Origin of the sequence: Pseudomonas sp. NPDC089752 (assembly GCF_044748725.1) — a bacterium.
Classification (GTDB): domain Bacteria; phylum Pseudomonadota; class Gammaproteobacteria; order Pseudomonadales; family Pseudomonadaceae; genus Aquipseudomonas.
In genome coordinates, this window is the sequence record NZ_JBIVGP010000017.1 from 1 (window position 1) to 57,671 (window position 57,671).

38 protein-coding genes and 1 pseudogene (1 of these 39 running past the window's edge) are annotated in these 57,671 nt (G+C 63.6%); 25 read left to right on the plus strand and 14 right to left on the minus strand.

The genetic code is table 11. From position 1 onward, the window contains the following. On the minus strand, positions 1–6,502 hold a 6,502-nt coding region (locus ACIPZF_RS22780; protein WP_400803516.1), incomplete at its 3' end, for an amino acid adenylation domain-containing protein. Positions 6,503–6,694: 192 nt separating this feature from the next. Here ACIPZF_RS22780 and ACIPZF_RS22785 point away from each other — a divergent pair. Together ACIPZF_RS22785 and ACIPZF_RS22790 are read left to right on the plus strand one after the other, a co-directional pair. Next, positions 6,695–7,825, plus strand: a complete 1,131-nt coding sequence (locus ACIPZF_RS22785; protein ID WP_400803518.1) for a cupin-like domain-containing protein — start codon at positions 6,695–6,697, stop codon at positions 7,823–7,825. 70 nt (positions 7,826–7,895) lie between these two features. Continuing rightward, entirely contained in the window at positions 7,896–8,864 is a 969-nt protein-coding gene (locus tag ACIPZF_RS22790; RefSeq protein WP_400803521.1) for a siderophore-interacting protein, read from the plus strand. A 43-nt stretch (positions 8,865–8,907) separates the two neighbouring features. Here ACIPZF_RS22790 and ACIPZF_RS22795 read toward each other — a convergent pair whose 3' ends face one another. The 8 genes from ACIPZF_RS22795 to ACIPZF_RS22830 form a co-directional block, all read right to left on the minus strand. Beyond that, on the minus strand, positions 8,908–10,299 hold the full coding sequence (locus ACIPZF_RS22795; RefSeq protein WP_400803523.1) for an aspartate aminotransferase family protein: 1,392 nt from the start codon (positions 10,297–10,299) through the stop codon (positions 8,908–8,910). 208 nt (positions 10,300–10,507) lie between these two features. Further along, entirely contained in the window at positions 10,508–11,827 is a 1,320-nt protein-coding gene (locus ACIPZF_RS22800) for an ATP-binding protein (protein WP_400803526.1), read from the minus strand. Next, complete coding sequence (locus ACIPZF_RS22805; protein ID WP_400803529.1) at positions 11,824–12,507, minus strand: response regulator; 684 nt, start codon at positions 12,505–12,507, stop codon at positions 11,824–11,826. Before ACIPZF_RS22805 ends, ACIPZF_RS22800 begins: the two co-directional genes overlap by 4 nt. A 361-nt stretch (positions 12,508–12,868) precedes the next feature. Beyond that, entirely contained in the window at positions 12,869–13,435 is a 567-nt protein-coding gene (locus ACIPZF_RS22810) for a nucleotidyltransferase family protein (RefSeq protein WP_400803532.1), read from the minus strand. Then, the gene (locus ACIPZF_RS22815; protein WP_400803535.1) at positions 13,432–14,403 is read right to left on the minus strand and encodes an XdhC family protein; all 972 of its coding nucleotides are present in this window, start codon (positions 14,401–14,403) and stop codon (positions 13,432–13,434) included. The genes ACIPZF_RS22810 and ACIPZF_RS22815 overlap by 4 nt, the downstream gene beginning before the upstream one ends. A 3-nt stretch (positions 14,404–14,406) precedes the next feature. Further along, on the minus strand, positions 14,407–15,618 hold the full coding sequence (locus tag ACIPZF_RS22820) for a c-type cytochrome (protein ID WP_400803538.1): 1,212 nt from the start codon (positions 15,616–15,618) through the stop codon (positions 14,407–14,409). 2 nt (positions 15,619–15,620) lie between these two features. Next, positions 15,621–16,157 carry a (2Fe-2S)-binding protein gene (locus tag ACIPZF_RS22825; protein ID WP_400803540.1) on the minus strand — a complete coding sequence of 179 codons (537 nt, stop codon included), beginning with the start codon at positions 16,155–16,157 and terminating at the stop codon, positions 15,621–15,623. After that, entirely contained in the window at positions 16,150–18,981 is a 2,832-nt protein-coding gene (locus tag ACIPZF_RS22830) for a xanthine dehydrogenase family protein molybdopterin-binding subunit (protein WP_400803543.1), read from the minus strand. The genes ACIPZF_RS22825 and ACIPZF_RS22830 overlap by 8 nt, the downstream gene beginning before the upstream one ends. 270 nt (positions 18,982–19,251) lie before the next feature. Between ACIPZF_RS22830 and dsbD the strand changes: the two genes are divergently transcribed. From dsbD to dsbG, 3 genes are read left to right on the plus strand one after another with little or no spacing between them, the layout of a single operon-like run. After that, a complete protein-coding gene (gene dsbD / locus ACIPZF_RS22835; protein WP_400803545.1) occupies positions 19,252–20,964 on the plus strand; it encodes a protein-disulfide reductase DsbD in 1,713 nt (570 codons plus the stop codon). Continuing rightward, positions 20,964–21,800 carry a prolipoprotein diacylglyceryl transferase family protein gene (locus tag ACIPZF_RS22840; protein ID WP_400803546.1) on the plus strand — a complete coding sequence of 279 codons (837 nt, stop codon included), beginning with the start codon at positions 20,964–20,966 and terminating at the stop codon, positions 21,798–21,800. Before dsbD ends, ACIPZF_RS22840 begins: the two co-directional genes overlap by 1 nt. Before the next feature lies 1 nt (position 21,801). Further along, entirely contained in the window at positions 21,802–22,560 is a 759-nt protein-coding gene (gene dsbG, locus ACIPZF_RS22845) for a thiol:disulfide interchange protein DsbG (protein ID WP_400803548.1), read from the plus strand. 315 nt (positions 22,561–22,875) lie between these two features. On the opposite strand, the pseudogene ACIPZF_RS22850 reads toward dsbG, so the two are convergent. Then, positions 22,876–23,067: pseudogene (locus ACIPZF_RS22850) on the minus strand (phosphopantetheine-binding protein); the annotation flags it as partial. A 657-nt stretch (positions 23,068–23,724) separates the two neighbouring features. On the opposite strand from ACIPZF_RS22850, the gene ACIPZF_RS22855 reads away from it, so the two are divergent. The 5 genes from ACIPZF_RS22855 to ACIPZF_RS22875 are packed head-to-tail and all read left to right on the plus strand — an operon-like array spanning position 23,725 to position 28,027. After that, positions 23,725–24,591: an McbB family protein gene (locus tag ACIPZF_RS22855; RefSeq protein WP_400803550.1), complete on the plus strand. Its 867-nt coding sequence runs from the start codon at positions 23,725–23,727 to the stop codon at positions 24,589–24,591. After that, on the plus strand, positions 24,588–25,379 hold the full coding sequence (locus ACIPZF_RS22860) for a SagB/ThcOx family dehydrogenase (protein ID WP_400803553.1): 792 nt from the start codon (positions 24,588–24,590) through the stop codon (positions 25,377–25,379). The genes ACIPZF_RS22855 and ACIPZF_RS22860 overlap by 4 nt, the downstream gene beginning before the upstream one ends. Before the next feature lie 31 nt (positions 25,380–25,410). Further along, entirely contained in the window at positions 25,411–26,583 is a 1,173-nt protein-coding gene (locus ACIPZF_RS22865; RefSeq protein ID WP_400803555.1) for a YcaO-like family protein, read from the plus strand. After that, positions 26,580–27,326: a hypothetical protein gene (locus ACIPZF_RS22870; RefSeq protein ID WP_400803558.1), complete on the plus strand. Its 747-nt coding sequence runs from the start codon at positions 26,580–26,582 to the stop codon at positions 27,324–27,326. Before ACIPZF_RS22865 ends, ACIPZF_RS22870 begins: the two co-directional genes overlap by 4 nt. Continuing rightward, the gene (locus ACIPZF_RS22875) at positions 27,326–28,027 is read left to right on the plus strand and encodes an ATP-binding cassette domain-containing protein (protein ID WP_400803560.1); all 702 of its coding nucleotides are present in this window, start codon (positions 27,326–27,328) and stop codon (positions 28,025–28,027) included. Before ACIPZF_RS22870 ends, ACIPZF_RS22875 begins: the two co-directional genes overlap by 1 nt. Positions 28,028–28,069: 42 nt before the next feature. On the opposite strand, the gene ACIPZF_RS22880 is transcribed toward ACIPZF_RS22875, so the two are convergent. After that, on the minus strand, positions 28,070–41,017 hold the full coding sequence (locus tag ACIPZF_RS22880) for a non-ribosomal peptide synthetase (protein ID WP_400803563.1): 12,948 nt from the start codon (positions 41,015–41,017) through the stop codon (positions 28,070–28,072). Positions 41,018–41,323: 306 nt separating this feature from the next. On the opposite strand from ACIPZF_RS22880, the gene ACIPZF_RS22885 reads away from it, so the two are divergent. Continuing rightward, positions 41,324–41,854, plus strand: coding sequence for an RNA polymerase factor sigma-70 (locus ACIPZF_RS22885; protein WP_400803565.1), 531 nt, complete (start codon positions 41,324–41,326; stop codon positions 41,852–41,854). 100 nt (positions 41,855–41,954) lie between these two features. Here the strand turns inward: ACIPZF_RS22885 and ACIPZF_RS22890 are convergent, their stop codons facing one another. Together ACIPZF_RS22890 and ACIPZF_RS22895 are read right to left on the minus strand one after the other, a co-directional pair. Beyond that, positions 41,955–42,968: a GNAT family N-acetyltransferase gene (locus tag ACIPZF_RS22890; protein WP_400803567.1), complete on the minus strand. Its 1,014-nt coding sequence runs from the start codon at positions 42,966–42,968 to the stop codon at positions 41,955–41,957. Positions 42,969–43,032: 64 nt separating this feature from the next. Beyond that, complete coding sequence (locus ACIPZF_RS22895) at positions 43,033–43,833, minus strand: substrate-binding periplasmic protein (RefSeq protein WP_400803569.1); 801 nt, start codon at positions 43,831–43,833, stop codon at positions 43,033–43,035. A 164-nt stretch (positions 43,834–43,997) separates the two neighbouring features. Here ACIPZF_RS22895 and ACIPZF_RS22900 point away from each other — a divergent pair, with 164 nt between their 5' ends. Continuing rightward, positions 43,998–44,549 (plus strand): exonuclease domain-containing protein, encoded by a 552-nt coding sequence (locus tag ACIPZF_RS22900; RefSeq protein WP_400803571.1) that lies wholly within the window; start codon positions 43,998–44,000, stop codon positions 44,547–44,549. Positions 44,550–44,624: 75 nt separating this feature from the next. Next, complete coding sequence (locus ACIPZF_RS22905) at positions 44,625–44,909, plus strand: pyrimidine/purine nucleoside phosphorylase (RefSeq protein ID WP_322364316.1); 285 nt, start codon at positions 44,625–44,627, stop codon at positions 44,907–44,909. Between the two features lie 114 nt (positions 44,910–45,023). Here ACIPZF_RS22905 and ACIPZF_RS22910 read toward each other — a convergent pair whose 3' ends face one another. Further along, entirely contained in the window at positions 45,024–45,716 is a 693-nt protein-coding gene (locus tag ACIPZF_RS22910; protein ID WP_400803574.1) for an alpha/beta family hydrolase, read from the minus strand. A 51-nt stretch (positions 45,717–45,767) separates the two neighbouring features. On the opposite strand from ACIPZF_RS22910, the gene ccoN (ACIPZF_RS22915) reads away from it, so the two are divergent. The 12 genes from ccoN (ACIPZF_RS22915) to ACIPZF_RS22970 all read left to right on the plus strand — a co-directional run. Then, positions 45,768–47,192, plus strand: a complete 1,425-nt coding sequence (gene ccoN, locus ACIPZF_RS22915; RefSeq protein WP_400803577.1) for a cytochrome-c oxidase, cbb3-type subunit I — start codon at positions 45,768–45,770, stop codon at positions 47,190–47,192. Between the two features lie 13 nt (positions 47,193–47,205). Further along, a complete protein-coding gene (gene ccoO, locus ACIPZF_RS22920) occupies positions 47,206–47,814 on the plus strand; it encodes a cytochrome-c oxidase, cbb3-type subunit II (protein WP_400803580.1) in 609 nt (202 codons plus the stop codon). Positions 47,815–47,819: 5 nt separating this feature from the next. Next, positions 47,820–48,011 (plus strand): cbb3-type cytochrome oxidase subunit 3, encoded by a 192-nt coding sequence (locus tag ACIPZF_RS22925; protein WP_400803683.1) that lies wholly within the window; start codon positions 47,820–47,822, stop codon positions 48,009–48,011. After that, positions 48,011–48,946 (plus strand): cytochrome-c oxidase, cbb3-type subunit III, encoded by a 936-nt coding sequence (gene ccoP, locus ACIPZF_RS22930; protein WP_400803581.1) that lies wholly within the window; start codon positions 48,011–48,013, stop codon positions 48,944–48,946. The genes ACIPZF_RS22925 and ccoP (ACIPZF_RS22930) overlap by 1 nt, the downstream gene beginning before the upstream one ends. Positions 48,947–49,375: 429 nt before the next feature. Further along, positions 49,376–50,818 carry a cytochrome-c oxidase, cbb3-type subunit I gene (gene ccoN, locus ACIPZF_RS22935; RefSeq protein ID WP_400803584.1) on the plus strand — a complete coding sequence of 481 codons (1,443 nt, stop codon included), beginning with the start codon at positions 49,376–49,378 and terminating at the stop codon, positions 50,816–50,818. Continuing rightward, positions 50,818–51,426, plus strand: a complete 609-nt coding sequence (gene ccoO, locus ACIPZF_RS22940) for a cytochrome-c oxidase, cbb3-type subunit II (RefSeq protein ID WP_027921277.1) — start codon at positions 50,818–50,820, stop codon at positions 51,424–51,426. The genes ccoN (ACIPZF_RS22935) and ccoO (ACIPZF_RS22940) overlap by 1 nt, the downstream gene beginning before the upstream one ends. 5 nt (positions 51,427–51,431) lie before the next feature. Then, positions 51,432–51,623, plus strand: a complete 192-nt coding sequence (locus tag ACIPZF_RS22945) for a cbb3-type cytochrome oxidase subunit 3 (protein ID WP_400803686.1) — start codon at positions 51,432–51,434, stop codon at positions 51,621–51,623. Further along, positions 51,620–52,600, plus strand: coding sequence for a cytochrome-c oxidase, cbb3-type subunit III (gene ccoP, locus ACIPZF_RS22950; RefSeq protein WP_400803587.1), 981 nt, complete (start codon positions 51,620–51,622; stop codon positions 52,598–52,600). The genes ACIPZF_RS22945 and ccoP (ACIPZF_RS22950) overlap by 4 nt, the downstream gene beginning before the upstream one ends. 158 nt (positions 52,601–52,758) lie before the next feature. Then, a complete protein-coding gene (locus tag ACIPZF_RS22955; protein ID WP_400803589.1) occupies positions 52,759–53,742 on the plus strand; it encodes a metallophosphoesterase family protein in 984 nt (327 codons plus the stop codon). Positions 53,743–53,960: 218 nt separating this feature from the next. Continuing rightward, on the plus strand, positions 53,961–55,376 hold the full coding sequence (gene ccoG, locus ACIPZF_RS22960; protein ID WP_400803592.1) for a cytochrome c oxidase accessory protein CcoG: 1,416 nt from the start codon (positions 53,961–53,963) through the stop codon (positions 55,374–55,376). Between the two features lie 15 nt (positions 55,377–55,391). Further along, on the plus strand, positions 55,392–55,919 hold the full coding sequence (locus tag ACIPZF_RS22965; RefSeq protein ID WP_400803595.1) for a FixH family protein: 528 nt from the start codon (positions 55,392–55,394) through the stop codon (positions 55,917–55,919). A gap of 143 nt (positions 55,920–56,062) precedes the next feature. After that, a protein-coding gene (locus ACIPZF_RS22970; RefSeq protein WP_400803598.1) for a heavy metal translocating P-type ATPase crosses the window boundary here: on the plus strand, positions 56,063–57,671 show its 5' portion. 836 nt of this gene lie beyond the right edge of the window; the window shows 1,609 of its 2,445 coding nt (coding positions 1–1,609); its start codon is at positions 56,063–56,065; the stop codon falls past the right edge of the window.

Genomic DNA, 57,671 nt, shown 5'->3' on the forward strand with positions numbered 1-57,671 from the left:
GCATCCAGCACAGCCGGTTGGTCAGCGCCTTGTGGCGGTTGCCGGCGCCTTTCGGCTTGCCGGTGGAGCCCGAGGTGTAGATCACGTAGGCGAGGCTTTCCGGGCTCACCGCCTGCAGCGGGCGCTCGCTGGGGTAGGCCTGCAGGGCCAGCGTATCCAGCTGCAGCACGTTCAGACCGGGCGGCAGGGGCAACTGCAGATGGCTCTGGCTCAGCAACAGCTGGATGCCGCTGTCTTCGAACATGTAGCTCAGGCGCTCTGCCGGGTAGTCCGGGTCCAGCGGCACATAGGCACCCCCGGCCTTGAGAATCGCCAGCAGCCCGACCACCATTTCGAGGCTGCGCTCGGCGGCGATGCCGACCAGCACATCGGGGCCGACGCCCTGCTCCTGCAGCTTGTGGGCCAGCTGGTTGGCGCGCGCATCGAGCTGCGCATAGCTCAGGCCGTACTCACCGAAGCGCAGCGCCTCGGCGTCCGGGGTGCGGGCGACCTGGGCCTCGATCAGGCGATGCACCGGGGTGTCCAGCGGGTAGTGGGTAGCCGTGGCGTTGAAGCCCTCGAGCAATGCCTGGCTTTCGTCGGCATCCATCATCCTCAGGCTGCCCAGCGCTTGCCCAGCATCGCCACAGAAGCTGTCGAGCAACTGCGCAAGATGACGCGCCAGCCGATCGACCCTGGCGCCATCGAACTGAGCGCGGTCATAACTCAGGTGCAGTAGCAGCCCGTCGCCCTGGCCGACGGCCAGGGTCAGTGGGTAATGGGTATGTTCGCGGTGCTCAAGCCCCAGGAAGCGAACCTCGCCGCCGGCCTGGCCGAGGGCTTCGGAGACCGGGTAGTTGTCAAAGACCACCAAGGTGTCGAACAGCGCCTCGCCACCCTGGCCGTGCCAGCGCTGCACGTCGGCCAGCGGCGTATGCTCATGCTCGCGCAGGCCCAGGTTGAGGGCCTGCACCTGTTGCAGCCAGTCGGCCAAGGATTGCTGCGGCCGTGGCTGGCCAACCACCGGCAAGGTGTTAATGAACAACCCGATTTGCCGTTCGATCCCCGGCAGGTGTGCTGGGCGCCCGGCCACTGTGGCACCGAAACACACGGTCGCCTGCCCGGTGTAGCGCTGCAGCAACAGCAGCCAGGCGGCCTGCACCAGGGTGTTGAGGGTAACCTTGTGCTGCCTGCCAATGGCTTCCAGGCGCAGCAGCGCAGCAGCCGGCAACTGCAGGTAATGATCGGCAAACCCTGCGCCTGCCTCGTCGCGCGGCAATGCCTGGGCCAGCCGGGTCGGGCTCTCGAGCGCTTGCAATTGTTCGCGCCAGAACCCTTCACTGGCCGCCGTGCCTTTGGCCTGCAACCAGGCGATGTAATCGGCGAAGCGCGCCGGGGCGGCATCCACCGCCTGCCCCTCATAGCGTTGCACCACCTCGGCCAGCAGCTGAGCATTGCTCCAGCCGTCCATTAGCAGGTGGTGATGGGTATAGACCAGCTGGCACTGCTGGTCGCTCAAGCGCACCAGCACTACCCGCAACAGCGGCGGCTGGCGCAGGTCGAAGCCGCGTTGGTACTCATCTTCGGCGAGAGCCTGAACGGCGCTCTCGGCATCCTCACGCCCGCGCCAGTCCAGGTAACTGAATGGCAGCTCAAGGTGGCGTTGCACCCGCTGCAAGGGCTGCTCGAGCAGGCCGCCCCAGACAAAACCGCTGCGCAACATGGCATGCGCCTGCAGGCAGGCCTGCCAGGCCGCACGAAAACGCTCGGCATCGACACCCTCGACACGCACGCACAATTGGTTGATGTAGCTGCCGCCGTGTGGATCGACCAGGCTATGGAACAACATGCCTTGCTGCATCGGCGACAGGCCGTACAAGTCCTCTACCTCGCCCAGCGGCAGGGCCAGCGCATCCAGGCTGGCCTGGTCGATCCGCGCCAGCGGGAAGTCCGAGGGCGTCGCCTGTGGCGCGGGCAGTTGGCAGCAGTGCTCGACCAACGCCCGCAGCCGCGTGCGGAAGCCGTCGAGCAGCTGGGCGATCGTTTCCTGCTGGTACATCTGCTCACTGAAACCGAACTGCAGCGCCAGCTCGCCGGCATACACCTGGCCTTCGACCGTCAGCCAGTTGGCGAGCGGCGCGTCGGCATCCTGGCCCGCACCACTGCGCTCGGCCGCCGGCGCCCACAGTGCCCGCTCATCGAACTGCTGGTCGAACTGCCCCAGGTAGTTGAAGGTGATGCGTGGCGTGGCAAGCCCGGCCAGGGCCTGGCGCTGCGCTGGGGTGCCGAGCTGTTGCAGCAGGCCATGGCCCAGCCCCTTCTGCGGCACGCTGCGCAGTTGTTCCTTGATTGTCTTGACGGCACTGCCCGGTGCCTGCGTGGGGTTCAGGCGCACCGGGAACAGCGTGGTGAACCAGCCCACCGTGCGCGACAGGTCGATGTCATCGAACACCTCTTCGCGGCCATGCCCCTCGAGCTGGATCAGTACCTCGGCCTGGCCACTCCAGTCGGCCACGGCCTGGGCCAGCGCGGTCAGCAACAGGTCGTTGGCCTGGGTGCGGTAGGCCGCTGGCGCTTCTTGCAGCAACTGGCGGGTGAAGGCGGCGTCGAAGCGGGCTTCCAGCGTGCGGCCGTGGCGATTGCTGGCCAGGCCCTGCGGGTTGTCGCACGGCAGCTCGGCGGCCACGGTCTGCGCGCACCAGTAGTCGAGTTCGTCGGCATGGCGCTCGGCCAAGGCCGGCAGCCGCGCCGCCCAGTCCTGCCAGGCGCTGGTCTTGGCCGGCAGTGGCGCCTGCTGGTACGCCTGCTGCAAGTCTTCGAGCAAAACCCGCCAGGACACGCCATCGACCACCAGGTGGTGAATGACCAGCAACAGGCGCTGGCTGCCATCGGTCAACTGCGCCAGCGCGGCGCGCAGCAGTGGTCCGCTGGCCAGGTCGAGGCTGCGCTGGGTGGCCTGGCAGAGCTCGGCCAGGGCCTGTTCATCGGCGACCTGATGCAGGGAAAAAGGCAACCCCTGCTCGCCCTCGGCATGCCAGGCCTGCCAGCGGCCGTCCTGCTCACTGAAACGCAGGTTCAGGGCGTCGTGCTGACGCAGTACCTGCGCCAGGGCCGCCGCAAGGCGTTGCGGCTCCAGCGCCTGGCGCGGGGTCAACAGCAGCGATTGGTTCCAGTGGCTACGCACGGGCATGGCCTGGGCGAAGAACTGCCGTTGGATCGGGCTCAGCAGTGCCTCACCCTGCACCTGCCCCTGCTGCGCTGCGACCTCCACGGCCTGCCCTGCCGCGCCCGCCAGGCTGCGCACGGTCTGGTACTGGAACAGGTCGCGCGGGTTGAACTGCAGGCCTTGGCGACGGGCGCGGCTGACCACCTGGATGGCGATGATCGAATCGCCGCCCAGTTCAAAGAAGTTGTCGTCGATGCCGACCTGTTCAACCCCAAGTGCCGCGCACCAGAGCTCGGCCAGGATGCGCTGGGTTTCATCGATGGGGGCGACGTAAGCGCCGTTGCCACTGGCCTGCGGCTGCGGCAAGGCCTTGCGGTCAAGCTTGCCGTTGGGTGTCAGCGGCAGGCGGTCCAGCGCCAGCAGATGGGTGGGCACCATGAACTCGGGCAATGCCTGCAGCAGCCAGTCCTTGAGCACCTGTTGCCAGCCTTGATCTTGCTGGTTGAGCACCAGGTAGCCGACCAGTTGCTTGCCATCGACGGCCAGCACCACGGCCTCACGGACACTCGGATGCTGGGCCAGGCGCGCTTCGATTTCGCCCAGCTCGATGCGCAAACCACGGATTTTCACCTGGTGGTCGAAGCGGCCCAGGTACTCGATGACGCCATTCCCGCGCTGGCGCACGCGGTCGCCGGTACGGTACAGGCGCTCGCCACTGGCAAAGGGGTCAGCGACGAAGCGCTCGGCGGTCAACCCCGGGCGACGGTGGTAACCGCGGGCTAGGCCGACACCGCCCAGGTAGAGTTCACCGGCCACGCCAGGGGCGACCGGCTCAAGCCCTGCATCGAGCACGTAGGTACGGATGTTGGCGATAGGCTGGCCGATGGGCACGCTGTCGCGGCCCTCCTCGACGCACGTCCAGTGAGTCACGTCGATGGCCGCCTCGGTGGGGCCGTACAAATTGAACAGTCCGGCCTGCGGCAGCTTGCCGAACACCTGCTGCTGGGCATCCACCGGCAGCGCTTCGCCACTGCAAACGATCCGCCGCAAGCTGGCACAGGCCTCGACACCGGGCTCATGGATAAACGCCTGGAGCATCGACGGGACGAAATGCAGGGTGCTGACCCGATGCCGTTGAATGGTCGCGATCAACTGCGCCGGGTCGCGGTGTGCGCCCGGCGCGGCCACCGCCAGGCGGGCGCCGGTCATCAGCGGCCAGAAGAATTCCCACACCGACACGTCGAAACTGAACGGGGTCTTCTGCAGTACGGTATCTCGGCCATCCAGGCCATAGGCCTGCTGCATCCAGCACAGCCGGTTGCTCAGCGCCGCATGGCTGTTGCCCGCACCTTTGGGGCGACCGGTGGACCCGGAGGTGTAGATCACATAGGCCAACTGACTGGAAACCACCGGCAGGTTCAGCGCCGTGGCTGGCAGTGCGTCCAGCCTCAAGCGGTCGAGGGCAACGCAACTGACGCCGGCCGGCACCGGCAGGCGATCCAGCAGCGCCTGCTGGGTCAGCAGCAGCTCGATGCCGCTGTCCTCGATCATGTAGGCCAGGCGCTCCTCGGGGTATTCCGGGTCGAGCGGCACATAGGCTGCGCCGGCCTTGAGGATGGCCAACAGGCCCACCACCATTTCGACGCTACGCTGCACGCTGATACCGACCAGGCGGTCGGGGCCTGCGCCCTGGGCACGCAGGTAATGGGCTAGGCGATTGGCCTGGGCATCCAGCTCGGCATAGCTCAGCAACCTGTCGCCAAACACCAGCGCCGGCGCTTGTGGCGTGCGCTGCACCTGGCCCTCGATCAGCTGGTGTACGGCACGCTGCAGCGGGTAGTCGGTGGTGGTGGCGTTCCACGTGTGTAGCACGGTGTGCAGGCTCGCCGGGTCGAGCATCGGCAGCTGCCACAAGGCAGCCTGCGGCTGCGCCACCAGGGCGCGCAGCAGGGCCTGCCAATGCTCGGCCATGCGCTGCACCGTGGTGGCGTCGAACAGGTCACAGGCGTAGGTGAAGGCAGCCTGCAGCACCCCGCCCTGCTCAAAGGTATCCAGGCTGAGGTCGAACTGGGTGGTGCGGCTGCGCCATTGCAGGACTGAGAGCTCCAGGCCCGTTGCCAGGCGCACGGCGGCCAAGTCGGCGACTTGCGGCTGATGGTTGTACATCACCTGGAACAGCGGCGCATGGGCTAGGCTGCGTTCGACCTTCAGCGCATCGACCAGGCGTTCGAACGGCAAATCCTGATGGGCCTGGGCACCGAGTACGGTCTGGCGAACCGCCTGCAGGTAACCGCGCACGTCACCCTGCGCATCCGGTTGCAGGCGCAGTACCTGGGTATTGACGAACAGGCCGATCAACCCTTCGATTTCGCTGCGGTTGCGGTTGGCCACCGGGCTGCCGATGCGCAAATCGGCCTGGCCCGTGTAGCGCTGCAACAACAGGCCGAACCCCGCCAGCAGCAGCATGAACAACGTCAGGTTGTGCTGGCGGGCGAAGCTGCGCAGTTGTTCGGCCAGGTCCGAATCGATGGCGAACTCCAGGCGGTTGCCGCGAAAGCTCGGGGTGGCCGGCCGTGCATGGTCAAGCGGCAGCTCCAGCACCGGCTGTTGGTCACCCAGCGTGGCCTGCCAGTAGGCCAACTGGCGCTCCAGCTCTCCCGCCTCAAGCCAGCGCCGCTGCCACAAGGCGTAATCGACATACTGGATCGGCAGGGCCGGCAGGTGGGGTCGCTCGCCGGCCGCGAAGGCGTCGTAGCAGCGGCTGAATTCCTCGATCAGCACATTCATCGACCAACCATCGGAGACGATATGGTGCAGGGTAAGCAACAACACGTGCTCCTGCTCACCCAGGTGCAGCAGGCGGATGCGCAGCAGCGGCCCGTGCTGCAGGTCGAACGGGCGCAGCGATTCGGCCTCCACTTCAGCGTGTATACGGGCCTCGCGGGCGGGTTCGGCGAGCGCGCTCAGGTCCAGGCGCTGGATCTGCGGCTGGGCCGGACGCATCACCTGCGCCAGACTTTCGTCGGCTTGCGGTACAAACACACAGGCCAAGCTGTGGTGGCGCTCGAGCAACGTCACAAAGGCCTGCTGCAGGGCCGACGTGTCCAGCGTGCCCTTGAGCCGTACCGCTCCCGGCAGGTTGTAGGCGCCGCCCTGTGGGTCCAGCTGCCAGAGTACCCACATGCGTTGCTGCGCGTAGGACGGCGCCAGGCGGTCCTCGGCCGCCACGTCCGCAGGAATGGGAAACTGGGAAAAGTCGATGCCCTCCCTGGCCAGGCCATCAAGGAACAGGCGGCGCTTTTCCAGCGGCAGTTCGATGAAACGGCGGGCCAGTTGCAGGGACTTTTCGGCATTCATCAGATTGCTTCCGTACGAGTGAGGTACCACGGGCAGTGCCCGGCTATCCCTACGAAACGGATACAACATGCAAAAAATTAACCCTGTGCAACAGCGTAGGTACGGCGCGCAAGCCTTGCGACTGCGCGCTAAATTCCGCGCAAGGCCCTTCGTTCCCTTCTCACATCCATCCCCTTACGAAGAGGCCTTGCCATGGATCTGCAAACCTCGCTGACCAAACTGTTCGCCAATGCTGGCGCCGTCGGTGTCCAAGGCATCTTTCAGTTCGTGTTCAGCCCGCAGCACGCCTACTGGTGCGAAGCAGGCGACCCGCCGCGTATCGAGCCTGGCCGGCATGCAGCGCCGGACGTGACCCTCGAGGTCTCCCAGCAGGACTTGCTGGGGATCATGGCCGGCAGCGCCAATGTCGAAGAGCTGTTCGCGAGCGGCCGGCTGAAAATCGGCGGCAACCTTGGCCTGGCCACCCTGCTGCCACAGATCATCGATCAGGCGCGCAGAGGCGTGGCTGCGCAGAAGACCGAGATGAACCAGCGCTATGCCACACCACCACGCTACAGTGAGCGCCTGTCGGCGAGCCAGCCCCCACTCACCGTGGTGCAGCGCATTCCTGCGGCGCAGATGAGCGTCGAACGGTTTCGCCGCGATTACCTGCCCAACGGCACGCCCCTGGTGATCAGCGACGCCCTGCGCGAGTGGAAGCTGTTCAACCTTGACCGCCAGGCGTCGCTGGTGCACTTCGCCGAACTGCAGGGCATTACCCGCCACGGCGACTATGTGAAGAAGACCTTCTCCACCGATCGCGACTTCCGCTCCACCTCGATGGCAGATTTCATCCATTCGCTGGACAACCCGCCGCCACCCAGCGACGCCAGCGCACCCCCTGCCTACATGGGCAACAACATCGTTCCGGCCCAACTGCTGGAGCTGATCCAACATCCGCCCTACTTCGAGCGCTCGCTGTATATCGCGCCGCGCATCTGGATCGGCCCCAAGGGCACGCTCACACCCCTGCACCGCGATGACACCGACAACCTGTTCGCCCAGGTCTGGGGGCACAAGTCGTTCATCCTCGCCGCCCCGCACCATCGACCGGCACTCGGCACCTGGTCGACCGCCCCCAAAGGCGGCCTGGATGGCTGCGACTTCAACCCCGATGCGCCGGATTACCAGCGTTTCCCCGATGCGCGCGCGGTCACCTTCCTGCGCGTGCTACTAGAAGCCGGCGACCTGTTGTTCCTGCCCGAAGGCTGGTTCCACCAGGTCGAGTCGGTGTCGACTTCGCTGTCGGTGAATTTCTGGGTCAACTCCGGGCGCGGCGGGTAAGCGGCGTCGGTAATTTGCAGCGGCGGCCACTCGTCCACAGAGAAAGCCGCCCCTGCAAGAGGACCTGTGCATGTCCAATCCCTCCCGCTTCACCCAGGCAATTCAGCAAGGCTTGCGCCGCCTGACCGGCGACCACGGCGCAGTCATCAGCCCCTATCGCCTGTTCGACCTGCAGCTCAAGCAACGCATCACCCTCTCACCCTCGTTGACCCGCCTGGTATTCACCGGCCAGAACGTGGCCGTCATGAGCAGCCTTGCGCCCGACCAGCGGGTAAAGCTGTTTTTTCCTGCGCCTGACGGCTCGCTGCCGCTGCTGCCCAACGGCAGCCACTGGAAAGCCGCGCACAGCGCGCTCTCACCCCAGCAGCGCCCCCCCATGCGCACCTACACCATCAGAGCCCTGCGCCCGGAAGCCCTGGAAGTCGACGTCGACTTCGTCCTGCATGGGGTGAACGGCCCCGCTTCGGCCTGGGCTACCCAGGCCAAGGTCGGCGACCCCCTGCAGATGCTTGCACCGAACCTGGCCCATGCCGGCGACCCCGGCGGTTACGAATGGAAGCCACCCCAGGGCGTGCGCAACGTGCTGCTGGCCGGTGACGAGACGGCCCTGCCGGCTATTGCCGGCATTCTCGAACAGTTGGCCGATGAACAACCCGACCTCGCCGTCGAGGCATTCGTCGAAGTGCCACTGGAGAGTGACTGCCTGGCCCTGCGCCACAGCCCAGCCACCCGCCTGCATTGGTTGCCGCGCGATACGCTGCAGTGCGCCCATGGCCAAGCCATGCAGCATGCCGTGCGTGAGTTGGCCAGCCTGCCGCAGGGCCAGGCGGCCCCCGGTGGTCGGCTGGAAGAGGTGGATATCGAGAAACGCATTCTCTGGGACCGGTCCAGTTCCACCCGCAGCGAGTTCTACGCCTGGGTGGCCGGGGAATCAGCGGCGGTGATGGATATCCGTCGGCACCTGATCAAGGAGCGAAGGCTGCAGCGTGAATGCCTGACGCTGATGGGCTACTGGCGAGCCGGGCGAACGTTCGATTGATCGGAACAACAGCTGGGGGCCGTCTTGCGACCCCCAGTAAGTGTCAGACTGCCGCCGCCAGCGCGTCGCCAAACCGCTGCGCCACTTCGTCGATCTGCTGCCCACTGATGATCAGCGGCGGCAGGAAGCGCACCACCGCGCCGTGTCGGCCGCCCAGTTCGAGGATCAGCCCGCGCTTGAGGCATTCACGCTGCACCTTGGGCGCCAGTCCCCGATTGGCCGGTGGGTGGCCAAGCACACCGCACAGGCCTTGCGGGTCGACCAGTTCAACCCCGAGCATCAGGCCACGGCCGCGAATATCACCCAGCTGCGGATAATCCTTCTGCAGCACCTGCAGGTGCCCGCGCAGGCGCTGACCCATGGCTTCAGCGTGCTCGGCCAGGCGGTGCTCGACCAGGTAGTCGATCACCGCAGAGCCAGCGGCCATGGCCATCTGGTTGCCGCGGAAGGTGCCGGCATGGGCGCCCGGTTTCCAGGTGTCGAGCCAGTCGCGGTAGACCACCACCGCCAACGGCAGGCTGCCGCCGATGGCCTTGGACAGGGTCACCACATCCGGCACGATGCCGGCGTGCTCGAAGGCGAACATCCGCCCAGTGCGGGCGAAACCGCTCTGGATCTCATCGACGATCATCGCCACGCCGGCCTGCTCGGTGATGCGTCGCACGCCTTTGAGCCATTCGATATCGGCAGGCACCACACCGCCCTCGCCCTGCACCACTTCGAGGATCACTGCAGCGGGCAACGGCACGCCGCTTTCCGGGTCGAGCAGCAGGTTTTCCAGGTAATGCAGGTTGGCCTTGACCCCGGCTTCGCCACCCAGGCCGAACGGGCAACGGTAGTCGTAGGGGTATGGCATGAACTGCACGCCATTGCTGAGCAACGCCCCCAGCGGCTGCTTGGGCCCATGACTGCCCATCAGGCTCAACGCACCTTGGCTCATGCCATGGTAGGCGCCCTGGAAGGCCAGCACGGCGCTACGGCCGGTGGCGCTGCGCACCAGCTTGAGCGCGGCCTCCACGGCGTCGGTACCGGTCGGCCCGCAGAACTGCACCTTGGCCTCGCGGCGCAGCGCTTCGGGCAGGATGCCGAACAGGTCCTGGACGAAGCGGTCCTTGACCGGCGTGGTCAGGTCCAGGGTGTGCAGCGGTATTTCATCGGCCAGCACCCGCTGGATCGCCTCGATCACCACCGGGTGGTTGTGGCCCAGGGCCAAGGTGCCGGCGCCGGCCAGGCAGTCGATGAACTGACGGCCTTCGACATCCTCGACATGAATGCCACGGGCGCGCTTGAGCGCCAGCGGGATACGTCGCGGGTAGCTGCGGGCGTTGGATTCCTGTTGCTGCTGGCGTTGCAGCAAGGGTGAGTCGGTGAACTCGTACAGCGGCTGCGGCGCGCTGGCCGGCGGAACCTGGGCAAGGCTGGAAGCGGTGGACATGGGTAAATCCTCGCAAGCAAGCGAATGTGCGGGTAGTTGTCGCTTGGAAAACGCTTGGCTGCGGGGCGGATTTAGCGGTTGGTGTGGGATTTTTTTATGGCCTGTGCTGGCCCATTCGCGGGACAAGCCCGCTCCCACAGGCATACCGGTGTATTCAGGTTCTGTGGGAGCGGGCTTGCCCCGCGAAAGGGCCGGTACAGACGAAAGATCAGCTTGAGCGAGCCGGGACCTGCAGCAGCACCCGTAAGCCATCGCTCTGGCTGTCGAAACGCAGGCTGCCGGCACACCGCTGCACGATCGCCTGGACGATCGCCAGGCCCAGCCCGCAGCCGCCGCTCTGGCCATGACGCCAGAAGCGTTCGGTCAGGTGCTGCAGATCATCGGCGGCAATCCCCGGCCCATGGTCGCGCACCATGAAGCCCACTTGCCCATCGGCCATCTGCACCTCCAGCTCCACCTCGGTATCACCGCCATGGCGCAGGGCGTTGTCCAGCAAGTTGCGCAAGGCCGCCACGGCCAGGGGCGCGGGCATGCCCAGGTAGATGCGTGTGGCCTCCTCCGGCAGGCGCAGAACGATACGTCGATTGTCACCACCACCGGCATCCTGCACCGCTTGGCGGGCGACCTGCTCGGCGCTGCACTGCACGCCATCTTCGAACGACAGGCTACCCTCCACCCGCGCCAGCATCAGCAGTTGCTCCAGGGTGCGGTGCATGCGGTCGGTGCCCTGCTCGGCATGCTCCAGCGCCTGCTCGCGCACCGCGCCGTCGGTCATGCGCGCGACCTGCAGATGGGTCTTGATCGCGGTCAGCGGGCTGCGCAGTTCGTGGGCGGCGTCGTCGGTCAGGCGACGCTCGCGCTCGATAGTCTGAGCGATGCGCAGGAACAGCTGGTTCTGGGTATCGAGCAACGGTTGCAGCTCGCTGGGCAAGCCAGCCACCTGCAGCGGCTCGACGCTATCGGCTCGCCGCCGGCGCAGGGCATCACGCATGCGGTTGAGCGGTTCCAGCCCTTTGCCCAGGCCGATCCACACCAGCCCCAGGCTGCCGAGCAAGGCCATCAGTACCGGCGCCGAGGCGGCCAGCAGGATCGACTGGTTCAACGCCTCCCGCTCCATGTGGCGGTCGGCGGTGGTGATACGCACATCGCCATGGTTGTAGGTAAAGGTGCGCCAGGACGCGCCATCGATGGTCTGGTCACGGAAGCCGCTGCGCTCGTCATCCATGGCGCCGTCGTGCTTGTGGTTGCTGGCGAGGATTTCGCCGCGCAGCGAACTCACCTGGCAGGCCATGCCGTCGGGCACGCTGAACTGGTCGGCGGAAAAGTGCGCATCCTCGCCCTTGGACGCCAAAGGCTGCGGCAGCTGGTCGATCAGCCCGGCGACCATGCGTGCCGAGGCCACCAGGCGCTGGTCGAGGGAGAACATCATCTGCTGGCGCAGGTCGCGCAGCATCCAGGCGGCGGCCAGCACCCAGATGATGATGAAGGCACTGCCGAGGATCAGGCTCAGGCGAACCCGCAGGCTCATGATGCCGCCTCCTCGGGCGCCTGCGCCGGGCCAAGGCGATAACCCAGGCCGCGCACGGTCTCGACGATGCTGTTGCCGAGCTTGCGGCGCAGGTGGTGGATATGCACGTTGAGGGCATTGCTTTCGACTTCGTCGCTGAAGCCGTACACGCAGTCCTTGAGCTGCTCGCTGGACAGCACCCGGCCGGGGTTCTGCAACAAGGCCTGAAGCAAGGCCTGTTCGCGCCGCGACAGGTCGACATGCACACCAGCCAGGGTCGCATCGCAGCTGCTCGGGTCGTAGCGCAGCGGGCCATGCTCGATCACGTTCACCGCCCGCCCCGCCACCCGTCGCAGCAGGGTGTGCAAGCGCGCGGCCAGTTCGCGCAGGTCGAAGGGTTTGAGCAGGTAGTCGTCGGCGCCGGCCTGCAGGCCATCCACCCGGTCGGTGACCGCATCGCGGGCGGTCAGCACCAGCACTGGCAGGTCGACGCCCTGCTGGCGCAGGCGGCGCAGCAGCTTGAGACCGTCTTCGTCGGGCAGGCCGAGGTCGAGGATCATCACGTCGAACTGCGCGGCCTGGAGCATGGCCCGGGCGCTGGCGGCGTTGGCCACGCGGTCGACGGTAAGGCCCTGGGCGGTGAGGCCGGCGCAGATGCCGCTGGCGATCAGGTCGTCGTCCTCGCAGAGCAGAACGTGCATGGTGGGGCTCCCGGAGTGGTGTGGCTGGGATTGCACTATTTGCGGATTAAGGGGGGATTATGGGCTTTTTTTGGGGCGTTTGCCTTGAGGGGTGTGGCGCCCTTGAGATCGAGCGCCGCCCGCGCGGCGCTTCGCGGATGAATCCGCTCCTACGGTCTACCTTCGGCCATTCATGCCTGTGGCATCTTCGCTGTCCGCCTTGTGTGTACAACTCGATATCAAGCCATGCACCAAGGCTGACAGCGGAGATAACACTGACAAAATTGGCCGGAGGTAGACCGTAGGAGCGGATTCATCCGCGATGCGCCGCGCGGGCGGCGCTCGATCTGAAGGGCACCAAAAACCTCAAGCCATGCACCCGCTACCCCAATACATCTTCCGGCGTATCGATATCCCGTAGCACGCCTGCATCTTCCAGCTCCAGCACCACACAGCGATCCCGATGAGCCTTCACCACCGACCGCGCCCCTTCATCACCGCGCAACTGCGTCAACTCCGACCAGAAATCACGCCCGAAAATCACCGGATGCCCCTGTTGGCCGCTGTGCCGTGGCAACACGATGGTCGATGCCGTGGCTACCTCAGCCAAGCCACGTAGCGTCGCCGGTTCGATCCAGGGCATGTCGCCAAGCAGAATGCCCACAGCCTGCGCCTCACTGTCAGCCAGCGACGCCGCACCGGCTGCCAGGCTATGGCCCATGCCCGAGGCAGCCTCCGGGCTGGTAATAATCCGGCAGTCAGCAGGCAACCCCAGATCCTCGCCCCGCTCGCCCGCACGCACTACCACGCGCACGTCACTGAATACCGCGCAAGCCCGCTCGACGCTATGCATCAGCAGGCTGCGACCGTCAGCAAGCCCGGCGCGGCGCTTGTCGCCACCGAAGCGCACGCTGCTGCCTGCCGCCAATACCAGCGCGACGACGCTCACAACGCTGCCCGCTCGATGCCGTTACGCATCCGCAGGATATCGGCCAGCACCGCCAACGCGATCTCAGCCGGGGTCTTGCTACCGAGGTTCAGGCCGATAGGCGCATGAATGCGCGCCAGCTCGTCGCTGTTCAGGCCGCCAATGCGCTGTAGCCGCTCGCGACGCTTGTCGGAAGTAGCCTTGGAGCCCATCACGCCAATGTAGAACGCCTCGGTACGCACCGCTTCAAGCATGGCCAGGTCATCGATTCTTGGGTCGTGGGTCAATGCAACCACTGCCGTGTCGGCATGGCAACCCCCGTTGGCGATGAATTCCGACGGCAACTCGCGACGCACCTCGACACCCTCCAGCACCACGCCTTCGAGCACCTCGTCACGCGGGTCGCAGAGGATGACTTCAAAGCCCATCCCCTTAGCGAACTCGGCGCAAAAATGCGCAACGCTGGAATAACCGGCCAACAGCAGGCGCTGGGCGGCGCCGACCCGCAGCCGCACGCGGTCGCTAACACGCTCCACACGCGGGCCTTGGGTTACATCATTGGTGAGCTGACGAACGCCATGGGGCAGGCTCACTTCGCGCACCAGCCGACGCTGCCCCTGCAAGGCACTTTGCAGTTCCCGCAGGTGCCCCTGCACCTCGCAATCGGCCGGCAGGTTTTCCACCAGCACGTCGAGCACGCCACCACAGGGCAGGCGAATGCTCGAACGCCGGTCGCTGCCATCGCCATATCGCACGATCGCTACCGGCTCGGGAAACTCGCCCAGGGCTACGCGTTCGAGAAAATCGTCCTCGACGCAGCCGCCCGACAACGAACCCACCCATTGCCCGCCGTCATTGACCGCCAGCAACGAGCCCGGCGCGCGAGGCGCCGAGCCGTAGGTGGCGAGCACCGTGCACAACCACACCCGCTGGCCGTTGCAAGACCACTGCAACGCCTGGCGCACGACCTGCAGATCAAGATGTTGCACGCATCACTCTGCCTTCAGCTCGGCGAGCTGCTGCACACTCAGGTCACCGGGCAATCCACCCCAGGCCTGACGCAGGTAGTTGACCATGTCCGTCACCTGGTCATCGTTAAGCTTGTCGGCGAAGCCCGGCATCGGTTGCATGCGTTCGAAGCCGGTGAACTGCTGTTCACGGATACCGTCGACGATGGCCTTGACCAGGTTGCGCGAGTCTTCCTGGCGCAGCACCGTGTTGCCCTGCATGGCCACGGCGATATGCGGCTTGCCCTCGCCGTCGACGCCGTGGCAGCCGGCGCAGACGTTGAGGTACTGCTGGCGGCCGCGCTTGGCGCTGTCGGTGAGCTGGTCCATTGGCACGGCCTTGATGACCTTGGCCGCTGGCGGCTGGTCGCCCAGCAGGTAGGTGGCCATCGCCGACAGGTCGGCGTCTTCCAGGTGCTGGGTGCTGTGGTGCACCACCGGGAACATCTCGTTGAACATGCTGCCCTGGGCACTGATGCCGTGCTTGAGGAAGGTGGTCAGGTCGGGCTGGGTCCAGCCACGCTCGGCCAGGTCCTGGGCCAGCAGGCTCGGCGCCAGATAGCCGTTGAGCAGGCCGCCGGTCAGGCGCTGGTCCTGCTGCAACGCACCGATCGGGTTACGCGGGGTGTGGCATTCGCCGCAGTGGCCCATGACTTCGACCATGTATTGGCCGCGCTGCCACGCCGGGCTCTTGCCCTCGGTGGGTTGCAGCTGCACGCTCTTGCCGTAGAGCATGTTCCAGCCGGTCAACCCCAGGCGCACGTTGAACGGGAAGCTCAACTTGGTTTCCGGGGCCGGGCGGTTGATCGGCGGCACGGTCATCAGGTAGGCCAGGATCGCGTCCGAGTCTTCGCGGCTGATCAGGTGGTACGAGGTGTAGGGCATGGCCGGGTACAGGTTGGCGCCATCCTTGCGCTTGCCTTCGGTGACGGCGGCGAAGAACTCTTCGCCGGTGTAGTTGCCGATGCCGTACTGCTTGTCCGAAGTGATGTTGCTGCCATAAATGGTGCCGAACGGCGAATGGATCGGCAGGCCGCCCGCATAGGGCGCGCCACCTTCAGCGGTGTGGCAGGCCATGCAGTCGGCAGCACGGGCGAGGTATTCGCCGCGCTTGATTTGCGCCGGGTCATCCGCCTGGGCAGCCATCGAAACCGCGAGGCCGAGCGCCAGCGCCAGGCTGGAACGTACGAACGCCATGCTCAACCCTCCTTGACCAGGCCGAGGTCGTTGAGGACCGTGCGGGTGGCGTCGTAGTAACGCACATAGCCGGTGCAGCGGCAGATGTGGTGCCCCAGACTCTCTTCGATACGGTCTTCCAGCTCGCTTTTCTTCACCGGCTGGCGCTGGGCGTTTTCCACCAGCACGGTCGCCGCGTTGACGAAGCCCGGTGCGCAGTAGCTGCACTGGAAGGCGAACAGGTCGACGAACTTCTGCTGGATCGGGTTCAGCGTAACGTTGCCGGCCTCGTCCTGCTTGGCATGGCTCTCGACGGTGCGGACCTGCTTGCCTTCGAAGTAATGGGCGCCGGTGATGCAAGTGCGCACTTCCTCGCAGGTGCCGTCGGGGTTGTCGACGATCACCACGCAGGCGTGGCAGATGCCCTGGCCGCAGCCCAGGCGCGAGCCTGTGAGGTTCTGGTGTTCGTGCAGGTAGTCGATCATCGCCAGGTCATCGGGGACCTCGACCGGACCGACAGGTTGACCATTGAGGGTCAGTTGAAGCGGACGGTTAGCCATTGAGGGCCTCCTTGATGCGGGCTGGAGTAATCGGAAGGTCACGCACACGCTTGCCGATGGCATGGGCCACGGCGTTGCCGATGGCACCGACCACCGGGATCATCACCACCTCGGCGATGCCCTTGGATGGGTCGGTCGGCGACAGCGGCGGGAGGATCTCGGAAGTCTGTTTCCACACCGCCACGTCCTTGGCGTACGGCAGGCGATAGCGGTTGAAATTCCAGTCGCCCTCCCCCGGGCCGCCTTCGTGCAGCGGCATCTCTTCGGTCAGCGCATGGCCGATGCCCATGGCGATGCCGCCTTCGAGCTGGCCCTTGACCAGTTCCGGCACCAGCACGCGGCCGCATTCGACCCAGCTGTGGTGGTTGAGAACCTGCACTTCGCGGGTGCCCTTGTTGACCTTCACTTCGACGATGGTCGCCACCGGGCTGTAGTAGGTAACCATGGCGTTGTTCAACTGAGTGGCCGGATAGGCCGCGTTCTGCCGGTCGAGCAGGTGGAAGCCGTTGCTGGTCATCTGCGCTTTCTTGGCGTTCGGCGCACCGTCGCCATACTTCACAGCGACCGCATCGAGCGGGAAGCGCTCGCGCACGCCGTCGATGACGAAATCGGCCTCGGCCCAGCTCCAGCGGTTGAAGCCATGCACGCTGACGCCAGTCACCAGGCCCATTTCATGGGCTTTCTTCGCAAGTTCGGCGAACGGGATCGGCGCCAGGCCGTTGCCGGTCAGTTCACCGTTGACCCACACCGCGTTCTCGCGGCGCACTACCAGCGGGTTGGCCTGGCCGCCGAACGGGCCTTGGCGCCACAGCGACAGGGCGGCGGGCCACAAGCCGTGGTTGAACAGCACGCGCGCCGCTTCACGGGTGGCGTGGCTGAAATAGAAGGCCGAGTTGGTCGCCGACGATGGCGACGCCAGCTTGCCGACCCAGCGTGGGTCGCGCAGTGCGGCATCCTGCTCGGCCTGGCTGATCAGGTAGGGGTTGCCGCTGGTGGTCAGTTGCAGCTCCGGCCACTCGGTGGCGGCGGTCTTCACCTCATCGGCCGAGCGGCCGAGGAAGTCGCTGACCACCAAGGCCTGGGAGGTGGACATGCCGGTGCCCAGCTCGGTGCCGATATGGCGCAGGCTGATGCGGCCATCGGCGGTGAACTCGATGCTGGCCATCGGCGCTTCGGAACCGGTGCCGAAGTCTTTCTGGCAGATGGCGAAACCGACGCCGTACCAGTGGTCCTGGTCATTGGCGTCCATCTCGCGCTTGCGTGCGTCACGGTTGCGCCACCAGTCGTGGGCGGCGGCCTTGTCGAGGATCTCGTGCAAACGCAGGGCACCGGCCGGGACCGCGCCCTGGGTGTTCTTCATGCCCGATTTGAGCGCGTTGGCACGGCGCAGGTCGATGGCATCGACGCCCAGTCGCCCAGCCACTTCATCGACCATCATTTCGGTGGCGGCCATGGTCTGCAGGGTGCCGTAACCGCGCATGGAGCCGGCCTCGACGCCACGCGAGTGGTAGGCAGTGACGGACAGGTCGTTCTGAGGCATGTAGTAGATCGACTGCGCCGCCGTGGCGCCAACTGCGGCCACCGAGGGGCTGTAGTTGATCCGGCCACCGCCGTCGCAGCTCATGTCGGCGCGGAAGATCTTGAAGCTGTTGTCCTTCTTGTCCACGGCCAGCTGGTAGCGGATGTCGAAGGCATGGCGCTTGATGCCGCTCTGGAACTGCTCGTAGCGGTCGTTGGCCAGGCGGATCGGCACACCGGCGCCATACAACGCAGCGACTGCGGCGTAGAAGACGAAGATGTTGTTGTCTTTGGAGCCGTAGCCAACGGTGTAGCCCGGGTGCATGTTGAGGTTTTTCAGGGCGAAGCGCGACGGCTTGATCATGTGCACGCATTCCTGCGCCACTTCGAACGGGCACTGGGTGGCCACGACGAAATGCAGCGTGCCGGTGGCGGCGTCGTACCAGCCGTTGCCGTTGTCCGGCTCAAGCGCGGCCGGCTCGATGGACGGGGTTTTGTAGCGCTCGTCGAACACCAGCCAGTCTTGCGGTGGGTTGTCCAGTTGCTCGCCAATGCGCTTGGCGTAGAACAGGCCCTGCTCGGTCAGGTCGCCGTGCTGGTTGGGCTGCTTGGACCACACCGGTTTGCGGTTGAGGATGGTCGGGAACAGCATGGTGTTCTTCAGGCTGGAGAACTCATCCTCGTCGAACGGCGTGGCACCGCCCACGCGCACGAAACGGAAGCTGCCGTACGGGTCACGCTGGTACAGCGGAGCCTGGGCGCCGTAGCGGATCGCCTTGTCGTTGAACTGCAGCTTGCGCTTGGCCTGGCGGAAACGCTCGAAGTCGTTCCAGATCAGGATCGCCACCGGGTGGCCGATGAACATCGGCACCTTGCCTGGGGGCAGCAGCGGGTCTGGCGAATGCGCTTCGGGCCAGGCAATGCCGTCCTTTTCCAGGTCGGCGGCGGTGACGATGCGGTCCGGCTGCAGCTCGGCGCCGAGCAAGCCGAGGTCGAAGCCCGCATAGATGCGGTCGGCCTTGGTGGTCTTGAGCAGCATGGCGTGGCCTTGCTGGGCGGGCCAGCCGGGCATGTCTTTGGCGCGGATGTCGCGGGCGAAGACTTTGTTGCCGCACACCTTGGACAGCGCATCGTTACGGAAACGCGCCTTGCCGTCATGGTTCATCCACTTCTGCGGCGAGGTGGTGACGCGGTCCTCCATCAGCGCGGCGAACGCCTGGCTGCCGAGCGGCGCCATCGTCACGCCGACACCGGCGATCAGGCCACCTTGCAGGAAGGAGCGCCGGGAAATATCACGGTTGGACATGCTTGATCCTCTGGGCAGAGCGGTGTCTGCCCATCTTTTGATTCTTGTGTCGGAGTACTCGGAAGGGGCCAGCCCGCGGGGAACAGCATGAAGCTGACCATAAAGTCAGTTTTATACAGGAAAATTTACCTGTCCGCAAAGTCAAGCTGACAGTATGTCGCGGTGTTTCATCTGCTGACCCAGGCAAACGCTTGCAACGATCCGGGTTAACCTTGGGTTAATCGTTAAAGGCCAGCATGGCCCCACTTCTCGTACTGCCAAGGCGAAGACATGCGCGTTTTCCTGCTCTTCCTGACATTCCTGCTGGCCGGCTCCTTACAAGCCAACCCGTTCGAAACCAAGCCCGATTTCCTGCCGGTGAACCAAGCCTTCGTGTTGACCCACGACCGCCAAGCGGATGGGCAGATGCGCCTGTTCTTCCAGATCAAGCAGGGCTATTACCTGTATCAGAAGCGCCTGAAATTCGACGGCCTGCCTGCCGAGCAGCACCCGCAACTACCCCCTGCGCTGAACCACCACGACGAATTCTTCGGCGACAGTGCGGTGTATCGCGACCAGCTTGAACTGCTGCTGCCGGCCAATGCTCAGGGCCAATTGCGCCTGGGCTGGCAAGGCTGCGCCGATGCCGGGCTGTGCTACCCGCCGCAAACCACCGTGATCGACCTGGGCGGCAGCGCCGCACCGGTTGCTGACCAGGCCAGCGATCAGGCCTTGGCCAGTGGCCTGCAAAGCGCCAGTCTGGGTTGGAGCCTGCTGGCGTTCTTCGGCCTTGGCTTGCTGCTGGCCTTCACCCCCTGCTCGCTGCCGATGCTGCCGATCCTTGCCGGACTGGTGCTCGGCAATGGCGCCAGCGCGCGGCGGGGCTGGCTGCTGGCCGGGGTCTATGTACTGAGCATGGCGCTGGTGTACGCCGCGCTGGGTGTGGTTGCTGCGCTGCTCGGCGCCAGCCTGCAAGCCTGGCTGCAACAACCCTGGTTGCTGGGCAGCCTGGCGGCGTTGTTCGTGTTGCTGGCGTTGCCCATGTTCGGTGCCTTCGAACTGCAACTGCCGGCGGCCCTGCGTGATCGCCTGGACCGCGCCGGGCAAGGCACCCGAGGCGGCAATCTCTATGGGGCGGCTTTGCTGGGCGCATTGTCCGGCCTTCTGCTTGGCCCGTGCATGACCGCGCCGCTGGCCGGCGCGTTGCTGTTCATCGCGCAAAGCGGCGATGTGCTGCAAGGGGCACTGGTACTGTTCAGTCTCGGCCTGGGCATGGGCGTGCCACTGCTGTTGCTGGTGACATTGGGCAACCGCTTCCTGCCCCGCCCCGGCGCCTGGATGAATCGGGTCAAAGGCGTGTTCGGCTTCGTATTCCTGGCCATGGCCCTGTATACCGTGCGCAGCCTGCTGCCCGCTCCATTGCTGCTGGCCTTGAGCGGTGCGTGGCTGGTTGCCCTGGGCTGGGCCATGTGGCCGGCCCTGCAGCGTTTGCCGGCCTTGCGCGCCGTGCCACTGCTCGGTGCGTTGTGGGGTGGCCTGCTGCTGGTCGGTGCTGCTGCCGGGGGCGATGACCTGTGGCAACCGCTGCGACCGTTCGCCGGCGGCAACGCACCGGTCGCCGCGCAGCACGCAGAAGACGCCTTCGTCACCGTCAGCACCCCGCAAGACCTGCAACGTGAGCTGGATACCGCCAAGGCGCGCGGCCAGTGGGTGATGGTCGACTACTACGCGGACTGGTGCGTGTCGTGCAAAGTCATGGAAAAGCAAGTGTTCGCCCGCCCTGACGTGCAAGCCAGCCTGGCCGGCGTGCACCTGCTGCGCCTGGACGTGACCGCCGATACCCCCGCCAGCCACGCCCTGCTGCAACGCTACCAGGTCCCCGGCCCGCCGAGCATCCTCTGGCTTGGCCCGGAAGGCGAGGAACGCCGCGCGCGGCGCATCACCGGCGAGGTGGATGCGGCCGCGTTCCTGCAACACTGGACGCAGACCAGGAGCCAAGGTTGATGCTGACGGTAACCCTGGGGCCGCTGACCATGGCCCTCAACCATTTGCTGATGCTGGCTGCCCTGGGCATCGCCACGCTGGTCGGCTGGTGGGTCGCCAGGCGTGGCGGCGAGAGCCCGGAATCGGCGCTGTTCAACCTGTTCCTGATCGGCCTGCTCTGCGCCCGCGTGGGTTTCGTGCTGGTCTACTGGCCGATGTACCGCGACGACCTGGTGCAAATCATCGACATCCGCGATGGGGGCTTCCTGCTCTGGTCGGGGCTGATCGGCATGGTCCTTGCCACCCTCTGGCAAGGCTGGCGCCACCCTGGGTTGCGCCGCCCACTGGGCTGGGCTCTTTTCAGTGGCGCGCTGTTCTGGGGCCTGGCCAGCCTGGGCAGCCACCTGTACAGCAAAGGCACCGAGTTGCCCGAGCTGAGCCTGCGCAATGCCAGCGGGCAATCGGTGGCGCTGCACAGCTACCGTGGCAAACCGCTGGTGATCAACATCTGGGCTACCTGGTGCCCGCCGTGCCGACGGGAAATGCCGGTGCTGCAACAGGCCCAGGGCGAATACCCCCACGTGACCTTCCTGTTCGTCAACCAGGGCGAGACCCCGGAAAACGTCAGCACCTTCCTCGCCACCACCGGCCTGAGCCTGACCCACGTGCTGTTCGACGGCACGGGCGTGCTGGCCCAGCGGGTCGGTTCAATGGCCCTGCCCACAACTCTGTTCTACGACGCCAACGGGCGGCTGATCGGCAGCCACCTGGGCGAGCTGTCCCGGGCCAGCCTGCGCCATGCCCTGGAACCTTTCGACCGGGCCACCGCGCCCGCCCCTGCCGCACAAGGAAACTGACATGCGACTGACTGCCCTGCTTCCCCTGTCCCTGGCCCTGCTGGCCGCCCCACTGGTGCAGGCCGAAGAACTGCCCAAGGCGATCCAGCAACTGCAAGCCAAGGGCGCCGTGATCAAGGGCAGTTTCGATGCGCCCAACGGCCTGCGCGGCTATGCCGCCGAGTACCAGAACAACGGCATCGCCTTTTACCTCACGCCCGACGGCAAGCACGTGCTGGTCGGCAGCCTGTTCGACGAACAAGGCAAGGACCTGAGCGCCGAGCCACTGGAAAAGCTGGTGTATGGCCCGATGTCCAAGGCCATCTGGGCCAAACTGGAAAAGACCAGTTGGATCGCCGACGGCAAGGCCGATGCCCCGCGCAAGGTGTACCTGTTCAGCGACCCGAATTGCCCGTACTGCAACATGTTCTGGCAACAGGCGCGGCCTTGGGTGGAGTCGGGCAAGGTGCAGTTGCGGCATATCATGGTTGGGATCATTCGCGAAGACAGCCCGGGTAAGTCGGCGGCGTTGCTGGCGGCCAAGGATCCTGCCAAGGCGTTGGAGCAGCATGAGAAGGCCGGCAAGGCGAGCAGCTTGAAGGCGTTGGACAAGGTGCCCGAGGCGGTGCAGCAGAAGCTGGACGGGAACCTGGCGCTGATGGAAGAAATGGGGTTACAGGCTACTCCGGCGATTTTCTATCAGGATGAGCAGGGGAATCTGCAGAGCCAGCAAGGGGCTCCGCGGCCGGAGATGTTGGGGAGGATTCTTGGTAAGCGTTAAGGTGCATGCCTTGGTTTCTTTAGCGCCTGTGAGATCGAGCGCCGCCCGCGCGGCGCATCGCGAGCAACGCTCGCTCCTACGTTTGTTTACGGCCAGTAACTTCAGCGACAGGCGCGCGCGAACGCCTTGTTTGCATTACTCGATATCGCGTCAAGCATCAGGGCGGTCGCGCGCTAATCCCACAGGCAAAACTGGCCGTAAACAGACGTAGGAGCGAGCGTTGCTCGCGATGCGCCGCGCGGGCGGCGCTCGATCTCACAGACTCTGCAACAACATCGACATGCGACAAGGGGCGCAAAAACACCCCCATACCCCTCAAAGCCCCTCCAACTCCGCCATCAGATCACTCAACCGATCCACCTTGCCCTCATCCAGCGCACTGCCCTGCAACCCGCGCACATACTCAGCCAACTCCTCGACCGTACTGCACTCGAACATCGCCCGCAGCGGCACATTGAGCTGCAACTGTTTCTGCACCCGCGAGGCAATCTGCGTGGCCTGCAACGTAGCGCATCTGCTCCTGCCAAATTCAATCCGGTAAATGCTTACGACTCGACATTCAAGCGAATGTCGAACGCGCGAGCATAACTGCGCGACACAATTAGTAACGCTTGACTCAGACCAAACATCACCTGCAGACAAATAACTTATCGCACGCGCCATTCAGAATCCCCCTACAACAACTCAAGAAACAAAAAAGCTAACAGCGAAAAAATGAGTCACATGTAGGAAAAAACTTAAGAGCATTCTCACATCTACCTCTCATTACAAACAATCCAAAGCACAGCAATCACTTGCTCAATACATCGATCATTGACATAAGTCCTCCGCGCTTCTACACCTCTACATGCCCGCACCCTTCGGGCAACAACAAAAATAAGGAGACATTATGGAAACGCAATTTGGCACCAACCTTATGAAACTAACATCCGACCACAATTGCGAAATGGAGGCTGAGTTCTTTGGAGGCTCCGGTGGCGCAGGTGGCTGTGGCGGGAGTGGCGGTTGTGGAGGCGGCGGTGGCTGTAGTGGCGGCAGCGGTGGCTCTGGCGGAAGCGGTGGAAATGCTATCGACACTCACGACAAAACAATCCTCTAACTAGAACGCGCGGGCGCGGCAGGCGATCTTATCGTTCGCGCCCGCAGCTTTGTGGCGGGTGCACTATGAAAACACTGAGAATCTACAACTACGAAATACTAAATTTTGAAGATGAGCCCACAATATTTTCAGCAAGTGGTTTTACAAAAATTACCGAACCCAAACTAACCAGAGCCCTTAAGCGTATTGAGAAAACGCGCTCAAAGTATATTACCCATGATGCATTAGACACCATCTTGACTGAAGAAAACCTTCAACCAGAACGTTCTATCGAATTTCTACAAGCCCTATCAATAATCGGAGAAGAAGCAGCACCACCCTATCTAGAACATACGATCATTTACCATGACTTTGACATCTCCAAAGAGCTAGAAAAATATATCAATGCAAAAACCAATGGAAGTATAGAGCTCAAAAAAATTACAGCGTACGTAGCACAGCAAGCTATCATTCCAACCCTGTTCATACTGGCCTTCACTAAACTTCGCCCAGCAGCGCTCAGATCGATGTATTTCGACTTGGCAAACGTTAACCCCGAAGGCGCGATTAGCATTGGACTCGTCAGCAATAATTATTTTCACTTGACGGAAGCTTACTTACCATCGATTGGAAATCCATGCGCCTTCTGCACACTTGATCGCATAGCACACTACGAAACCCTAAGGACCAGCCAGCATCACTGGAGTAAAATTTGGACCTTTTGCCGCGAAAACCATTTAGATCTCCCCTGCGCACAAATCGATGAACTGCAAAAAAGCCTAATACTCGGCCTTATCATATCGTTCTCAAAAAAACTTACCCAAGCACCGACCCGCAAACTCACACAAGACCAGGTATTGCTATCAAAAACAATAAACCTCGACACAGGATATATTTCTGAAGACATCAGCGTCCACTGGCCCCTTTGCCAATGCCGAGGACCCAAGCCATGATTACAAGTCACGACCAGTATTTAAAATTCAGCGCTACCGACGTCATCGATGAAACCTTGGCATTTCATGCCAAGGGCAACTACATCATCCACAAAGCTACGCAGCACGTGAGCGCTTTGCACCAAATACCATCGAATGAACTCGACGCACTGGCCGGAAAAGAACTTCAACTCAACACGCTTCTCAACAAAAATTGTCACTCACTACTCAAACTCGCCCCCCTTGCGCCAGACCACTTCCTGAACAGAAATAATTCTTGCGAGCGGTTTACCGAGCGGCCTTTGCATTTCAATACTATTCAGTCGCTTCTCGCTCCGCTACTGGTCAAAACAGGATCGACGTATAAGCGAGGCTATCCGAGCGGCGGCGCACTCTATCCGATTGAAGTCTTCTGTATAAATCTGAGCAATAAAATTGAAGGATGGCCAACCAATAGCAACGTTTTACATTTACTGGCATCGTCCAAAACCTTCGAATGTCACAGCCCTGACATCAACCATCAACTTCTATCTCAAACCATCACCCCGCTAAACGATTGTATTGGCTCACCCTCCCTAGCATTAATTTTCTGCATCTATCTACCCAAGGCACTTTTTAAGTACCGACACAGAGGTTACCGACTCAGCTTAATGGAGGCAGGCTCAATGTACATGCTTATAGATCTTCGATGCAAAGAGCTTAACCTTGATAGTAGACCCTGGTCTGGATTCACCGACCACCAGATAACCAAACACCTCAATCTCAATCCAACACTTTTCCTTCCCGCGTGCATTCAATTGATCGGGTAGAACAATGAACCATTATAATGAAATACATCAGATGAGCGCTGCCGATTTTCTATTGCTCCGACCTCACGCAGTCAATCATATGCCCCACAGCGTGGAGTGCGGTAGCCGCTGGCGCACCTACGGCTCAAGCAGTGGCTGGTCCGCAGATGTAATGCAACCTGCATTAGGGGAGCATTTTGAACGAAAACATTTTTACCTTGACGTTCCTGTGCATGACAACAACAAACTTGACAATAGTTTAACGCCTAAAGAATACGAGGAATTTGCAAAAGCATTCTCTCAGACCTCCGCAACAGATATTGGCATCCCCTTACACTTGCATTCCTTTGACCGCACGAATGCTTATAGAGTTACCGACTTCACACAATGCAATATACCGACCGCTTGTATTTCTATTGCGGAATGCAGAAACCCAATCGATAATCGTTTTTATCCAATGAGAGACACCTGCGGGTGCAGTGCGCACTTCAGTGTTGAACGTGCAGTACAGGGCGCACTGAAAGAAAACCTGGAAAGACAATTCCTTCTTCGGTTCTGGCTTACCAAAACTTGCACCGGTAAAATTGGATACCCTGAAGCATGCATATTATTACTCGGAAGCGCATGTTTGAGACTATTCACAGAGCTCATGAACTCCGGAGATCTATGTGCACTAGACCTGACTGATAATCGCTTTCCCGGCAGCTGCATACTTCTTTGCTATGGAAATCAAAATCTTGAAGCGGAAGTGAAATACTGCGCCGGAATGGCCTATGCCGATACGCGACGTTTAGCTTTGGAAAAGGCATTGATCGAATTATGGCAGACGTTTCGCTTCATGCAAGCACTTGACCAAACAAAAGATATGAGCCGCAACTCCCAGGATCCTTATCTAACCCATTTCTTGGCCTGCAATGATTACCGAACTTATCAGAGCATTCTATCCTGCACGGCATCACCACCTATTCAAGCCAAGCACAGTGAAGCGCACCTGACTTTACGAAATCTCCTGCACGCCATCAGGGACCTCGATCTCAATGGTTATCTCTACCTTGCACCCGCGCACCCCAGAGACGCCTGCCTTTATCTATGCAAGTACATATCCCCCAACATTTTTCTTCACATGAACAATTCCAATAATTTGAATATCGATAACACTTACTCAGCACCTTTTCTCCACAACATAATTGCAAGCCAATTATCCCATATGGTTCCCTTCCCATGAAGCAAGCTCTCACACCGCTTACCCTCGACGCCCACAAAACTCTTATCATCACCAGAATATTGATAATGGAGCACTCACGAGAACCCACGGCGCTATTATGGTCCGCCCTTGCCCCCTGTATACTATTCCTCATGACCACGCAGTCGAGCCATCCCCCTCAGCCCTATATCAACTCGGCCGCGTGGTTCTATTCATATATCTCAGCGAGCATCGCCTTTTTCGGATTCAGTTTTTACTTGATAGGCAGAAGAGAAAGCGGCTTTATCCGCTCATTCATTTATGAACGAACAGCAATAAGACGCTTCTTAGTCGCGCACACCCTCAGCTACTCAGCCATCAGCCTTTTTTATGCCTTCTTATTTTACCTGGCAACAAAGCCCTTCTTTGGGAGTTATTCACTAGGCGAATTGCTGCATTTATTAGCCTGCTTCTACACCAGCTACCTCCTCTTTACATGCATCGGCCTTGGCATCGCTTCGTTGCCGATAAAGTTCAACACTGCCAGCACACTATTTTCCCTCATGTCATTTCTCATGCTGATTTCGGGATATGCAGGCACTCTTCAAAGCCAAGGCGTTTCGCATACGTTAGCGCACTACAACCCATTGCACTTCAGCTCTCAGCTCTTTCTTGAAAAATCAATTCCAACCCAGAGCCTCCTCGCTGCATTGACGACTGCATTCGCCGCACTTTACCTCACAGCGCGCTATTTCAGAATACAACCAATCTGGAGCCGATACTGATGCGCTTACTGCAAATAGAAGGCTTAAGCTTTAGTTACTCCCGCACAGCGATCATCGACCAACTGACGCTCCACGCAAACCAAGGTGAAATGATAGGCATACTGGGTTGCAATGGCGCTGGCAAAACAACCCTCTTTGATCTGATAAGCGGAATAAAAACGCCATCACGCGGTAAAATTATAAACCTCGCAAAGCGGCCGACTTACCTTACTCAGATCATCACTCCACCCCCTTTGTTACGAATGAAGGAGGTAGGCAATCTAATCAGCAGCCTCAATGCAAACAACATCCCTTGCCACACCACAATGCTCTCGAAATTACACCAATGGTCGCCATCCCTAGCTAGTCGATACGACGATATATCCCGTAAAAAATCCTCCACCTGCAGTTATGGAGAAATTCGCAGTTTCTTCACACTCACACTACTGCTTTTGAATAGTGACTTGATCATTCTGGACGAACCCACAGCTGGTGTGGACCCAGAATTCCGTCATTACATATGGCTCGGCATCAAAAACGCGTGTAAAGAAGGCGCGAGCGTGTTGATTTCCTCACATTACACCGAGGAAATCACCAACAACTGTGACCGTTTCTACATGCTTGCCAAATGTCGTTTGGAAGCATTCAACAATGGAAAGGAGTTCATGGCACGTCACCGTGCGGCTTCGCTTGACGAAGCATTCATCAATGCCTCGATGTGACACTTCACTGGCGAAAAGGGGCGCATAGCGCCCCTTCGTCCCTCAAAGCCCCTCCAACTCCGCCATCAGATCACTCAACCGATCCACCTTGCCCTCATCCAGCGCACTGTCCTGCAACCCGCGCACATACTCAGCCAACTCCTCGACCGTACTGCACTCGAACATCGCCCGCAGCGGCACATTGAGCTGCAACTGTTTCTGCACCCGCGAGGCAATCTGCGTAGCCAACAGCGAATGCCCGCCCAGTTCGAAGAAGTTGTCATGCACCCCTACCCGCTCGGCCTTGAGCACGTCGGCCCAGATACCGGCGAGTACCTCTTCCAGCTCGTCACGCGGAGCCAGGTAAACCTGGCTGTGCTGGCCGCCGATGTCGATGGCTGGCAGGGCCTTGCGGTCGAGCTTGCCGTTGGCGTTGTGCGGCAGCTTGTCGAACCAGCCCCAGTGGAGCGGCACCATGTACTCCGGCAATTCGGCGCGCAGGCGTTGTTTGACCTGCTCCAGCAGCGCAGCGTCGGCGCTGATGCTCTGGTGGGCCACCAGATAGCCGACCAGGTGCTTGCCGTTGACGCCGTCCTGCACGCCAACAGCGGCATCGCGGATCTCGGCCTGCTCGTGCAGGCGGGCTTCGATTTCGCCCAGCTCGATGCGGTAGCCGCGGATCTTCACTTGGTGGTCGATGCGCCCGACATATTCGAGCACGCCATCCGGCCGTTGCCGCGCCAGGTCGCCGGTGCGGTACAGGCGTTCGCCCGATGCGCCGTGCGGGTGCGGGATGAAGGCCAGGGCAGTGCGCACTGGGTCGCCGACATAGCCACGACCCACGCCGGTACCGGCCACACACAGCTCGCCCACCGCGCCCAACGGCACCAGGGTTTGATCCTCGCCATAGAGATACAGGCGGTTGTTGTCGGTGGGTGTACCGATGGGCAGATAGCTGCCCTGGGTCGAGGCCAGGTCGACGCGGAAGAACGCCACGTCATCGGAGCATTCCGCCGGGCCATAAGCGTTGACCAGGCCGATGTCCGGGTAACGCTGCAGCCATTGCGCGGCCAGCTCTGGCGGCATGGCTTCGCCAGTCGGCAGCATCCAGCGCAGGCCGTCCAGCGCCTGGTGATCGTTGGCCAGCATGCCCTGGATCAGCGAGGGCACGCTTTCCAGCACGGTGATGCCGGTGGCCTGCACATGGGCCAGCAGGCCCTGCGGATCGTGGGCGATGGTGTTGGGCACGATCTCGACCTTGGCGCCGAACAGCGGCGCGGCGAGGAACTGCCAGACCGAGATGTCGAAGCTCTGCGAGGCGGTCTGGGCGATCACATCGTGCTCGCTCAACGCCAGGTACGGCACCTTGCTCAGCTGATTGTTGAGCATGCCGCGCTGCACGACCATCACGCCCTTCGGCAAGCCGGTGGAGCCTGAGGTGTAGATGACGTAGGCGAGGTTGTCCGGGCCGCTGTGGATGCCTGGGTTGTGGCTGGCAATACTGCTCGCCTGCACCTCTTCCCAGACCAGCAGCTGCGGACGGGCGACGCCGGCCAGTTCATCCAGCAGCAGGCGCGCCTGCTCGGCACAGGCCGCGCTGCACACCAGCACCGGCGTGCGGCTGAGTTCGACGATGCGCTGCAGACGCGCCGACGGCAGGCCTGGGTCCAGCGGCAGGTAACCGGCACCGGCCTTGAAGCTGCCGACGATCATGCCCAGCAGCGGCAGGCCGCGCTCGGCCAGCAACGCCACCGGTTGATCGAGGGTCACGCCCGCAGCGACCAGGGCATGGCCCAGGCGGTTGGCCGCAAGATTCAGGCCGGCGTAGTCGTAACTAGCTTCCAGGCAACGGGCCACGGTGCGCTCAGGGTGCGCGGCGACCTGTGCCTCGAACTGCGCCACATAGCTCTGCTCCAGGGCATAGGCGTGTTCGGTGCGGTTGCAGTCGTCGAGCAGGAAGCGCTGTTCGTCCTCACCCAGCAGCGGCAGTTCGCTGACCTCGCCCTCCAAGCCTTGCACCAGCGCCAGCAGCAGGCGCTTGAACTCGGCCAGCAGGCGTTCGACGGTTGCGTAGTCGAAGTAGCGCTGGTCGAACGACAGGTGCAGGCCCAGGTCGTCGCCCGGGTAGCACACGGCGGTCAACGGGAAGTTGGTGTGGGTACGGCCCGAGTCGGAGCTGGCATTCAGGTGCTGGGCGTGGTCGAGCACGGCGGTTTCCACCGGGGCGTTCTCGAACACGAACAGGCTGTTGAACAGTGGCTGGCCCTTGGGCAGCTCGCTGCATTCCTGGATGGTCACCAACGGCAGGTATTCGTACTCGCGCAGCTCCATGTTGCGTTCCAGCAGGCCTTGCAGCCACTGGCGCACGCTGCGGCGTTGGCCCGGCTCGGGCAGTTGCACGCGCAGGGCGATGCTGTTGATGAACAGGCCGACGGTGCGCTGCATCTGCGGCATGCTCACCGGGCGCCCCGCCACGGTCACGCCGAAGGCCACATCGCGCTCGCCGCTATAGCGGGCCAGCACCAGCGCCCAGGCCGCCTGGGCGAAGGTGTTGATGGTCAGCTGGTGGGCCTGGGCCAGTTCGCGCAGGCGCACGCCGTCGCTGACGTCGAGGCGGGTGTAGCAGTCGCCGACGACCATGCCGTCACCGGCGTGATCATTGCGCAGCGGGCGGTCGCTGGGGATCGCCGTGGCGTGTTCGAAGCCGGCCAGGTTGGCCTGCCACCAGCCACGTGCTTCGTCGAGGTCCTGGCGCTGCAGCCAGCCGATGTAGTCGCGGTAGCGCGGCGGCACCGGCAGCTGGGCCTGGCGGCCTTCGCCGAGGGCCTGGTAGAGCTCGAAGAAGTCGTTCATCAGCAGCGAACGGCACCAGGCATCGATGAGGATGTGGTGGTTGCTCATCATGAACCAGTAGCGCTCGTCGTCCACGCGCACCAGGCGCAGGTGGAACGGCGCCTCGCGCAGCAGTTCGAAGCCCGCTTCGCGCTCCTGCTTGTGCAGGGCTTGCAGGCGCTGCTCCTGGGTAGCCTCATCGAGGCCGCGCCAGTCCTGGTAATCCACCGGCGTGTTGCCCGGTTTGTGGATGATCTGCAGCATCGCTTCGCCGGCGCTCCAGCTGAACGATGCGCGCAGCGCCTCGTGGCGCGCTACCACGGCCTGCCAGGCCTGGGCGAAGCGCTGCGGGTCGAGGGCGCTGTTGATGCGGTAGCGGTCCTGCATGTAGTAGATGCCGGTGCCCGGTTCCAGCAGGGTATGCAGCAGCAGGCCCTCCTGCATCGGGGTCAGCGGGTAGACGTCCTCGATCTGCGCGGCCGGGATCGGCAGCGCGTCGATCTGCTCCTGGGTCAGGTGCGCCAGCGGGAAGTCAGAGGGCGTGAAGCTGCCGTTGCCCTCGGCCAGGCAGTGGCCGACCAGGGCCAGCAGTTCCTGACGATAGGCCTCGGCCAGGTTGGCGATGGTCTGTTCGTCGAAACGCTCGCGGCTGTAGGTCCAGCGCAGTTGCAGGGCACCGCCGTAAACCTGGCCGTCGACGCTGAGCCAGTTGGGCAGCGGCGCATCCAGGTCGTGGGCCAGGCCCGCCGGGGCGTCCAGCGGCTGGAACAGCGCCGCGGCGTCGAACTGCTGGTCGAACTGGCCCAGGTAGTTGAAGGTGATGCGTGCCTGGGGCAGCGCAGCCATGCGTTCACGCCCGGCGTCGTCGGCCAGGTAGCGCAGCACGCCATAGCCCTGACCTTTGTGCGGCACCTGACGCAGCTGTTCCTTGATGCGCTTGATCGAGGTGGCGCGGGCGCTGTCGCCCTCACCTGCCTGCGGGTTCAGGCGCAGAGGGTAGGCGTTGGTGAACCAGCCGACGCTGCGGGTCAGGTCCATGTCTTCGAACAGGCCGTCGCGGCCATGGCCTTCGAGCTGAACGAGTACCTCGTCGTCTCCAGTCCAGCGGCACAAGGTGCGCGCCAGGGCGGTCAGCAGCAGGTCGTTGACCTGGGTGTGGTAGGCCGCCGGGGCCTGTTGCAGCAGCTGGCGGGTCTGCTCGACATCCAGGCCGATGGCCAGGGTGTCGGCATGCCGGTGCAGGTTGCCGCCCTGAGGGTGATCGCACGGCAGTTCATGGCGCACATCGCCCAACTGGCCTTGCCACCAGTCCAGCTCATCGCGCAGCGAATCGCTGCCGGCGTAGCTGGCCAGGCGCGCGGCCCAATCGGCCATGGCGTGGGTTTTGGCCGCCAGCGGCTGGCCACGGTAGAGGGCTTGCAGGTCTTCGAGCAGCACGCGCCAGGACACGCCGTCGACCACCAGATGGTGGATCGCCAGCAGCAGGCGCTGGGCGCCCTGCCCGTCACTGACCAGCAAGGCCCTCAGCAGCGGCCCCTGTTCCAGGTCCAGGCTGCGTTGCACGTCGGTGTACAGCGCCTGGCAGTCGTCGAGGTCGGCCACCGTGGCGGTCCACAGCAGTTGCTCGCCGGTCGATGCGGCGAAGTCGCCCTGCCAGCGGCCATTGGCCTGGGTGAAGCGCAGGCGCAGGCTGTCGTGGTGTTCCACCAGTGCATCCAGAGCGCGCTCCAGCAGAGCGCTGTCCAGCGGCTGGCGGGCTTCGAGCAATACCGCCTGGTTCCAGTGCTGCGGCTGGGCCACGTCACTGTCGAAGAACCAGTGCTGAATCGGCGTCAGGGCGCTGCGTCCCTGGCGTTGCGCCTGCTCGATGCTGCTCGGCGCCTCGCTGCGGGTGACCACGGCGGCGAGGGTCTGGATGGTCTGGTGCTGGAACAGGTCACGCGGGGTGAACTGCAGGCCCAGCTGGCGGGCGCGGCTGACCACCTGGATGGACAGGATCGAGTCGCCGCCCAGTTCGAAGAAGTTGTCCTGCACGCCCACGCGGGAGACGTTGAGCACCTCACGCCAGATCTGCGCCAGTTGTTCCTCCAGCTCGTTGGCCGGCGCCTGATAGTGCTGGCGCGCCTGTTCCAGGTCAGGCATCGGCAAGGCGCGGCGGTCGAGCTTGCCGTTGCCCATCAACGGCAGGCTGTCGAGCAGCACCAGGTGCGCCGGCACCATGTAGTCCGGCAGGTGCTGGCGGGCATCGGCCTTGACCGCTTCGCGCAGCTGGGTCTGGGCCTCGCTGTCGGCGCCGGCCTGCTTGCACACCAGGTAGCCCACCAGTTGCTTGCCACCCGGCAGGTCGAGGGCGAGTACTACCGCCTCGTCGACATCGGCATGTTCCTGCAGGCGGCTTTCGATTTCGCCGAGCTCGATGCGGAAGCCGCGGATCTTCACCTGCTGGTCGGCACGGCCGATGTACTCCACCAGGCCGTCGGCGCGCAGGCGCACCAGGTCGCCGGTGCGATACAGGCGCCCGCCGTCATGGCTGAACGGGTCGGCGACGAAGCGCTCGGCACTGAGGCCGGGGCGGTCGTGGTAGCCCTGGGCCAGGCCGGCACCGCCGACGTACAGCTCACCGATGCCACCTTGCGGCAGCAATGCCAGGTCCTCGTCGAGGATGTAAGCGCTGCGGGCGCCGATCACCCGGCCGATCGGCACGCTGCCGGCGTCGGCGGGCAGTGTGTCGGGCGCCACGCAGGCCAGCGGCATCACCACGGTTTCGGTCGGGCCGTAGGCGTTGATGAACTGCTGCGGGACGAAGGCCTGGCGGATGCGCGTCAGGTGCTCGCCGGTCAGCGCTTCGCCGCCGGTGATCACCAGGCGCACCGGCAGTTGCTCGCCCTGCCCGGCCAGATATTGGGCCAGCTGGCTGCCGTAGCTTGGGGTGAAGCCAAGGACGCTGACTTTCTGCTCGCGCACCAGCTGGCAGATCTCTTCGGCGCCCCATTGGCCCTGGGCACGCAGCACCACGCGGGCGCCGCACAGCAGTGGCACCAGCAGGCGTTCGCTGGCGGCGTCGAAGTTGATCGAATAGAAGTGCAGTTCGCAGTCGTCGCTGCGCATGCCGAAGGCGTCGATCACCGCCTGGCAATGCATGGCGATTTCACCGTGGCTGACCACCACGCCTTTGGGCTTGCCGGTGGAGCCGGAGGTGTAGATCAGGTAGGCCGGGTGTTGCGGCAGGTTGAGGTTGTCCAGCGGCGCATCGCTGTAGGCGGACAGGCTCGCGGCATCGTCCTCCAGGCTCCAGCTGGCGACGCCGTCTGGCAACTCACCAAGGGTTTCGAGCAGCGCGCGCTGGCTCAGCAACAGGCCGATGCGGCTGTCCTCGATCATGTAGCGCAGGCGGTCGAGCGGGTATTCCGGGTCGAGCGGCACGTAGGCGCCGCCGGCCTTGAGGATGGCCAGCAGGCCGACGACCATCTCCAGCGAACGCTCCAGGGCCAGGCCCACGCGCACTTGCGGGCCGACACCGCGCTCGCGCAGGGCACGGGCCAGGCGGTTGGCCTGCTGGTCGAGTTCGGCATAGCTCAGGTGCTGGCCGGCGAAGGTCAGCGCACCGGCCTGCGGCGTGCGCGCGGCCTGGGCGGCGAACAGGCCGTGTAGGGTCTGGTCGAGGCCGTAGTGATGTTCGCCTTGCAGCTGGCCGATCATCACTTGCTGTTCGGCGTCGGCCAGCATCGGCAGTTCGCACAGGCGCTGCTCGGGGTTATCGAGCAGGCCAATCAGCAGCTGCTGCCAGTGTTCTGCCATGCGTGCGATGCGCGGCTCGTCGAACAGGTCGCGGCTGTAGGTCAGGCAGCAACCCAGGCGGCCATCGAGGTCGGTGACCTCCAGGTACAGGTCGAACTTGGTGGCGCTGGCGTCGTTGACCAGGTAATCCACCTGCATGCCGGCCAGGTCGCGGCTTTGCTGGAAGGCCCAGCGCTGCACATTGCACATCACCTGGAACAGCGGGTTGTAGGCACTGCTGCGCGGTGGCTGCAGGGCTTCGACCAGCTGGTCGAACGGCAGGTCCTGGTGCGACTGGCCTTCGATCGCGGCCTGGCGCACCTGGTCGAGCAAGGCGCCGACAGTCATCTGCCCGTCCAGCTCGCAACGCAGCACCTGGGTGTTGAGGAAGGCGCCGATCAGCCCTTCGCTTTCCGGGCGGATGCGGTTGGCCACCGGCGCGCCGATGCGCAGGTCGCGTTGGCCGCTGTAGCGGTGCAGCAAGGCGGCCAGGGTGGCGGTCATGGTCATGAACAGGGTCAGGCCGCGCTGGCTGTTGAACGCATGCACGCGGGCGACCAGCGCCGGGTCGAGGTCGAAGCGGTACAGCTCGCCACGGTGGCTCTGCACCGCCGGGCGTGGGCGGTCGGCGGGCAGTGCCATCACCGGATGCTCATCGCCCAGGCGGGCTTTCCAATAGGCCAGCTGACGTGCGCCCTCGCCGCTTTCCAGCCATTGGCGCTGCCACACGCTGTAGTCCAGGTACTGCACCGGCAACGGTTCCAGTGGCGATTCGCGCTCGTCGACGAAGGCTTCGTACAGCTCGCCCAGTTCGCGGGCAAAGATGTCCATGGCCCAGCCTTCGGTGACGATGTGGTGCAAGGTCAGCACGAAGTAATGCTCGCGCTCCTCGGCCTTGACCAGGCAGGCGCGCAGCAGTGGACCGCGCTCCAGGTCGAAGGGCTGGTGCGCCTGTTCATCGGCCAGCTGCTGCAGGCGCTGCTGGCGAGTGGCGGCTGGCAGGTTGCTGAAGTCTTGCCAGTCGAGCTTCACGGCGCTGTGCTCGGCCACGCACTGGTAGGCCACGCCATCGATGGCGGGGAACGTGGTGCGCAGGGTTTCGTGGCGCACGATCAGCGCCTGCAGCGCGCGTTCGAAGGCATCCACATGCAGCGTGCCGCGCAGGCGCGCCATGCCGCCGACGTTGTAGGCCGGGCTGTCCGGTTCCATCTGCCAGAGGAACCACATGCGCTGCTGCGAGTACGACAGCGGCACGGCCTGGCGGCGGTCGACGCGGGCGATCTCGCCTTGCTGGTTGCGCTGGCCGGCATCGCGGATGCGAGCGATCTCGGCGCAGAAGGCGCCCAGTTCGCTGGCCTCGAACAGGGCTTTCAGCGGCAGTTCGACGTCGCAGGCCTGGCGGGTGCGCGAGACGATCTGGGTGGCCAGCAGCGAGTGGCCACCGAGGGCGAAGAAGTCGTCGTGCAGGCCGATGCGCGGCAGGTTGAGCACTTCGCGCCAGATCGCCGCGACCTGCTGTTCAAGCGCCGATTGCGGTTCGACATGTTCACGTTGCTGCCAGACCGGTGCCGGCAGGGCCTTGCGATCGACCTTGCCGCTTGGGCCCAACGGCATGTGCTCCAGCGCGATCAACTGCGCCGGCACCATGTAGGCCGGCAGGCGCTCGGCCAGGTTGGCCAGCAGCGCGTCGGCCTGAGCCGGGCCGCTGTAGTAGCCGACCAGCTGCGCGCCGACGGCGTCCTGATGGATCAGCACCAGCGCCTGTTCGACACCCGGCTGACTGAGCAGGCAGGCCTGGACTTCCTCAGGCTCGACGCGGAAACCTCGGACCTTCACCTGCTGATCGAGACGGCCTAGGTATTCCAGGGCCTCAGCCTGCCAGCGGGCACGGTCGCCACTGCGGTACAGGCGCTCGCCGTTGCCATCGGCCTGGGGCACGAAGCGCTCGGCGGTCAGGCCTGGGCGGCCGAGGTAGCCTCGGGCCAGGCCCGCGCCACCGAGATACAACTCACCCGGCACGCCTGGCGCCGCCAGTTGCAGGTCGGCATCCAGCACGCGGCAGATCACGTTGCCCAGCGGGCGACCGATGGGCGAGCGCTGGCCGTCGTCGGCCTGGCAATGCCAGTGGGTCACGTTGATGGCGGTTTCGGTCGGGCCATAGCGGTTGTGCAGCTGCACCTGCGGCAGCAACTGCAACACGCGGTCACGCAGGTTCGCCGACAGCGCTTCGCCGCCGGAGAACAACCGGCGCAGGCTGGTGCAACCGGCGGCCAGCGGCTCTTGCACGAACACCTGCAACAGCGGAGGCACGAAGTGCAGCGTGGTGACCTGATGCTGCTGCACCAGCGCGGCGATGCGCTGCGGGTCGCGGTGCTCACCGGGGCCTGCGAGCACCAGTTTGCAGCCGGTGATCAGCGGCCAGAAGCACTCCCACACCGACACGTCGAAACTGATCGGCGCCTTCTGCATCAGCACGTCGCTGTCATCCAGCGCGTAGGTGGCCTGCATCCATTGCAGGCGCTCGGCCAGCGCCGCGTGGGTATTGCCCACGCCTTTGGGCTGGCCGGTGGAACCGGAGGTGTAGATCACGTAGGCCAGGTTGTCGCCGTGCAGGTGCAGGCCCGGCGCTTGGCTTGGCCAGCTGTCCAGGTGCAACTGGTCGAGGGCGATGGCGCTGACGCCGTCGACCTGCGGCAAGCTGGCAAGCATGCCGCTGTTGCTCAGCAACAGGCTGGCCTGGCAATCGCGCAGCATGTAGGCCAGGCGTTCGGCCGGGTAGTCGACGTCCAGCGGCACGTAGGCGCCACCGGCCTTGAGGATGGCCAGCAGGCCGACCAGCAGTTGCGGTGAGCGCTCGACGGCGATGGCCACGCAGGTGTCGGGGCCAACGCCCTTGTCGCGCAGGTAATGGGCCAGACGGTTGGCCTGCTGGTGCAGTTCGGCGTAGTCAAGGCTGTCGCCTTCCCAGGCCAGCGCAGTGCGCTCGGGGGTCAGGCGCGCTTGTTCGTTGAGCTGTTCGACCACCAGACGCTGAGGTACCGGCGTCGGTGCCTGGCCCCAGGCCAACAGCTGCTGACGGCCTCGCTCGCTCAGCAAGTCGACATCGCCCAGGGCCAACTGCGGTTGCGCGCTCACCTGTTCGAGCAGCGCCAGCAGGTGCTGGGACAGGCGCTTGACGGTGCCCTCGGCAAACAGTTCGGCGGCATAATCGAAGGCCAGGCTGAGGCGACCCTGGTGGTCTTCTTCACTGTGCAGTTGCAGGTCGAACTTGGCTTCGCGGCTGTGCCACGGCAGCTCTTCGGCCAGCAGGCCTGGCAGCCGGCGCAGCGCCGAGAGGTCGCGCTGCTGGTGGTTGAACATGACCTGGAACAGGCCTTGCTCGCGGGCCTCGGGCAGCGCTTCGAGCAGTTGCTCGAACGGCAGGTCCTGATGGGCCTGGGCGTCGAGTGTGGCCTGGCGCACCTGGGCCAGCAGTGCGCTGAATGGCAGGCGGCCATCCAGTTGCGCGCGCAGCACCTGGGTGTTGATGAAGAAGCCGACCATGCCCTGGGTTTCCTGGCGCGGGCGGTTGGCGTTAGGCACGCCGACGCGGATGTCGCCCTGGCCGGTGTAGCGGTGCAGCAGGCCTTGCCAGGCGGCCAGCAGGACCATGAACAGGCTGGCTTGCTGATCGCGGGCCAGGCCTTTGAGAGCCTCGCTGAGCGGGGCTGGCACTTTCACGTTCAGGCGTGCGGCGCGGTTCGACTGCTGGCTGGAACGGGGATGGTCCGGATGCAGGTCGAGCACCGGCAGGCTATCGCCCAGCTGGGTCTTCCAGTAGTCCAGCTGTCGTGCGCTTTCGCCTTCGGCCAGCCAATGGCGCTGCCAGATGCCATAGTCGGCATAACCCAGCGGCAGCGCCGTCAGCGAGGCTTCCAGGCCCTGGCAACGGGCAGCATAGAGTTTGGCGAATTCGTCGAGCAGGATATTCAGCGACCAGCCATCGGCGACGATGTGATGCAAGGTCACCCACAGCTGATGATCTTCATCGTCCAGCTGCGCCAGGGTCACGCGCAGCAGCGGCCCTTGGGTCAGATCGAACGGTTGCTGGGCTTCGGCTTCGCGGCGCTCGGCCACTTCGCTGGCCGACAACCCTTGCAGGTCGAGGCGCTGCAGATTGAAAGCCTGCTCGGGCAGGATGCGTTGCAGGGCCTGGCCGTCTGCTTCGCTGAACACCGTGCGCAGTGCCTCATGGCGCGCCACCAGGGCCTGGAACGCGGCTTCCAGCGCGGCCTGGTCCAGCTCGCCGCGCAGATGCAGGCCGGCAGGAATGTTGTAGGCCGCCGATTGCGGCTCCAGTTGCCACAGCAGCCACAGGCGGTTCTGCGCCAGCGACTGCGGCAGGGCCTGACCACGGTCGAGGGTGGCGATGGCTGCCGTTTCGCCACCGCCCTTGGCAATGATTGCCGCCACCGCAGCGCTGTAATCGGACAGGGTCGGTGCTTCGAACAAGGTGCGCAGGTTCAGCGCGATACCCAGCTCATCGGCAAGGCGCGCGGTGACCTGGGTGGCGGCGATGGAGTTGCCGCCCAACAGCAGGAAATGGTCGTCGGCGGCGACCGACTCGGCCTTGAGGATCTCGCACCAGATGCCGGCGATGCGGGCCTGCAGGCCATCAGCGGCTGCAGCCGTCTCGGTCGGCTCGGCAGCGCTCGGGAAGCGCGCATAGCAGTCCAGGCTGCCATCATTCATGCGCAGGCGGCACGCCGAGCGCTGCAGCTTGCCGCTGGAGGTCTTGGGCAGCGCGCCCGGGTTGAGCAGCAGGACCACGGCCGGTGCCTGGCGGCAGGCGTCGGCGATGACCTGGCGCAGGGTCTTGATCAGCGCCTCGGGCTTCACCGCCTTCTGCACGTTGCGGCTGACTTCCACCGCCACGCCGATGCCCTCCTCGCCCTGGTCGTCGACGGCGAACACCGCGACACGGCCCTTGCGCAGCACGTCGACTTCACGCTCCAGGGTTTTTTCCAGGTCCTGCGGGTACAGGTTCTGACCGCGCACGATGAGCATGTCCTTCAGGCGCCCGGTGACGAACACTTCGCCGTCGCGCATGAAGCCCAGGTCGCCGGTACGCAGCCAGGTCTGGCCGTCCATTTCGACGAAGGTGCGGGCACTGGCTTCGGGGTTGCGCCAGTAACCCAGGGCGATGCTCGGGCCACCGGCCCAGATCTCACCGACCAGGTTGTCATCCAGCACTTCCAGTCGCTGCGGCTCGACGATGCGCACCGCATGGCCGGGCTGCGGGTAGCCGCAGCTCATCAGCACGCTGCCCTTGCCGGTTTCGGCGCGATTGGCGGCAAACGCCTCGGCGTCGATTTCCAGCGCGCCGATGCCCTGGCCACGACGGCTGCCGCTGACGAACAGGGTGGCTTCGGCCAGGCCATAGCTGGCGAAGAAGCTGCTCGGGGTGAAGCCGCAAGCGGCAAATTTTCCGGCGAAGGTGTCCAAGCTGTCCTGGCGGATCGGCTCGGAGCCCGAATAAGCCACGCGCCAACGGCTAAGGTCGAGGCTGGCCAGGGCCGCTTCGCTGACCCGCTCGCTGCACAGTCGGTAGGCGAAGTCCGGCCCGCCGCTGATGGTGCCGCCGTACTCACTGATCGCCTGCAACCAGCGCTGCGGCCGGGCTAGGAAGTAGCCAGGCGACATCAGCACGCACGGCACGCCGCTGAAGATCGGCTGCAGCAGCCCGCCGATCAGGCCCATGTCGTGGTACAGCGGCAACCAGCTGACGATCACATCGTCGGGGTTGAGGTCGATGCCAAACCCCTGGCGGATCAGTTGCTCGTTGGCCACCAGGTTGCCGTGGCTGACCTGCACGCCCTTGGGCAGCGCGGTGGAACCAGAGGTGTACTGGAGGAAGGCGATGTCGTCGCCAGCCAGCGCAGGTTCGCGCCAGGCACTCGCCAACGCCGGGTCCAGGCCATCCACCGCCAGCAGTTCGGGGGCGTTGTCGGCGGCCAGGGCTGGCAGGCCCTGCAAACCGTCATGTAGCGCTGCCACAGTCAGCAACAGGCGCGGCTCGGCGTCGTCGATGATCGACAGCAGACGCTCCTGGTGATGCTGGCGCGAGGACTCCGGCGGATAGGCCGGCACGGCGATCACCCCGGCGTACAGGCAACCAAAGAACGCCGCCACGTAATCCGGACCACTGGGGAACAGCAGCACGGCACGGTCACCGAACGCGGCGCGGCTCTGCAAGGCGGCGGCGATGGTGCGCGCGCGCAGGTCCAGGTCGCGATAGCTGAGCACGGCCTGCTCGCCTGGGGCATCGGCCAAGAAGCGCAAGGCGATGCGGTCCGGGGTCTGCGCGGCGCGTTGCGCGAGGGCCTGGACCAGCGAGAGCGGGAGTTCGAAGGCGTCCGTCATGGGGTGTTCCTGCCAGTGTCTGGATAAGTCGGGCCGGTTGCCCCGCGCAAGGTCGGCGGGCAGCATTCGGCGGCCGGATGTACAGAGGGGAACGGACGGGCGAGGGAAGAAATTACCGAGAGACGGAGGCTTTGTCGGCGGTGAAAGGTGAACCGCGTCACGCTCGACTGCTTAGAACCGAAACTAATGGATACTCATTAACTTTCGTATTTGACAATCATTATCATTCTGAATAGTTTGTCGCACGTCGCAGGCAGCTTCCCCATGAGGGGTGCTCCTATTCCCCTCTGAGACAAGGTGATTTCCATGGCGGAACAACTATCCACAAGTAAGTGCGATTCACCATTACTCCAGGCGTTCGTCGACAACCGCAGAATCCTGGTCAAGATCGCGGCGCGCATCACTGGCTGCCGCTCGCGTGCCGAGGATGTGGTGCAGGACGCCTTCTTCCGGCTCAGCGCCGCCCCGCAGATCACCTCCTCGTTCAAGGCCCAGCTCAGCTACCTGTTCCAGATCGTGCGCAACCTGGCCATCGACCATTACCGCAAGCAGGCGATGGAGCTGAGGTATTCGGGCAGCGAAGAAGAGGGCCTGAACGTGGTGATCCCGAACGCCTCGCCGGAAGCCACGCATATCAACCTGGCCGCGCTCGAGCACATTGCCGAGGCGCTCAACGAACTGCCCCAGCGCACTCGCTACGCCTTCGAAATGTATCGCCTGCACGGCGTGCCGCAGAAAGACATCGCCAAGGAGCTGGGGGTGTCGCCGACGCTGGTCAACTTCATGATTCGTGATGCGCTGGTGCACTGCCGCAAGACTGCCAGCCGGCAAGCCTGATCGATCGGTGTCGCCCTTTTCGCGGGGCAAGCCCGCTCCCACAGCGATCACACCCCATCCTGTGGGAGCGGGCTTGCCCCGCGAAAAAGGCGACGCGGTCTCAGACTAATTTGCAGCGATCGAAAAACCGCTCCCGCCCCAGAATCATCAGCGCCGCGCGCTTGTGCGGGAAGTCGAATTCCTTGTCGCAGTGGAAGCACTGGTCGTGCATGTAGCCGATCATCTTGCCGTTGTCGGCACGCGGTTCGGCGACCACCCGCTGGGTGCGCGGATCATCCAGGAACAGATAGTGCACCAGTGCCGACAGCCAGCTGGCCACCTTGTGCGGCCCACGGTGCGCCTCCTCCCCCACCAGCATGTGGATGCCACGGTCGTAGTCGTCGGCCGAATAGAACGGCGCGATGCGGTCCTCCTTGGCCCAGTACGCCTCGAAGTAGGCGAACGGCTGATCATCGAAGCAGCCGATCAAGGTGACGGTATGCGGGTCGGCGTCCAGCTTGGCCAGGTACTCACGGTGCTGCTCCAGTGATCCGCCCTCCTGCCAGAACTGCTCCACGCGCGGGTTGTTCTGCCAGCGGTTGAAGCGCTCCAGGTCCTGGTCGATCTCCAAGGTACGCAGCGATACCCAGCTACCCAGGCGCGCATCAAAGCGCCGGTAGACCTCGCCACGGGGCTTGGGCGCACGGCGTGGGTGGCGTTTGCCGTTGCTGATCTGCATCTGTTGCGGATAGCTGCCGCTGATGGCCTGGCCGAGCCATGGCTGGGGCAACTGCCAGAACAGAGTGCGCTCGCACAGGTACACGCCCGCCTGCTCGGTGATCAGTAACAGGCCGCTGGCAAGTGCCTCCGGCACCGCCTTGGGCAGGTGCCAGGCCAGGCGCTGGCGGGCTGGGTCGCGCGACAGCAGCCAATAGCAGGCAGCCCACAGGGCCTGCTGCGGGCGCTCCGGGCATAGGTTTTCAACGTGCACCGCGAGGGTCGCGCCAGGTTCCAGGCGCACCTGAATCAATGGCCGGCCCTCGAGGGTCAGGCTCAACCAGCAATCACCCTCGTCGGCAGCGAGGCTGCGCCAGCGTGGCGCGCAAAGGGGCTGTGAAGCGGCATCGAACGGCATGGGCAGGGCTCACAGAAAATGAAAAGGAGGCTCACTGCTGAAAACGTGGCGGAGCCCGAGGAATTTAGTCCTGCGGCGCGGCGACGGTGATGCGATAGGGCTGGAAGATACGGGCCAGCTCTCCGTTGTCGCGGAGCTGGCGCAACAGGTCGGCGAATTGCGCACCCGTGATGGCCGCTTCCGGGCGCAACAGCGCGTAGTGGTGGTAGGTCTGATCGATACGCGTGGAGGGAACCAGCTGGCTGGAGCTGGTCGGGTTGCGCTTGAGGAAATCGCTGAGGTAGGACCGGGTCACCAAGGCGATGTCGGCACGGCCGGCCTGGACCATCAGCAGGTTGCTGTCGTGAGAATAAGTCAGCGTGGCGTTGTAGGTTTTGCGCAGGTAGGCAGGGTCGGAATTGAATCCGGCGAACGCGTAGTGATAGCCATTGAACAGCGCCAGGCGCTTGCCGGCCAGGTCATCGAAGTAGCGCTGGTCGCGGCCGTCGAGCTTCTTGGCGACGAACACTTCGGCGTCTTCCAGGCCCATGTCCACCGTCTGATGGGGAATCTGCTGCCAGCCCCATTCAGGGTTCTCGAAAATGGCCATGTCGGTGCGGCCCTGCTGGAAATCACCGAAGCGGCGCTGGATCGAGGTGGGCACCAGCACGAAGCGGTAATCCTGCTGCAGCCGATTCAATGCCTCGACCAACTGCGGCAACAGGCCGGTGTCGGCGCCCTGCTCGGGGCGCACGGTGTACGGCGGAAAATGCGCAGCGCCAATCTTCACATCAAGGGCGGAACTAGCCCAGGCCGGCACCGCCAGCCATACCGCAGCCAGCATCATCAGGGTGGAGATAGCCTTCAGGCCGGGCGCTGGAGTCAAGACGGACACTCATCACGGTTCATACCTGGATGCGCCCTAAGCTAGGCGTTTTCCCAGCTCGGCACAACTGCTGGTTATGCCAAAGTGAGGGCATTATGCCAGGGGATGCCGTGTGGCCCGACATTGGCTACGCTGCTCTAGCATGAATGGCGAGGGAGCCTGGTATGGGCCACTGGTTGGTGATCGACCTGGAAGCCACCACCGATGATGGTGGCTGGCCGGTGACGGAGATGGAAATCATAGAAATCGGCGCCAGCCTGGTGACCCGTGACGGCCGCGAGGTGGACCACTTCCAGCGCTTCGTGCGGCCCCGGCGGCGGCCACAATTGACGCCATTCTGCCGCGAGCTGACGCACATCAGCCAGGCCGATGTCGACAGTGCCGCGGCGTTCCCGCAGGTGTGGGCGCGCTTTGAACGCTGGCTGGGCCACCACCGCGGGCAGTTGCAGGCGTGGGTCAGCTGGGGCGATTACGACCGCCAGCAACTGCTGCAGGAATGGCAGCAACATGAACTCGACAGCCTGCTGCGCAAGCTGCCGCACATCAATCTCAAGCAGCGCTTTGCAAAAGCCCGCCACCTGCAGCGCCCGGCCGGGCTCAACGGCGCGCTGCAGCTGGCCGGCATGCACTTTTGCGGGCAGCAGCACCGGGCCCTGGAGGATGCGCGCAATACTGCGCGGCTGCTGCCGTTGAGCCTGCCCGCCAATGCCCCCTGAAAGCAGATGACGGCGGGAAGGGGCTTGGGCATACTGGCCAGCCCTTTTTTCCATCCCCTTTTCAGGAGTCGCCCCATGTTCAAGGTCAACGAATACTTCGATGGTACCGTCAAGTCGATCGCCTTCGAAGGCACTGAAGGCCCGGCCACCGTCGGCGTGATGGCACCGGGCGAATACGAATTCGGCACCGCCAAGCGCGAAATCATGCACGTGGTGTCGGGTGCGCTGACCGTCAAGCTGCCGGGTAGCGACAACTGGGAAACCTTCAATGCCGGCGACAAGTTCAATGTGGCGGCGGACAGCAAGTTCCAGCTGCAGGTGAAGGTGGATACTGCCTACCTGTGCGAGTATCGCGACTAAGCGCAAGCCTGCACCGGCCTTTTCGCGGGCAAGCCCGCTCCCACAGGTACCCCACTGGGTCTTGATACAGGTGGGGTACCTGTGGGAGCGGGCTTGCCCGCGAAGAAAACAACACTATTTCAACAAGAACTCTGCAACTTTCTCAGCCGCCGCCTGCAAATGCTGCTCATGACTGAACCCCGAAGCCTTCAGCGGTTTCAGGTCATGATCCCCCGCCACCAGCCAGCTCACCTCGATCGACGGTGACAACGCATACCCTGCAACCGCCTCACGATTCCCCAGCGCATCGCGCTCACCCTGAACGATCAGCGTTGGTGTAGACAACCCCGCCAAGTGCTCGACCCGTGGCTTCTCCGGCTTGCCCACCGCATAGAACGGATACCCCAGGCACACCAGCGCATCCGCGCCCAGTTCATCCGCCAACAAACTGGCCATGCGCCCGCCCATCGACTTGCCGCCAATCGCCAGCCTGCCCGTGACCAAAGGTCGCACCTGCCGGTACACCTCGCGCCAGCATTCGAGCAGCACCTTCTGTGGATTGGGCGGGCGCTTGCTCCCCCCCGCCCTGCGCTCGGCCATGTAGGGAAACTCGAAGCGAACCACGCCAACCCCAAGCGCCGCCAGCCTTTGCGCTATTTCATCCATGAACCCGCTGTCCATCGGCGCACCCGCGCCATGGGCCAGGATCAGGCATGGCGCAGCGCGGCTATCGCCCTGATTCCGTGGAGGATCGCAGAGCAAGCCTGGGACATTTGCGATCTTCGCCCATTGATCCCCGTCAATACCGGCACTTTGCCCATCTCTCATTCTTGCCTCGTTTCATAGCCTGCCAAAATAACCGTGGATGGGAACCCATACATGAACACAACCAGCAGTACCGCCTATAACTACAAGGTGGTCCGCCAATTCGCCATCATGACGGTGGTGTGGGGAATCGTCGGGATGGGGCTCGGCGTCTTCATCGCCGCCCAGCTCGCCTGGCCTTCCCTCAACTTCGACCTCCCCTGGACCAGCTTCGGCCGCCTGCGCCCACTGCATACCAATGCGGTGATCTTCGCCTTCGGCGGCTGCGCGTTGTTCGCCACGTCCTATTATTCGGTGCAACGCACCTGCCAGACCACCCTGTTTTCGCCCAAACTTGCGGCGTTCACCTTCTGGGGCTGGCAACTGGTGATCCTGCTGGCGGCCATTAGCCTGCCGCTGGGCTACACCAGCTCCAAGGAATACGCTGAACTGGAATGGCCGATCGACATCCTGATCACCATCGTCTGGGTCGCCTACGCCATCGTGTTCTTCGGCACGCTGATGAAACGCACCACCAAGCACATCTACGTGGGCAACTGGTTCTTCGGCGCGTTCATCCTGACCGTGGCGTTGCTGCACATCGTCAACAACCTGGAGCTGCCGGTCAGCCTGACCAAGTCGTACTCGGTATATGCCGGGGCCACCGATGCCATGGTGCAGTGGTGGTACGGCCACAACGCCGTGGGCTTCTTCCTTACCGCCGGCTTCCTCGGGATGATGTACTACTACGTGCCCAAGCAGGCCGAACGCCCGGTGTATTCCTATCGCCTGTCGATCGTCCACTTCTGGGCGCTGATCACCCTGTACATCTGGGCCGGCCCCCACCACCTGCACTACACCGCGCTGCCCGACTGGGCGCAGTCGCTGGGCATGGTGATGTCGCTGATTCTGCTGGCACCGAGCTGGGGCGGCATGATCAACGGCATGATGACCCTGTCGGGGGCCTGGCACAAACTGCGCAGCGACCCGATCCTGCGTTTCCTGGTGGTGTCGCTGGCGTTCTACGGCATGTCCACCTTCGAAGGCCCGATGATGGCCATCAAGACCGTCAACGCCCTGTCCCACTACACCGACTGGACCATCGGCCACGTGCATGCCGGCGCCCTCGGCTGGGTGGCGATGATCTCGATCGGCGCGCTGTACCACACCATCCCGGTGGTGTTCGGCAAACAGCGCATGTACAGCCTGGGCCTGATCAACGCGCACTTCTGGCTGGCGACCATCGGCACCGTGCTGTACATCGCCTCGATGTGGGTCAACGGCATCGCCCAGGGCCTGATGTGGCGCGCGGTCAACAGCGACGGCACGCTCACCTACTCGTTCGTGGAAACCCTGGTGGCCAGCCACCCGGGCTTCATCGTGCGTTTCGTCGGTGGCGCGATCTTCCTCAGTGGCATGTTCCTGATGGCCTGGAACACCTGGCGCACCGTGCGTGCACCGGCCACCGAAGCCGCCCCTGCCAACGCCCAGCTGGCCTGAGGAGACCCGCCTGATGAAACATGAAGTGATCGAGAAAAACGTAGGCCTGCTGGCCCTGCTGATGGTGTTCGCCGTCAGCATCGGCGGCCTGACCCAGATCGTCCCGCTGTTCTTCCAGGACGTCACCAACAAGCCGGTCGAAGGCATGAAGCCCTACACCGCGCTGCAACTGGAGGGCCGCGACATCTATATCCGCGAAGGCTGCGTGGGCTGCCACTCGCAGATGATCCGCCCGTTCCGCGCCGAAACCGAGCGCTACGGCCACTACTCGGTGGCCGGTGAAAGCGTGTGGGACCACCCGTTCCTGTGGGGCTCCAAGCGCACCGGGCCGGACCTGGCGCGCGTTGGCGGCCGTTACTCCGATGACTGGCACCGCGCGCACCTGTACAACCCGCGCAACGTGGTGCCGGAGTCGAAGATGCCGGCCTACCCGTGGCTGGTCGCCGCGCAGGTCGACAACAGCCACACCGACACCAAGATGCGTACCCTGCGCACCCTTGGCGTGCCGTACAGCGACGCGGACATTGCCGGCGCCCGCGACGCGGTCAAGGGCAAGACCGAAATGGACGCGCTGGTCGCCTACCTGCAGGTGCTCGGCACCGCGATCAAGAACAAGAGGTGAGTGCGATGGACATGGACATCGGCATGATCCGCGGCCTGGGCACCCTGGTGGTGATGATCGCTTTCATCGGCCTCACGCTGTGGGTGTTCAACCGTCGCCGCGACCGTGATTTCGCCGAAGCGCGCCTGCTGCCCTTCGTCGACGACCGCCAGCCCGCTGCCGGGCAGGCACCTGCTGCAAAAAGGAGTAACGGGTAATGACCACCTTCTGGAGTACGTACATCAGCGTACTGACCATTGGCAGCCTGATCGGCCTGACCTGGTTGCTGCTGTCGACCCGCAAGGGCCAAAGCAACAGCACCACCGACCAGACCATGGGCCACAGCTTCGATGGCATCGAGGAATACGACAACCCGCTGCCCAAGTGGTGGTTCTACTTGTTCGTCGGCACCTTGGTGTTCGGCGCCGGCTACCTGGTGCTGTACCCCGGCTTGGGCAACTGGAAAGGCATCCTGCCAGGCTACGAGAACGGCTGGACCGGCGTTAATGAATGGCAAAAGGAAATGGACAAGGCCGACGCCAAGTTCGGGCCGATCTTCGCCAAGTACGCGGCCATGCCCGTCGAGGAAGTGGCCAAGGACCCGCAGGCGTTGAAGATGGGCGGCCGCCTGTTCGCTTCCAACTGCGCGGTGTGCCACGGCTCGGACGCCAAAGGCGCCTATGGCTTCCCCAACCTGACCGACACCGACTGGCGCTGGGGCGGCGAGCCCGAGACCATCAAGGCCTCGATCATGAACGGCCGCCACGGGGTGATGCCTGCGTGGGCCGAGGTGATTGGCGAACAGGGCGTGGCTGATGTCGCCGCCTATGTGCTGACCAACCTCGATGGCCGCAGCCTGCCGGAAGGCGCCAAGGCCGACGTGGCCAAGGGCAAGGAAATCTTTGCCGGCAACTGCGTGGCCTGTCATGGGCCTGAGGGTAATGGCACGCCGGCCATGGGTGCGCCGAACCTGAATCACCCGCAGGCGTTTATCTATGGGTCGAGTTTCGCTCAGTTGCAGCAGACCATTCGCTATGGGCGCCAGGGGCAGATGCCGGCGCAGGTGGAGATTCAGGGGAATGACAAGGTGCATTTGTTGGCGGCTTATGTGTATAGCCTTTCGCAAGACGCTGAATCGGTGACTGCCCAATGAGTATGACGGAAGCGTTTCGTCGCCTGTGAGATCGAGCGCCGCCCGCGCGGCGCTCGATCTACGACGCGCTACAAACCTCAAGACTTACGCCCCCAAGCCCATCCCCCTCCCCTTGCACCCCCCCCCAACCGAACTAAGCTTGTTGCCTCAGTGGGCTTCGCTATCAATCCAGCGAAGCAGACGCGGCGCATCGCCTGACGCCGCCCGCAAAAAAAGCTTGACCGTTCGATCAGAAAAAGGTGAAAAACGGTACACATTACAAATATTTATTTGTGTACAATCGCCCAGACCCAATTGCCGCGGGACATCGGCAAACGGGCCCGGACACGGGTCGGCGCAAGTCTTCTTGCGTTGCCATAACCCTGGTGGTTATCGATACTGGCGCCGATTTTTCAACCAACAAGAACACCAAAACCGTGGAACCTTAGAATGAGCACAGCAATCAGTCCGACTGCTTATAACTATAAGGTCGTCCGCCAGTTCGCCATCATGACGGTGGTCTGGGGGATCCTTGGCATGGGCCTCGGCGTCTTCATCGCCTCGCAGCTGGTGTGGCCGCAATTGAACCTGGACCTGCCCTGGACCAGCTTCGGCCGCCTGCGCCCGCTGCACACCAACTTGGTCATCTTCGCCTTCGGCGGCTGTGCGTTATTTGGCACCAGCTACTACGTGGTGCAGCGAACCTGCCAGACCCGGCTGATCTCCGACAGCATGGCCGCCTTCACCTTCTGGGGTTGGCAGGCGGTGATCGTCGGCGCGCTGATCACTTTGCCGATGGGCTACACCACCACCAAGGAATACGCCGAGCTGGAGTGGCCGCTGGCGATCCTGCTGGCCATCGTCTGGGTCACCTACGGGCTGGTGTTCTTCGGCACCATCGTCAAGCGCAAGACCAAGCACATCTATGTCGGCAACTGGTTCTACGGCGCCTTCATCGTGGTCACCGCGATGCTGCACATCGTCAACCACATCTCGCTGCCGGTGAGCCTGTTCAAGTCGTACTCGGCCTACGCCGGCGCGACCGACGCGATGATCCAGTGGTGGTACGGCCACAACGCCGTGGGCTTCTTCCTCACTACGGGCTTTCTGGGGATGATGTACTACTTCGTGCCCAAGCAGGCCGAGCGGCCGATCTACTCGTATCGCCTGTCGATCGTGCACTTCTGGGCGCTGATCACCCTGTACATCTGGGCCGGCCCGCACCACCTGCACTACACCGCGCTGCCTGACTGGGCGCAGTCGCTGGGCATGGTGATGTCGATCATCCTCCTGGCACCGAGCTGGGGCGGCATGATCAACGGCATGATGACCCTGTCCGGGGCCTGGCACAAATTGCGCACCGACCCGATCCTGCGCTTCCTCGTGGTATCGCTGGCGTTCTACGGCATGTCCACCTTCGAAGGCCCGATGATGGCCATCAAGACCGTGAACTCGCTGTCGCACTACACCGACTGGACCATCGGCCACGTCCACGCCGGCGCCCTCGGCTGGGTGGCGATGATCTCGATCGGCGCGGTGTACCACATGATTCCCAAGCTCTATGGACGGGTGCAGATGCACAGCGTCGGGCTGATCAACGCGCACTTCTGGCTGGCGACCATCGGCACCGTGCTGTACATCGCCTCGATGTGGGTCAACGGCATTACCCAGGGCCTGATGTGGCGCGCCATCAACGATGACGGCACGCTCACCTACTCCTTCCTCGAAGCCCTGCAGGCCAGCCACCCGGGTTACATCGTGCGGGCTCTGGGCGGTGCGTTCTTCGCCTCCGGCATGTTGCTGATGGCCTACAACGTGTTCCGTACCGTCCGCGCTGCCAACCCGGTAGAAGCCGATGAAGCCGCCAAGATCGTCGTCGTGGGAGCGCACTGATGAAGCATGAAGCTGTCGAGAAGAACATCGGCCTGCTGGCGTTCTTCATGGTCATCGCCGTGAGCGTCGGTGGCCTCACCCAGATCGTCCCGCTGTTTTTCCAGGACGTTACCAACAAACCTGTCGAAGGCATGAAGCCGCGCACCGCGCTGGAAGTCGAAGGCCGCGACATCTACATCCGCGAAGGATGCGTCGGTTGCCACTCGCAGATGATCCGCCCGTTCCGCGCCGAAACCGAGCGCTACGGCCACTACTCGGTGGCCGGTGAAAGCGTGTGGGACCACCCGTTCCTGTGGGGTTCCAAGCGCACCGGCCCGGACCTGGCCCGCGTCGGCGGCCGCTACTCTGACGATTGGCACCGCGCGCACCTGTACAACCCGCGCAACGTGGTGCCGGAATCGAAGATGCCGTCCTACCCGTGGCTGGTCGAGAACAAGCTCGACGGCAAGGACACCGCGAAGAAGCTGGAAGTGCTGCGTACCCTGGGCACGCCGTACACCGACGCCGACATCGCCGGCGCCCGCGACGCGGTCAAGGGCAAGACCGAAATGGACGCGCTGGTCGCGTACCTGCAGGGTCTTGGCACCATCATCAAGAGCAAACGGTGACGCTGATGGATATCGGGATGATTCGCGGCCTGGGCACCGTCGTGGTGATGGTGGCCTTCGTGGGCCTGGCGCTGTGGGTGTTCAACCCACGGCGTAAAAAGGACTTCGACGAAGCGACCCAATTGCCCTTCGCGGATGACCCCTCCGCCAGCAAGCACGTCGAGCAAGCAAAAGCGTCTGGGAGCAAACAACAATGACAACCTTCTGGAGTCTGTACGTCACCGTCCTGACCCTGGGCACCATCTTCTCGCTGACCTGGTTGCTGCTGTCGACCCGCAAGGGCCAGCGCGAAGAGGTCACCGATGAAACCGTCGGGCATGCCTTCGATGGCATCGAGGAATACGACAACCCGCTGCCAAAATGGTGGTTCTGGCTGTTCGTCGGCACCATCATCTTCGCCCTTGGCTACCTGGTGCTGTACCCCGGCCTGGGCAACTGGAAAGGCGTGCTGCCGGGTTACTCGTACCTGGATAACGACAAGCAGACCGAGTTCACCAACGGCCAGCCTGGCTGGACCGGCGTGCACGAGTGGGAAAAGGAAATGGCCAAGGCCGACGCGCGCTTCGGGCCGATCTTCGCCAAGTACGCAGCCATGCCCATCGAAGAGGTGGCCAAACAGCCGCAGGCGCTGAAAATGGGCGCACGGCTGTTCGCCTCCAACTGCTCGGTGTGCCACGGTTCCGACGCCAAGGGCGCCTATGGCTTCCCCAACCTGACCGACAACGACTGGCGTTGGGGCGGCGAGCCGGAAACCATCAAGACCACCATCATGGGCGGCCGCCACGGCGTGATGCCGGCCTGGTCGGAAGTGATCGGCGAACAAGGCGTGGCCGATGTCGCGGCCTTCGTGGTCAGCAAGCTCGATGGCCGCACGCTGCCCGAAGGCGTGAAAGCCGATGCCGAAAACGGGCAGAAGATCTTCGCCGCCAACTGCGTGGCCTGTCACGGCCCCGAAGGTAAAGGCACCCCGGCCATGGGTGCGCCGAACCTGACCCATCCGCAGGCGTTCATCTACGGTTCGAGCTTTGCCCAGTTGCAGCAGACCATTCGCTATGGTCGCCAGGGGCAGATGCCGGCGCAGGAGCAGTTGCAGGGCAATGACAAGGTGCATTTGCTGGCGGCTTATGTGTACAGCCTGTCGCATCAGGATGCAGCGCCAGAGCAGGCCGAATGACGTGCATGCAGCGTCCCCCTGAACCTATGCGGGGGACGCTGTATACGCTTATCGCTGCAGATGTTGTTCAGGAAATCTTGCCCGATTCATGGCCTTTGGATTTTGCGGAACCCTCAGGGAGCAGACGCTTGGTCTGCCTTCCCGAGAGGATTCACCTCATGAGCGACTCGACCTTTCCAGATGCCTTGCCAGCCAGAAAACCAGGCCGTTTTGGTAATCGCCCGACGCCAAGGGCATTCGTCTTCGCCTCTGACCCTCAATACCCCTGGACCCCTGCCTCCGACGACGACATGGAGCAGTCCGATAGCGAGCGTGATCGCCAGTCCCAGGAGCTGATAAACGAGCAATATGCCAGTATTGCCAGCTATCGCAACAGCTTCGGCGGCACCGGTATTCCGGTGATGATCAACGGCGACATGACCGCCTTCGGCCATGGCTGGCAGCGGGAAGTGCTCTACCCGGCGCTTCAACATCACCTGAAGGAGAATTACTACTTCGGTCTGGGAAATCACGACTACAAGAACAATATCAATGACACGCTGAACGACGGTGCCGCCAGGGACAGCATCATGGACCTGATCAACCACCATCAGAATCGGGTTGACATCATGCACCTGGAGACCTTTCGAGGCGCTGACGAAACGCGCTACAGCGGCTCCCTCAGCTACAGCATGAGCTTCGGCCGTGTTCGCCTGATTCAGCTGAACAACGAGCCTACCTACCGTGTGAGCTTCAACAGTGGATTGCATGCTTCACGTGTTCGCTTCTTCATTTCGGATGCATTGGACTGGCTCGAACAACAGCTCGAAGAGAGCCATGAGCACGGCCAGATCACGCTGCTCAATCTGCATCAACCCGATTTTTGGGACGGCACCCGGGAAGACCATGATCGCTTCAGCAGCATGATGCGGCGGTATCCGGTGCATGCCGTGTTCGCTGGCCACTACCATAAGGAGGCTGGCGACTTTTACCGCGGCGTTGGTCGCTATGGCGGGGCACCGGTGTATCTCAGTGGCTCGGCATCACAACGAACCTATTTGATAGCGGAATTGAGCGATGATGCCGACGCCTTGACCATCAAGTGCGCATGGAACAATGACTGGGCCAATGCCGAGGTCCTGGCTACGCTGGAGCTCCAATGAAAGCCGCGTAATCGCAAGGCAAGCGTGTCGTGTCAATTGACTTGCATCAAGGCGACGCCAAATACACGATAACCCGCCACAACCCAATGCGACTAAATGTCGCGTGGCAACCTCGGACGATCTGACGGGCGTATCATGTCCACAGGCGCCTAGCTAGATATGACCGCGGCCGGCACGCACTGGCCGCGGCGTTTTTTCCACTGCCGTGGGACTTGATGATGAGCAAGCAAATTCCGGTACATGATGTCACCCCGCCTGCCAGCAAAGGGAAGGATTCCGTCGACCTCTATGCCTCACGCGAGAAAATCTACACCCGCGCCTTCACCGGCATCTTCCGCCGCCTGCGAATGGTCGGCGGGGCGGTACTGTTCCTCCTTTACTTCGGCACGGTGTGGCTGAACTGGGGCGGCCACCAGGCCGTGTGGTGGAACCTGCCCGAGCGCAAGTTCTACATTTTCGGCGCCACCATCTGGCCTCAGGATTTCATCCTGCTCTCGGGCATCCTCATCATCGCCGCCTTCGGCCTGTTCTTCGTCACCGTATACGCCGGCCGCGTCTGGTGCGGCTACACCTGTCCGCAAAGCGTATGGACGTGGATCTTCATGTGGTGCGAAAAAGTCACCGAGGGTGACCGCAACCAGCGCATGAAGCTCGACAAGGCGCCCATGAGCGGCAACAAGTTCCTGCGCAAGTTCGCCAAGCACAGCTTGTGGCTGCTGATCGGCTTCGTCACCGGCATGACCTTCGTCGGCTATTTCTCGCCGATCCGTGAACTGGTCATCGAATTCTTCACCGGCCAGGCCGACGGCTGGGCGTACTTCTGGGTCGGTTTCTTCACCCTCGCCACCTATGGCAACGCCGGCTGGTTGCGTGAACAGGTGTGCGTGTACATGTGCCCCTACGCGCGTTTCCAGAGCGTGATGTTCGACAAGGACACGCTGATCGTCTCTTACGACCCGCGCCGCGGCGAAACCCGCGGCCCGCGCAAGAAAGACGCGGACTACAAGGCTCAGGGCCTGGGCGACTGCATCGACTGCACCATGTGCGTACAGGTCTGCCCTACCGGCATCGACATCCGCGACGGCCTGCAGATCGAATGCATTGGCTGCGCCGCCTGCATCGACGCCTGCGACAGCATCATGGAAAAGATGAACTACCCCAAAGGCCTGATCAGCTACACCACCGAGCACAACCTGTCGGGGCAGAAGACCCACATGCTGCGCCCACGCCTGATCGGCTATGCGCTGGTGCTGCTGGTGATGATCGGCGCCCTGGCCACCGCCTTCGCCACCCGCTCGCTGGTCGGCTTCGACGTCAGCAAGGACCGCGTGCTGTACCGCGAGAACGCCCAGGGCCGGATCGAAAACGTGTACAGCCTCAAGGTCATGAACAAGGACCAGCGCGACCACGTCTACGTGCTCGACGCCGCCGGCCTGCCCGACCTGCGCCTGGAAGGCCAGCGCGAAATCCGCGTGGCCGCCGGTGACATCGTCAGCCTGCCGGTGCAACTGTCGGTCGCCCCGGAAAAACTGCCCTCGACCACCAACGAAATCACCTTCATCCTCAAAAGCGCCGACGACAGCGCCGCCGAGGTCGAAGCCAAGAGCCGTTTCATCGGCCCACAGATCCGCTGAGAGAGAATTCGCACAATGCCTGCCGCTACCGCCACCAGCCCCTGGTACAAGCACCTCTGGCCCTGGATCATCATCGGCATCCTCACCACCTCGGTGTGCCTGAGCCTGACCATGGTCAGCATCGCCGTGCACAACCCGGACAACCTGGTCAACGACAACTATTACGAGGCCGGCAAGGGCATCAACCGCTCGCTGGACCGCGAGCTGCGGGCGCAGACCCTGAACCTCAAGGCCAGCGTGCACCTCGACGAACTGACCGGCGAAGTGGATGTGCGCCTGACCGGCAACAGCGACCCGCAGAACCTGGAACTGAACCTGATCTCGCCAACCCAGCCGGACAAAGACCGCAAGGTGCTGCTGAGCCGTGCCGAGCCAGGGCGCTATGTCGGCCAACTGGATGACAAGGTCGATGGCCGACGCTTTGTCGAACTGCTAGGTAGCCAGGATGAGCATGTGTGGCGATTGTTCGAGGAAGAAAAAGTCGAGCATGGCCTGACCCTGCAGCTGGGCGATGAAGCGCTGCAGGGTGCCGAGCACCAATAGACGCATCACCTTCGTTACCTGTGGGAGCGGGCTTGTCCCGCGAAGGGGCCGGTTCAGGCAATATCATATGCAGGTCTGGCCCATTCGCGGGACAAGCCCGCTCCCACATGATCCGTTCCTCACAGTCGATACGTACTCGCCTTATGACCCAGATTACACCCTGCTACCACTGCGCCCTGCCCGTCCCTGCCGGCAGCCGCTTCACCGCCGTGGTGCTCGGTGAACAGCGGCAATTCTGCTGTCCGGGTTGCCAGGCAGTGGCCGAATCGATCGTCGCCGGTGGCCTGGAGCACTACTACCAGCACCGCAGCGACAGCAGCGCCAACCCCGAAGCCCTGCCCAAGCAGGTGCCGGACGAGCTGGCCCTCTTTGATCGGAGCGACGTGCAGCAGACCTTCGTCCACCACACCGGCGAGTTGACCGAGGCCACCTTGCTGGTCGAGGGCATCAGCTGCGCCGCCTGTGGCTGGCTGATCGAGAAGCACCTGCGCAACGTGCCAGGCGTGGCCGAGGCACGCCTCAACCTGTCCAATCACCGCCTGCAAGTTAACTGGCAAGACCATCAACTGCCGCTCTCGCGACTGCTGGCCGAGCTGCGCCAGATCGGCTACGCCGCGCACCCTTACCAACCTGACCAGGCCGCCGAACGACTGGCCCAGGAAAACCGCAGCGCCCTTCGCCGCTTGGGCGTGGCCGGGCTGCTGTGGTTTCAGGCGATGATGGCGACCATGGCAACCTGGCCGGAATTCAACATCGACCTGTCGCCCGAGCTGCACACCATCCTGCGCTGGGTGGCGCTGTTTCTGACCATCCCCATCGTGTTCTACAGCTGCGCGCCGTTCTTCAAAGGCGCCGCACGCGACCTGCGCACCCGCCACCTGACCATGGATGTGTCGGTCTCGCTGGCCATCGCCCTGGCCTTCGGCGCCGGTATCTGGACCGCCATCACCGGCAGCGGCGAGCTGTATTTCGACACGGTGGGCATGTTCGCGCTGTTCCTGCTGACCGGCCGCTACCTCGAACGCCGCGCCCGCGAACGCACGGCGGCGGCCACCGCGCAGCTGGTCAACCTGCTGCCAGCCTCGTGCCTGCGCCTGGACGCCACCGGCCGTGCCGAGCGCATCCTGCTCAGCGAATTGCAGCGCGGCGACACGGTGCAAGTGCTGCCGGGTGCGGTAGTGCCCGCCGATGGGCGCATCATCGAGGGCCGCTCCAGCATCGACGAGTCGCTGCTGACAGGGGAATACCTACCGCAGCCACGGCGCGTCGGCGAACGGGTCACCGGCGGCACCCTGAACGTCGAAAGCACCCTGAACGTCGAAGTCGAAGCCCTCGGCCACGACTCGCGGCTGTCGGCCATCGTCCGCCTGCTGGAACGCGCGCAGACGGAAAAACCCCGCCTGGCCGAGATCGCCGACCGCGCCTCGCAGTGGTTCCTGCTGTTCACCCTGGTGGCCGCCGTGGTTATTGGCCTGTGGTGGTGGCACCAGGACCCGACGCGGGCCTTCTGGATCGTCCTCGCCATGCTGGTGGCGACCTGCCCGTGCGCGCTATCGCTCGCCACGCCGACCGCGCTGACGGCGGCTACCGGCACTTTGCACAAACTCGGCCTGCTCGTGACTCGCGGCCATGTGCTGGAAGGCCTGAACCAGATCGACACGGTGATTTTCGACAAGACCGGCACCCTCACCGAAGGCCGCCTGACCTTGCGCAACATCCGCCCGCTCGGCCCGCTGCCCGCCGACCGCTGCC

Excerpts from the sequence above, each read along its gene's own strand:
- ACIPZF_RS22785 (WP_400803518.1), top strand. The coding sequence starts at position 6,695 with ATGGATCTGCAAACCTCGCTGACCAAACTGTTCGCCAATGCTGGCGCC.
- ACIPZF_RS22790 (WP_400803521.1), top strand. The coding sequence starts at position 7,896 with ATGTCCAATCCCTCCCGCTTCACCCAGGCAATTCAGCAAGGCTTGCGC.
- ACIPZF_RS22795 (WP_400803523.1), bottom strand. The coding sequence starts at position 10,299 with ATGTCCACCGCTTCCAGCCTTGCCCAGGTTCCGCCGGCCAGCGCGCCG.
- ACIPZF_RS22800 (WP_400803526.1), bottom strand. The coding sequence starts at position 11,827 with ATGAGCCTGCGGGTTCGCCTGAGCCTGATCCTCGGCAGTGCCTTCATC.
- ACIPZF_RS22805 (WP_400803529.1), bottom strand. The coding sequence starts at position 12,507 with ATGCACGTTCTGCTCTGCGAGGACGACGACCTGATCGCCAGCGGCATC.
- ACIPZF_RS22820 (WP_400803538.1), bottom strand. The coding sequence starts at position 15,618 with ATGGCGTTCGTACGTTCCAGCCTGGCGCTGGCGCTCGGCCTCGCGGTT.
- ACIPZF_RS22825 (WP_400803540.1), bottom strand. The coding sequence starts at position 16,157 with ATGGCTAACCGTCCGCTTCAACTGACCCTCAATGGTCAACCTGTCGGT.
- ACIPZF_RS22830 (WP_400803543.1), bottom strand. The coding sequence starts at position 18,981 with ATGTCCAACCGTGATATTTCCCGGCGCTCCTTCCTGCAAGGTGGCCTG.
- dsbD (WP_400803545.1), top strand. The coding sequence starts at position 19,252 with ATGCGCGTTTTCCTGCTCTTCCTGACATTCCTGCTGGCCGGCTCCTTA.
- ACIPZF_RS22840 (WP_400803546.1), top strand. The coding sequence starts at position 20,964 with ATGCTGACGGTAACCCTGGGGCCGCTGACCATGGCCCTCAACCATTTG.
- dsbG (WP_400803548.1), top strand. The coding sequence starts at position 21,802 with ATGCGACTGACTGCCCTGCTTCCCCTGTCCCTGGCCCTGCTGGCCGCC.
- ACIPZF_RS22855 (WP_400803550.1), top strand. The coding sequence starts at position 23,725 with ATGAAAACACTGAGAATCTACAACTACGAAATACTAAATTTTGAAGAT.
- ACIPZF_RS22860 (WP_400803553.1), top strand. The coding sequence starts at position 24,588 with ATGATTACAAGTCACGACCAGTATTTAAAATTCAGCGCTACCGACGTC.
- ACIPZF_RS22865 (WP_400803555.1), top strand. The coding sequence starts at position 25,411 with ATGAGCGCTGCCGATTTTCTATTGCTCCGACCTCACGCAGTCAATCAT.
- ACIPZF_RS22870 (WP_400803558.1), top strand. The coding sequence starts at position 26,580 with ATGAAGCAAGCTCTCACACCGCTTACCCTCGACGCCCACAAAACTCTT.
- ACIPZF_RS22875 (WP_400803560.1), top strand. The coding sequence starts at position 27,326 with ATGCGCTTACTGCAAATAGAAGGCTTAAGCTTTAGTTACTCCCGCACA.
- ACIPZF_RS22880 (WP_400803563.1), bottom strand. The coding sequence starts at position 41,017 with ATGACGGACGCCTTCGAACTCCCGCTCTCGCTGGTCCAGGCCCTCGCG.
- ACIPZF_RS22885 (WP_400803565.1), top strand. The coding sequence starts at position 41,324 with ATGGCGGAACAACTATCCACAAGTAAGTGCGATTCACCATTACTCCAG.
- ACIPZF_RS22890 (WP_400803567.1), bottom strand. The coding sequence starts at position 42,968 with ATGCCGTTCGATGCCGCTTCACAGCCCCTTTGCGCGCCACGCTGGCGC.
- ACIPZF_RS22900 (WP_400803571.1), top strand. The coding sequence starts at position 43,998 with ATGGGCCACTGGTTGGTGATCGACCTGGAAGCCACCACCGATGATGGT.
- ACIPZF_RS22905 (WP_322364316.1), top strand. The coding sequence starts at position 44,625 with ATGTTCAAGGTCAACGAATACTTCGATGGTACCGTCAAGTCGATCGCC.
- ACIPZF_RS22910 (WP_400803574.1), bottom strand. The coding sequence starts at position 45,716 with ATGAGAGATGGGCAAAGTGCCGGTATTGACGGGGATCAATGGGCGAAG.
- ccoN (WP_400803577.1), top strand. The coding sequence starts at position 45,768 with ATGAACACAACCAGCAGTACCGCCTATAACTACAAGGTGGTCCGCCAA.
- ccoO (WP_400803580.1), top strand. The coding sequence starts at position 47,206 with ATGAAACATGAAGTGATCGAGAAAAACGTAGGCCTGCTGGCCCTGCTG.
- ACIPZF_RS22925 (WP_400803683.1), top strand. The coding sequence starts at position 47,820 with ATGGACATGGACATCGGCATGATCCGCGGCCTGGGCACCCTGGTGGTG.
- ccoP (WP_400803581.1), top strand. The coding sequence starts at position 48,011 with ATGACCACCTTCTGGAGTACGTACATCAGCGTACTGACCATTGGCAGC.
- ccoN (WP_400803584.1), top strand. The coding sequence starts at position 49,376 with ATGAGCACAGCAATCAGTCCGACTGCTTATAACTATAAGGTCGTCCGC.
- ccoO (WP_027921277.1), top strand. The coding sequence starts at position 50,818 with ATGAAGCATGAAGCTGTCGAGAAGAACATCGGCCTGCTGGCGTTCTTC.
- ACIPZF_RS22945 (WP_400803686.1), top strand. The coding sequence starts at position 51,432 with ATGGATATCGGGATGATTCGCGGCCTGGGCACCGTCGTGGTGATGGTG.
- ccoP (WP_400803587.1), top strand. The coding sequence starts at position 51,620 with ATGACAACCTTCTGGAGTCTGTACGTCACCGTCCTGACCCTGGGCACC.
- ACIPZF_RS22955 (WP_400803589.1), top strand. The coding sequence starts at position 52,759 with ATGAGCGACTCGACCTTTCCAGATGCCTTGCCAGCCAGAAAACCAGGC.
- ccoG (WP_400803592.1), top strand. The coding sequence starts at position 53,961 with ATGAGCAAGCAAATTCCGGTACATGATGTCACCCCGCCTGCCAGCAAA.
- ACIPZF_RS22965 (WP_400803595.1), top strand. The coding sequence starts at position 55,392 with ATGCCTGCCGCTACCGCCACCAGCCCCTGGTACAAGCACCTCTGGCCC.